Annotated in this window: 52 protein-coding genes (1 of these 52 running past the window's edge); 3 read left to right on the top strand and 49 right to left on the bottom strand. The window is 40.2% G+C overall.

Annotated elements, in window-relative coordinates:
- The 14 genes from GC098_RS05710 to GC098_RS05645 all read right to left on the bottom strand — a co-directional run.
- Positions 1-303: the 5' portion of a helix-turn-helix domain-containing protein gene (locus tag GC098_RS05710; protein ID WP_171641799.1), read on the bottom strand. The gene continues 39 nt to the left of window position 1, outside the view; the window shows 303 of its 342 coding nt (coding positions 1-303); the start codon lies at positions 301-303; its stop codon lies off the left edge, out of view.
- Positions 304-430: 127 nt separating this feature from the next.
- On the bottom strand, positions 431-820 hold the full coding sequence (locus GC098_RS05705) for a VanZ family protein (protein WP_216625166.1): 390 nt from the start codon (positions 818-820) through the stop codon (positions 431-433).
- Position 821: 1 nt separating this feature from the next.
- Positions 822-1,172, bottom strand: a complete 351-nt coding sequence (locus GC098_RS05700; protein WP_312879993.1) for a helix-turn-helix domain-containing protein — start codon at positions 1,170-1,172, stop codon at positions 822-824.
- 123 nt (positions 1,173-1,295) lie between these two features.
- Complete coding sequence (locus GC098_RS05695; protein ID WP_376773840.1) at positions 1,296-2,429, bottom strand: DegT/DnrJ/EryC1/StrS family aminotransferase; 1,134 nt, start codon at positions 2,427-2,429, stop codon at positions 1,296-1,298.
- A gap of 147 nt (positions 2,430-2,576) precedes the next feature.
- Positions 2,577-3,215 (bottom strand): acetyltransferase, encoded by a 639-nt coding sequence (locus tag GC098_RS05690; protein ID WP_171641792.1) that lies wholly within the window; start codon positions 3,213-3,215, stop codon positions 2,577-2,579.
- Between the two features lie 16 nt (positions 3,216-3,231).
- Positions 3,232-3,828 carry a sugar transferase gene (locus GC098_RS05685; protein ID WP_171641790.1) on the bottom strand — a complete coding sequence of 199 codons (597 nt, stop codon included), beginning with the start codon at positions 3,826-3,828 and terminating at the stop codon, positions 3,232-3,234.
- A 55-nt stretch (positions 3,829-3,883) separates the two neighbouring features.
- Positions 3,884-4,030 (bottom strand): YwzD family small protein, encoded by a 147-nt coding sequence (locus tag GC098_RS05680; protein WP_171641788.1) that lies wholly within the window; start codon positions 4,028-4,030, stop codon positions 3,884-3,886.
- 51 nt (positions 4,031-4,081) lie between these two features.
- On the bottom strand, positions 4,082-5,128 hold the full coding sequence (galE, locus tag GC098_RS05675) for a UDP-glucose 4-epimerase GalE (RefSeq protein WP_171641785.1): 1,047 nt from the start codon (positions 5,126-5,128) through the stop codon (positions 4,082-4,084).
- 23 nt (positions 5,129-5,151) lie between these two features.
- Positions 5,152-6,225 (bottom strand): EpsG family protein, encoded by a 1,074-nt coding sequence (locus GC098_RS05670; protein ID WP_171641783.1) that lies wholly within the window; start codon positions 6,223-6,225, stop codon positions 5,152-5,154.
- A gap of 21 nt (positions 6,226-6,246) precedes the next feature.
- Entirely contained in the window at positions 6,247-7,131 is an 885-nt protein-coding gene (locus tag GC098_RS05665; RefSeq protein WP_171641781.1) for a glycosyltransferase family 2 protein, read from the bottom strand.
- Between the two features lie 5 nt (positions 7,132-7,136).
- Positions 7,137-8,246: a glycosyltransferase family 1 protein gene (locus GC098_RS05660; protein ID WP_171641779.1), complete on the bottom strand. Its 1,110-nt coding sequence runs from the start codon at positions 8,244-8,246 to the stop codon at positions 7,137-7,139.
- Complete coding sequence (locus GC098_RS05655; RefSeq protein WP_171641814.1) at positions 8,231-9,385, bottom strand: glycosyltransferase family 4 protein; 1,155 nt, start codon at positions 9,383-9,385, stop codon at positions 8,231-8,233. Before GC098_RS05655 ends, GC098_RS05660 begins: the two co-directional genes overlap by 16 nt.
- Before the next feature lie 9 nt (positions 9,386-9,394).
- Complete coding sequence (gene galU, locus GC098_RS05650; protein ID WP_171641777.1) at positions 9,395-10,270, bottom strand: UTP--glucose-1-phosphate uridylyltransferase GalU; 876 nt, start codon at positions 10,268-10,270, stop codon at positions 9,395-9,397.
- Between the two features lie 17 nt (positions 10,271-10,287).
- On the bottom strand, positions 10,288-12,117 hold the full coding sequence (locus GC098_RS05645) for a polysaccharide biosynthesis protein (protein WP_171641775.1): 1,830 nt from the start codon (positions 12,115-12,117) through the stop codon (positions 10,288-10,290).
- Positions 12,118-12,646: 529 nt separating this feature from the next.
- On the opposite strand from GC098_RS05645, the gene GC098_RS05640 reads away from it, so the two are divergent.
- Together GC098_RS05640 and GC098_RS05635 are read left to right on the top strand one after the other, a co-directional pair.
- Positions 12,647-15,127, top strand: coding sequence for a right-handed parallel beta-helix repeat-containing protein (locus tag GC098_RS05640; protein WP_246358444.1), 2,481 nt, complete (start codon positions 12,647-12,649; stop codon positions 15,125-15,127).
- Between the two features lie 467 nt (positions 15,128-15,594).
- A complete protein-coding gene (locus tag GC098_RS05635) occupies positions 15,595-17,748 on the top strand; it encodes a right-handed parallel beta-helix repeat-containing protein (RefSeq protein ID WP_171641771.1) in 2,154 nt (717 codons plus the stop codon).
- A gap of 497 nt (positions 17,749-18,245) precedes the next feature.
- Here GC098_RS05635 and GC098_RS40735 read toward each other — a convergent pair whose 3' ends face one another.
- From GC098_RS40735 to GC098_RS05500, 28 genes are all read right to left on the bottom strand, one after another.
- Entirely contained in the window at positions 18,246-18,368 is a 123-nt protein-coding gene (locus tag GC098_RS40735; protein ID WP_281366911.1) for a hypothetical protein, read from the bottom strand.
- 68 nt (positions 18,369-18,436) lie between these two features.
- Positions 18,437-19,660 carry an acyltransferase family protein gene (locus GC098_RS05630; protein ID WP_171641769.1) on the bottom strand — a complete coding sequence of 408 codons (1,224 nt, stop codon included), beginning with the start codon at positions 19,658-19,660 and terminating at the stop codon, positions 18,437-18,439.
- Between the two features lie 30 nt (positions 19,661-19,690).
- Complete coding sequence (locus GC098_RS05625; protein WP_171641767.1) at positions 19,691-21,232, bottom strand: lipopolysaccharide biosynthesis protein; 1,542 nt, start codon at positions 21,230-21,232, stop codon at positions 19,691-19,693.
- A gap of 30 nt (positions 21,233-21,262) precedes the next feature.
- Positions 21,263-22,450: a glycosyltransferase gene (locus GC098_RS05620; RefSeq protein WP_171641766.1), complete on the bottom strand. Its 1,188-nt coding sequence runs from the start codon at positions 22,448-22,450 to the stop codon at positions 21,263-21,265.
- Positions 22,451-22,468: 18 nt separating this feature from the next.
- The gene (locus tag GC098_RS05615; RefSeq protein WP_171641746.1) at positions 22,469-23,539 is read right to left on the bottom strand and encodes a polysaccharide pyruvyl transferase family protein; all 1,071 of its coding nucleotides are present in this window, start codon (positions 23,537-23,539) and stop codon (positions 22,469-22,471) included.
- Between the two features lie 43 nt (positions 23,540-23,582).
- A complete protein-coding gene (locus tag GC098_RS05610; protein ID WP_171641744.1) occupies positions 23,583-24,767 on the bottom strand; it encodes a glycosyltransferase in 1,185 nt (394 codons plus the stop codon).
- Complete coding sequence (locus GC098_RS05605) at positions 24,764-25,795, bottom strand: glycosyltransferase family 2 protein (protein WP_171641742.1); 1,032 nt, start codon at positions 25,793-25,795, stop codon at positions 24,764-24,766. The genes GC098_RS05610 and GC098_RS05605 overlap by 4 nt, the downstream gene beginning before the upstream one ends.
- Before the next feature lie 34 nt (positions 25,796-25,829).
- Positions 25,830-27,023, bottom strand: a complete 1,194-nt coding sequence (locus GC098_RS05600) for a glycosyltransferase (protein ID WP_171641740.1) — start codon at positions 27,021-27,023, stop codon at positions 25,830-25,832.
- The gene (locus GC098_RS05595) at positions 27,020-27,751 is read right to left on the bottom strand and encodes a glycosyltransferase family 32 protein (RefSeq protein WP_171641738.1); all 732 of its coding nucleotides are present in this window, start codon (positions 27,749-27,751) and stop codon (positions 27,020-27,022) included. The genes GC098_RS05600 and GC098_RS05595 overlap by 4 nt, the downstream gene beginning before the upstream one ends.
- Before the next feature lie 173 nt (positions 27,752-27,924).
- Positions 27,925-29,733: an ABC transporter ATP-binding protein gene (locus GC098_RS05590; RefSeq protein ID WP_171641735.1), complete on the bottom strand. Its 1,809-nt coding sequence runs from the start codon at positions 29,731-29,733 to the stop codon at positions 27,925-27,927.
- Between the two features lie 12 nt (positions 29,734-29,745).
- Complete coding sequence (locus GC098_RS05585) at positions 29,746-30,933, bottom strand: nucleotidyltransferase domain-containing protein (protein ID WP_171641733.1); 1,188 nt, start codon at positions 30,931-30,933, stop codon at positions 29,746-29,748.
- A 12-nt stretch (positions 30,934-30,945) separates the two neighbouring features.
- A complete protein-coding gene (locus GC098_RS05580) occupies positions 30,946-31,407 on the bottom strand; it encodes a lasso peptide biosynthesis B2 protein (RefSeq protein WP_171641731.1) in 462 nt (153 codons plus the stop codon).
- Between the two features lie 42 nt (positions 31,408-31,449).
- Complete coding sequence (locus GC098_RS05575; protein WP_171641813.1) at positions 31,450-31,734, bottom strand: lasso peptide biosynthesis PqqD family chaperone; 285 nt, start codon at positions 31,732-31,734, stop codon at positions 31,450-31,452.
- Entirely contained in the window at positions 31,734-32,666 is a 933-nt protein-coding gene (locus tag GC098_RS05570; RefSeq protein WP_171641729.1) for a phosphoenolpyruvate carboxykinase (ATP), read from the bottom strand. The genes GC098_RS05575 and GC098_RS05570 overlap by 1 nt, the downstream gene beginning before the upstream one ends.
- Positions 32,667-32,766: 100 nt before the next feature.
- Complete coding sequence (locus GC098_RS05565; protein WP_171641727.1) at positions 32,767-32,904, bottom strand: paeninodin family lasso peptide; 138 nt, start codon at positions 32,902-32,904, stop codon at positions 32,767-32,769.
- Positions 32,905-32,918: 14 nt separating this feature from the next.
- Entirely contained in the window at positions 32,919-34,859 is a 1,941-nt protein-coding gene (locus GC098_RS05560) for an asparagine synthase-related protein (RefSeq protein ID WP_171641725.1), read from the bottom strand.
- A gap of 194 nt (positions 34,860-35,053) precedes the next feature.
- Positions 35,054-36,079 (bottom strand): nucleotidyltransferase domain-containing protein, encoded by a 1,026-nt coding sequence (locus tag GC098_RS05555; RefSeq protein ID WP_171641723.1) that lies wholly within the window; start codon positions 36,077-36,079, stop codon positions 35,054-35,056.
- A complete protein-coding gene (locus GC098_RS05550; protein ID WP_171641720.1) occupies positions 36,048-37,871 on the bottom strand; it encodes an ABC transporter ATP-binding protein in 1,824 nt (607 codons plus the stop codon). Before GC098_RS05550 ends, GC098_RS05555 begins: the two co-directional genes overlap by 32 nt.
- A 20-nt stretch (positions 37,872-37,891) precedes the next feature.
- Positions 37,892-38,260 (bottom strand): signal peptidase I, encoded by a 369-nt coding sequence (locus GC098_RS41455; RefSeq protein ID WP_376773841.1) that lies wholly within the window; start codon positions 38,258-38,260, stop codon positions 37,892-37,894.
- Between the two features lie 73 nt (positions 38,261-38,333).
- Complete coding sequence (locus GC098_RS05540) at positions 38,334-38,603, bottom strand: PqqD family protein (protein ID WP_171641716.1); 270 nt, start codon at positions 38,601-38,603, stop codon at positions 38,334-38,336.
- On the bottom strand, positions 38,603-39,391 hold the full coding sequence (locus tag GC098_RS05535; protein WP_171641714.1) for a hypothetical protein: 789 nt from the start codon (positions 39,389-39,391) through the stop codon (positions 38,603-38,605). Before GC098_RS05535 ends, GC098_RS05540 begins: the two co-directional genes overlap by 1 nt.
- Before the next feature lie 70 nt (positions 39,392-39,461).
- A complete protein-coding gene (locus GC098_RS05530) occupies positions 39,462-39,674 on the bottom strand; it encodes a hypothetical protein (RefSeq protein ID WP_171641713.1) in 213 nt (70 codons plus the stop codon).
- Between the two features lie 12 nt (positions 39,675-39,686).
- Positions 39,687-41,408, bottom strand: coding sequence for a hypothetical protein (locus GC098_RS05525; protein ID WP_171641710.1), 1,722 nt, complete (start codon positions 41,406-41,408; stop codon positions 39,687-39,689).
- 21 nt (positions 41,409-41,429) lie between these two features.
- Positions 41,430-42,707, bottom strand: a complete 1,278-nt coding sequence (locus tag GC098_RS05520) for an efflux RND transporter periplasmic adaptor subunit (protein WP_171641708.1) — start codon at positions 42,705-42,707, stop codon at positions 41,430-41,432.
- A 46-nt stretch (positions 42,708-42,753) separates the two neighbouring features.
- Positions 42,754-43,419 (bottom strand): CpsD/CapB family tyrosine-protein kinase, encoded by a 666-nt coding sequence (locus GC098_RS05515; protein ID WP_171641707.1) that lies wholly within the window; start codon positions 43,417-43,419, stop codon positions 42,754-42,756.
- Positions 43,400-44,161 (bottom strand): YveK family protein, encoded by a 762-nt coding sequence (locus tag GC098_RS05510; protein ID WP_171641705.1) that lies wholly within the window; start codon positions 44,159-44,161, stop codon positions 43,400-43,402. The genes GC098_RS05515 and GC098_RS05510 overlap by 20 nt, the downstream gene beginning before the upstream one ends.
- 209 nt (positions 44,162-44,370) lie before the next feature.
- The gene (locus GC098_RS05505) at positions 44,371-44,709 is read right to left on the bottom strand and encodes a response regulator transcription factor (RefSeq protein WP_171641703.1); all 339 of its coding nucleotides are present in this window, start codon (positions 44,707-44,709) and stop codon (positions 44,371-44,373) included.
- A 48-nt stretch (positions 44,710-44,757) separates the two neighbouring features.
- Positions 44,758-45,783 carry an HD-GYP domain-containing protein gene (locus GC098_RS05500; RefSeq protein WP_171641701.1) on the bottom strand — a complete coding sequence of 342 codons (1,026 nt, stop codon included), beginning with the start codon at positions 45,781-45,783 and terminating at the stop codon, positions 44,758-44,760.
- 264 nt (positions 45,784-46,047) lie between these two features.
- Between GC098_RS05500 and GC098_RS05495 the strand changes: the two genes are divergently transcribed.
- On the top strand, positions 46,048-46,860 hold the full coding sequence (locus tag GC098_RS05495; RefSeq protein ID WP_246358443.1) for a hypothetical protein: 813 nt from the start codon (positions 46,048-46,050) through the stop codon (positions 46,858-46,860).
- A gap of 898 nt (positions 46,861-47,758) precedes the next feature.
- On the opposite strand, the gene GC098_RS05490 is transcribed toward GC098_RS05495, so the two are convergent.
- From GC098_RS05490 to GC098_RS05460, 7 genes are all read right to left on the bottom strand, one after another.
- Positions 47,759-48,457 (bottom strand): response regulator, encoded by a 699-nt coding sequence (locus GC098_RS05490; protein ID WP_171641699.1) that lies wholly within the window; start codon positions 48,455-48,457, stop codon positions 47,759-47,761.
- Positions 48,423-49,985 carry an ATP-binding protein gene (locus GC098_RS05485; RefSeq protein WP_171641697.1) on the bottom strand — a complete coding sequence of 521 codons (1,563 nt, stop codon included), beginning with the start codon at positions 49,983-49,985 and terminating at the stop codon, positions 48,423-48,425. The genes GC098_RS05490 and GC098_RS05485 overlap by 35 nt, the downstream gene beginning before the upstream one ends.
- Before the next feature lie 4 nt (positions 49,986-49,989).
- Positions 49,990-52,290 (bottom strand): histidine kinase, encoded by a 2,301-nt coding sequence (locus GC098_RS05480; protein WP_171641695.1) that lies wholly within the window; start codon positions 52,288-52,290, stop codon positions 49,990-49,992.
- Between the two features lie 76 nt (positions 52,291-52,366).
- Complete coding sequence (kdpC, locus tag GC098_RS05475; protein WP_171641692.1) at positions 52,367-52,930, bottom strand: potassium-transporting ATPase subunit KdpC; 564 nt, start codon at positions 52,928-52,930, stop codon at positions 52,367-52,369.
- A gap of 28 nt (positions 52,931-52,958) precedes the next feature.
- Complete coding sequence (gene kdpB, locus GC098_RS05470) at positions 52,959-55,001, bottom strand: potassium-transporting ATPase subunit KdpB (protein WP_171641690.1); 2,043 nt, start codon at positions 54,999-55,001, stop codon at positions 52,959-52,961.
- A 31-nt stretch (positions 55,002-55,032) separates the two neighbouring features.
- Positions 55,033-56,703, bottom strand: a complete 1,671-nt coding sequence (gene kdpA / locus GC098_RS05465) for a potassium-transporting ATPase subunit KdpA (RefSeq protein ID WP_171641809.1) — start codon at positions 56,701-56,703, stop codon at positions 55,033-55,035.
- A gap of 47 nt (positions 56,704-56,750) precedes the next feature.
- The gene (locus GC098_RS05460) at positions 56,751-56,888 is read right to left on the bottom strand and encodes a potassium-transporting ATPase subunit F (RefSeq protein WP_171641688.1); all 138 of its coding nucleotides are present in this window, start codon (positions 56,886-56,888) and stop codon (positions 56,751-56,753) included.
- Positions 56,889-57,671 lie beyond the last annotated feature (783 nt).

Below are 57,671 nucleotides of genomic sequence, written 5' to 3'. Positions count from 1 at the left end.
ATCCAGAAACTCTCGAAACTGCTGCTTGTCAACACCAGAAGTCATGGCTTCTTTAATGATCTCATACCATTCCGGATCGAGCTCACGGTCATTAGTAGCCATCTCTTCTTGGTCATCAATTAGTCTGTCGACAGGTACTTTCAGGACAGCTGCAATTTTCTCAAGAAACTGAATCGAAGGATTCTTCTGAATGTCCCGCTCCAAGCTGCTAATATATGATTTAGCAACCCCTGCACGTTCCGCCAGCTCTGTCAGAGACAGACCCTTCTCTTTCCTCAATTGTTGAACACGTTTTCCAATCATTTCGGATCTTCCCTTATAATGAAGTTATGTTGCTTTTGATGTTATTATATCAGAATTTCTTCCAACGAACAAATTCGTTTCATATAAAGAACAATAAAGCCCCAAAAAGGGGCTATTTTGAGTTTAATCATCGTCTTCTTATATAAACGATAATTCTAAGAAATATCAGCGCTGCTAGCGAATCCAGCAGCACATCCTGGACTAATGCAGACCTTCCCGGTACGTATGACTGATGCCATTCATCTACTACGCCCACCAAAGTCGTGCAAACCCAAGCGAACCAAATCGATTGCCTTCGAATCACGATATAGAAAAAGATACTGAGCAAGCCAAACATAAGGACATGGGCAGATTTGCGAATAATCGCATTAGTAATATAGGCATTATGTTCATTCATACCTGTTATCTGCTGGATTTGCTCTTTCGTATGCTCGCCTGTATAGGTCTGAAGTGCAGTGAAAAGAAATATGGCTCCTACGAAAACAATTAGTAGACACCACCAGAATAACGGCTTCATTCTACTTAATTTTCTCATTGTTCCACTTCATAAACTCAATCAAAATTTTAAATTCATGAATCCGTTCCTTATCGATGCCTGACTGCTTCAAATCAGAAATAAAATCCATCCACTCTTGATCCAGCTGTTGGCTTGTTTCCACATCAGCGGCAATTTTTAACAGCGTTTTCAAGTCTACTTTTAGAACCAACGCAATTTTTTCCATGACATGAATAGAAGGGTTCTGTTTTAGATTTCTTTCTATGTTACTTAAATAGGACTTGGAAATACCGGTCCGCTCTGAAAGCTCGGACAACGTATACCCCCTTTGCTTACGTATACTTGAAATGTTTTGACCGATCATCGTTATCATCACTCCACAGTGACACTTTTGAGTAGATTTGTTTCTTCGAAGTTCGCTTTAACCAGGATATCCTTCGCCCCCTGATTTCCGATATAACGGGCAATTCCACACATGATTAGTTCCTCCCATTTATTAAATAATTACCTTGAATGGCATCGTTTGCATAATCGTTTTCTTGATACAAGTAATCACTCTCTGTTGTTCTTCTTCCATTAATTGTGACCCGGATGGTAAGCATATTCCTGTTAGAAACAATCGTTCCGACACACTCTCGTTTTTGCTATGCGGATAGTACCGAGCCCCTTCAAAAAGCGGCTGCAGATGAAGCGGCTTCCAGACTGGACGGGCTTCGATGTTTAGTTCTGTCAATGCTTCTAACACTTCCTGAGCGGTTACTCCAGCTTCTTTCTCCTCTAGCGTTAATACGGTAAGCCACCGATTCGAGCGCGTGTTTGCTAGTTCAGGCATGAATTGAATGCCTGGCAAATGGGATAAGGCTTCATCATAACGGTTAAATACCGCTCTTCTGGCATTGACTCGCTCCTCCAACACCTCAAGCTGTGCTCTACCTATTCCAGCCAATACATTGCTCATTCGATAATTGAATCCCAATTGGCTATGCTGGTAATGGACGGCTTGATCCCGTGCTTGTGTAGCTAAGAAACGAGCTCGCTTTAATCCCTCTACATCATCGGAAACCAGCATTCCTCCTCCTGAAGTGGATATAATCTTATTCCCATTGAATGAATAAACGCCGTATTTTCCGAAAGTCCCACTTGCTCTTCCTTTATACGTAGAACCCAGCGATTCTGCTGCATCCTCAATAATGGGAACATCGTAGGATTCACATAACGACAAGATTTCGTCCATTTTTGCACTTTGGCCATAGAGATTCACAACAATAACGGCTTTAGGCAACTTCCCCTCTAGAGCAGCATCTTGCAAAGCGATTTCCAATGCCCTAGGAGACATGTTCCATGTCTCGGGTTCAGAATCAATAAATACCGGCTTCGCTCCACAATAAACAATCGGATTTGCGCTAGCCACGAAGGTAAGACTTGAGCAGAATACGCTGTCCCCTTCATTAATACCTATCAGTCGCAATGCCAGATGGATTGCCGCGGTCCCTGAACTGACTGCTGTAGCAGCATTTGACCCGACATGAGAGGCAAGCTCTTTCTCAAATGCATCCACATGCGGGCCCAGAGGGGCGATCCAATTTGTAGCAAAGGCATCCTGGATGTAGCTCATTTCGTTTCCGCTCATGTGTGGAGGAGAAAGATAAATTCTTTTGTTAGGTGTAATCATGCGCCTTCACAGCCTTCCCAAAGGTTAATAAAACACAAATAGCGCCATTCGGCGCCTCAAAGATAATGTCACTCGCCAATCTTCTAGGATGGGTGCGTTTATCAACTATGCAAACATGACTCTTGCAATTAATCTCGCAGGAGTTCCAACAGCTGTGCTATAAGCGGGGATATCACTGATAACCGTAGCGCCAGCTCCTATGACCGCCCACTCGCCTATCTTTTTCCCGGGAATGACGGTCGCTCCCGCACCTATCATAGATCCTTCGTCCGCGATTACAGAGCCTGTAAGCGTAGCTTTCGGCGCAACGTGGACATAATCCCCAAGTTGATTATCGTGCTCAACGATCGCTCCTGAATTAATGATGGTATGATCGCCTATCACTGCGTCGGCATTGACAATCGTACCAGCCATGATAACTGCTCCATCCCCGATAGAAGCACTCGTGCTGATAATAGCTGTATCATGTATGAGTGAAATATAGTTTTCCTTGGATAAGCCAAGCTTCGATACAATCAACTTTCGAACTTCGTTATTCCCTATCGCGATAAAAAATTTGAGATGATTCAATTGATTCAATAAAAGGTGTGCAGAAGAAATTGGACCTATGTATATACCATTGATTACGGTTAATTCATCATACTTATCGTCCAAGATGGCCACGATCTTGTAGTCACTCTTAGAACGAATTAATTCCCTTATCACTTTACTGTGACCGCCTTCACCAATAACAACAAGATCCATCTTGCCTCGCCTCTTTTCATGAGAGATTTGAACCGGAAAATTTCTCCATGGTCACATGATTTCCGTGACTGATCCCATCTGACTTGACTACTTTAATAAAAGTTAGTGCTAGAATTTTGAGATCAATGAGGAAGCTTTGATTTTCCACGTACCAGACATCCAGCTTAAATTTATCTTCCCACGAGATTTTATTCCTGCCATTGACTTGAGCCCATCCGGTAATTCCCGGTCGAACTTGATGTCGTTTCGCCTGTTCTTCGGTGTATAGAGGCAGATAATCCATCAACAAGGGCCTTGGTCCGACTAAACTTAAATCTCCTTGGATGACATTAACCAATTGCAACAATTCATCTAGGCTATATTTTCGAAGAAACATGCCAAATGGGGTTAATCTTATCGAATCGGGCAATAAATTCCCTTCATGATCCCTTGCTTCCGTCATGGTCCTGAATTTATAAAGATTAATAGGTTTCCCGTGTAATCCCGGTCTTAGCTGCTTAAATATGACCGGAGATCCCAACTTTAACCTAACCAATACGGCAACGATCCCGATAATCGGAAGAAAAAGTACGAATAATGGAATGGATACCAACAAGTCACACAATCGCTTCATGAATGATCTACTCCTACTGATTTGGGCTGAAAGGCTTTGATTTAATACGTCAATCTCATTTTCCTCTTAGGACGGAAATGATCTGTTGTTTAATTTCTTCAATCAGTTCTTTGGCCTCGAGATGTTTTGATTCATTTCCTATTTTATAAGCATGAAATACAATTTTCTTCATTTGTTGCTCTGTCAATGCAGATATATCCATGAATAAGACCTCAGAATACAATTAGTTAATTGCACCATACATGCACGCATGTCACGAAATGATAGATTCAACCAGGATAGTATCCTCTTCAACATAGCCGCACGGATTATTGGACTGCCATCGCCAAGCATCCAGACACATCTCCTCAATGCCTTTCTCGGCGATCCATCCCAGCTCCCGTTCAGCCTTGGACGGGTCCGAATAACAAATCCCGATGTCCCCCGGTCTTCGATCCGTTATCCTATAGGGAATGCGCCTGCCGATTACTTTTTCGAAAGCAGAAACCATTTCCACAACACTGTAGCCCCGTCCCGTCCCAAGGTTGTAAGCTTCCACACCTGTGTTTGCCATGACCTTCTCCAGCGCCTTCAAGTGTCCGCACGCTAGATCCACTACATGGATATAATCCCTTACACCTGTGCCATCCAAGGTCGGGTAGTCATTCCCATAAATCTGCAGTTCCTTTAATCCCCCTACCGCAACCTGCGTGATAAAGGGCATCAAATTATTCGGTATGCCGTTCGGATCCTCGCCTAATCTCCCACTACTATGGGCTCCAATAGGGTTAAAATAGCGCAGGATGGCGATGCTCCATTTCGGATCGGAAACGTGCATATCCTGCAAGATTTCTTCAATCATTAGCTTTGTTCGCCCATAGGCGTTCGTTGCACCAAGTGGAGAATCCTCCGCGATCGGTACGGATTCCGACATTCCATATACAGTAGCTGATGAGCTGAATATCATTCTTTTTACTGCATACTCCTGCATAAGTTCGCAAAGCACGAGCGTCCCCGTGATATTATTATGGTAATAGCGAAGCGGTAATCGAACCGATTCACCAACTGCTTTAAGCCCCGCGAAATGAATCACGGCTTCAATCATATTTTGCTTAAAGACGATTTCTAAGTCCTCACGATTTAACAAATCAATCTGATAAAACTTGAAGTCTTTACCCGTTATTTCTTTTGTCCGCCTTAAGGATTCCGAACTGCTGTTGCACAGGTTATCCACAACTACTACTTCATATCCAGCATTTAATAACTCCAAGCAGGTGTGACTTCCGATATAACCGGCTCCACCTGTTACGAGAACTGCCATCATTTGAACCCCCAAACTGTTTATCAGAATTTCAAGTAATCACTTTTATAAATAATGTTTAAAGTAACAACGTTCTCGTAGTAAAAATAAATCAAATAAAAGCCTAGGACCGCGTAGTAAATAAATTTCTGTTGTCTTTTCACGAATAAACTGATGACCCATGACATGAGAATGACATTATATAATCCGAAATATATGGTAAATCTTGCAAATATCCAATTTTGTGTAGCGACGGCCATAACAATAAAATTCAATAACGACATATTTACGACGTAGTCGCCATGGGGAAATATCTCCCTAAGTTTGTTTCTTCCCAGATAAGCAAATATCAAAGGAACAGCCCCGATAGCCACCCGAATGATATTAGCTCCGCCTTCTTGAAATTCCTTATATCCGCTATATTGCGTATCTGCTATTGCTGCGAAAAGAGCATCCGATAGTACGTTGTATCCTAGAATCAGCATAACGGCCAGAAACAGTAGAACAAAAGTGGATGTCGTCCATGCCTTCCTTCTCACAATGAAATAAATAGGAATAAGGATTAGTGCGCTCTCATGAAACGTAGAGGCGAAGGCAACCACGAGAAAATATTTTTGCCATTTACCTTCAAATAAATATTTGGAAGCAGCGAATACAATGGCTGAAGCCAAAAATTGCCTGACTCCATTCATGGAAACTATGTAAAGTCCAGATGTTATGTAGATATAGATGCTCACTTCAAACAATCTAGAATACTTGTATAACACATAGACAATAAGAACATTGGTCACTAACGCCGTTAAAAATATTAACAACTGAGGATCTTCGGTGAATGATTTCAATATCATTTGCAGGATTCCGAAGCCAATATCCTTCTCAGTTTTAACTTGTTCCCATGTAAAATCATTAAACGTATAGGCATACATATAAAAGAAGGTATCACCTATGTTATTGCGAAGCCCGGCTATCAATACGAATGTTGCCATCACGATGGCAGTCATCCATTTATTAGGCCTAAACGATATAGGACTATGGCCGATTGCCATTGGTGTGGCCAAATACCTCGATAAGAAAGATGCGATATAGACGACAACCAGATTTACCCACAGTATGGCCATAGTTGATTTCCTTTCGAATACCTAAGAGATTCTTGTTTTTCTAATCACATACCAATAGAGCATGACCCCAAGTGGAATAGCAAGAAAAGTGAGGACTTTGGCAGGTGTTTCCCGCATAAACCTACGATTACCGGATGTTATGCTGCTGGACACATAATGGATCGATTGTCTGAATTTATAGAGTAAGCTAGCGAAGGGCAGTTTCATGAGTTCTTTACGGTAAAAGGCAAATCCGATCGGATTCTTGCGATATTGTTTAAGCATGTTCATGGATGATCCATCAGGTAAATATTCCACGTAGCAAAGCACTTCATTCATGAGAAGCATTTCATACTGCTGATCCAGCATGTAGTACTTATAAGCCAAACCGACATACTTTTCATTTTCGAAAATAGGATAAGGATATTGCCGGATTAATTCTGTTCGATAAACCAGCTTCTTATCACCAGTCACACGATGTTTGCTATACAACTCAAAAAGTGTTGAACTTTCAAGATCTTCTGGAAACCTTGAGCCAATGATACGACCATCCGTAAAAGCGTCAAGACCGATGATTCCACTCACATTTTCACTGCCGTGCAACTCCCAAAAGGAGTTTATTTGTTCCACGGCGCTATCCGGCATATAGTCGTCAGAGTCAATACAAACATTTAATTCTGTATCAATTAGCTTGTAAGCCGTATTATGAGCTCCATGCATCCCCTGATTGTCCTGTCGATGATAACGTATAGGGATTTCATTCTCTGCCATCCAGCCTGCTACCATTTCTTCCGTATTGTCTGTAGAGCCATCATCTATAATTAACCAAATGAAATCTCTGGATGTTTGCCGTTTCAGACTCTCGTAACAAACGTGAAGACAATATGCCCTATTGTATGTCGGTGTAAAAACCGTTAACTTCTTCACATGCTTCACCTCACTACTGATAAGTAAAAACCTTCTGCCCATTCTGCTGTATATTTAATATCGTATTCCTTGTTTTTTGATTCGTTAGAAAATGTAAGGCGTGATGAATCCGTTTCGATAGTATTCTTAATTTTATTAATCCAAACTTTTTTATTATTTAAAGGTAAATAGTCAACTAACTGCAACCCCATATCAACCTCTTTCGGAATAACATTTGAAAGTATACAATGTAGTCCAGCAGCCTGTGCCTCGATTGCTGCAATTCCGAAACCCTCATGCCATGATGGAAACACAAACACATCAAACGCTTGAAGTAACCTGTTGATATCTGAACGCACACCGAGAAAAAGCACCTTATTCATAAGATTCAAATCTCTGACTTTCTTCTCAATGTCTTGACGCAACTTGCCAACCCCTACTAACACAAGTACAGCATTTGGATGATATGGAGTTAATTCGGCGAAAATGTCTATTAGAAACGAATGATTCTTTTGATGAGCGAATCTCCCCACATGTCCTACGACATAACTCTCTGGTGAGAGATTCAGTTCCTGCCTTACTTGCTCCCTGACCTCAGGTGAGAATGCATATTTATCACTCTCAATTCCATTCTTTAAAATCATGGTTTTATTTTGCTTGCTGGAAAATAACCATTTTGCCGCTCTACTTGAACATGCCAAAAAGTGCGTTGCACAGGATGTTATAAATGTTCCGGCAACCCACTTGTATGTTTTGGCTGCAATTCCGCCCTCACTGCTCGTATTATGACTGTGCGCAATCCGTATGGGCAGTCCTGCTTTTTTCGCGGATCGTAATACGAATCCACTCATTTTGTCCATATGGGCATGCACAATCCTGTAATAGGGGTTTGCGGTAAAGAAATGATCCAAAGCTTGAATATATTTTGTATGTCCAATATCCGTTACATAGGGGATTCGATGGATGGTTCCACCCATCTCTATAATCTCAGCATCGAATGCTCCCTCTTTACAGGTTAAAAAATCAAATTGAATCTTAGTGCGATCTATATTACGATATAAATTCATGAGGAGGGTTTCCGCCCCACCGCGATTCATATTAACGACTACGTGTAAAATTCTTATTGGATTGCCCACATGACATCCGCCTTTTCATCCATAAATAGGGAATATATTGTGCTCTTTTGATCTAAAACCCGCTGGATTGCGTATCTTGATTCAACCATCTCTCTGCCCTTTACACCCTGCTTCACCATTAATTCCTTGTTGTTAGCTAGCAGCATGATCTTATCTGCCATTGCCGCTTGATCATTAGGCGCTGTAAGCCAACCGTTATGGTCATTATGAACCAGTTCTTTGTGACCTCTGTTCTCACTAGCGATGATGGGAAGGCCACAAGCCATAGCTTCCATGATATTCACCGGCAGCCCTTCACGAAGACTGGATGCAACGGCAATGTCACACATCGGTAATAAGTGATCTATGTCATTTCGATAACCCAGAAAATCAACCTGATCCTCTATACCCAGCTCCTTGGCTAGATCTTGACATTGTTCTTTCAACAGACCTTCACCAGCAAGCAGGAGCTTGACATTAGGAACATCAACTTTGACCGAAGCTAGTGCGTGAAGGAGCAATTGTTGATTCTTGTTCTGATTAAATTCAGCCGCATAGAACAGGAGGATATCATCCGGGTGATAGCCGGTTGTCAGCTTCAATTCACGCTTATATGATTCTTGGGCAGGTCTGAACCGTTCCGTATTCACGCCTACGCCATGTACATACTCAATTCGACTTGCTCGGAATCGGCGATTTACGGCTAGTTGGTAGTCTTCCTCATTGATGGTAATCAAGCAATCCGTGAAATAAGAAAGAAATTTCTCAAGGGGATAGTACACCAACCAATTAAGCACAGGTGCTCCTTGGCAAAAATGAAAACCATGAGCGGTATATATGACCTTAGTCCCACTTTTTCGCGCATTCCTCGCTGCTAATCGAGCCAATACGCCCCCCATCGGGGTGTGGCAGTGGATGATATCATATTTATTATCGTCAATAATGGACTTTAGGTCCGTAAATGCCTTTATGTTGGTTCGATTAAAAGGTGACCGCTGGATTGGAATGTTAAACTTCGCGTCGACATAAGGAAGATCCATATTCCCGTTAGCGGCAACATGGACCTCCCAGCCCTGCTCTTTGAACCACTTCATGTAGGGCACATGAAAAGCTTTAAAGTGATAATCAACCGTGGCACATAACAGCACTTTCTTAGGCATCTGCATCCCCTACTTAATTAATTCTCTCTCCAAGGTGGAAGAAAGGTATTTCAGTAATTCGTATCTTAAATCCTCACGCTGCAGCGCGTAATCAATCGTTGTCTGTATAAAACCTAACTTATCGCCCACATCGAATCGCATACCTTCAAATTCATACGCATATACCGACTCAATTCGATTCAATTCTGCAATGGCATCGGTTAGTTGAATTTCACCACCGGCTCCCGGCTTTTGATTATTCAGAATGTCGAAAATCCTTGGTGTCAGGATATATCGACCCATAATCGCAAGATTAGACGGCGCTTCCTCTTTCTTGGGTTTCTCTACCAGATGATTGATACTATATAGGCGCTTCTCAATCTCGTTTCCATCAACAATTCCATATCTGGAAACTTCTTCATCGGATACGTGCTTCACCCCAATGATGGAAGCATAACGAGATTCATATTGATCCATCATCTGCTTCAGACAAGGCTTTTCCGCTCGAACGATATCATCACCTAACAGCACAGCGAAGGGTTCATCCCCAATGAACTTGCGCGCACACCAGATGGCATGTCCCAGACCCTTGGGCTCCTTCTGACGAATATAATGAATATCTACTTTGGACGACTTCTGAACTTCAGTTAATAAGTCAAACTTTTGCTTTTCCAATAAATTTTGCTCAAGCTCAAAGGAATTATCGAAATGATCCTCAATGGCCCTTTTCCCTTTACCCGTCACGATAATAATATCTTCAATGCCCGACTCCACGGCTTCTTCAACGATATATTGAATGGTTGGTTTATCGACAATGGGCAGCATTTCTTTGGGCATGGCCTTGGTTGCAGGTAGGAATCTTGTCCCCAGACCAGCGGCAGGAATGATAGCTTTTCTTACTTTCATTGGATGTCTTCTCCTTTTTAGCCAATTGAGACTAGTTTCTTAGGTAATGGAATTATATTACTATTTCCTAAATTTACGAGATATTCCCTTAGGCTCTCTTTATCAAGAGAGGCGTAAATGGAGATCATCTCTTTGATTTCTTCCACATAAAGATCCGCCGTTTTACCTATATAAATCTTTGGATATACTTGTTGTTCGTCGATTTCGTCGGCTTTCAGCAGCTCTTCATAAAGCTTCTCACCCGGTCTCATTCCGGTAAATTCAATCCCGATGTCCTCGAGTGAGTTGCCGGATAGCTTGATGAGGTTTTTCGCCAGATCTACAATTTTCACTGGCTCTCCCATGTCTAGGATAAAGATTTCTCCGCCTTTGGCTAATGCTCCGGCTTGGATGACCAATCTGGATGCTTCAGGAATCGTCATAAAGTAGCGAATCATGTCGGGGTGAGTGACTGAAACTGGCCCGCCTTTTTCAATCTGATGCTTGAACCTAGGAATGACACTGCCCCTACTCCCTAATACATTACCGAAACGAACGGCAACGAATTTGGTATTGCTATTTTTATCCATATCCTGAATAATCATCTCAGCCATTCTTTTGGTGGCCCCCATGACACTGGTTGGATTCACCGCTTTATCTGTTGATATCATGACGAATGTTCCCACTTCGAACTTGCTGGCCGCTTTGGCAACGTTCATCGTACCGATTACATTGTTCTTTAACGCTTCTTCTGGGTTTCGCTCCATGAGCGGTACATGTTTATGGGCAGCTGCGTGGTAGACAACATCAGGCCGATGTCTGTTCATGATCGACATCATCTTCCATGAGTCCTGAATATCGGCAATTTCCGTAATGAATTCAATCTCTGTATGTACACAAATGTCCTTTAATTCCATTTCGATCGAATAAATGCTGTTCTCTCCATGTCCTAAAAGAATCAGCTTTTGAGGATGAAACTTCGTAACTTGTCGACAAATTTCCGATCCAATTGAGCCTCCAGCACCTGTTACCAGTACCACTTTGTCCGTGATAAATTCGGAAATACTTTCAATATCAAGCTCTATCGGTTCCCGACCAAGTAAATCTTCAACCTGAACGTCCAAGAATTGATTAACTGAAAGCTTACCGGTCACCAGATCCTCTAGTTTTGGTAATGTTTGAGTTTTGGCATCCGTTTTCGCACATTCTTGGAATATGAAGTTGAGGTCTCTTTTACCTAGAGAAGGAATAGCAATAATAATATTGTCGATTTGCAGTTCTTTTACCGTCATCTCTATGCGATCAACGCCGCCAACAACGGGTATTCCCAGAATATCCAAGTTATGCATTCGCGCGTTATCATCAATAAATGCAATAGGCTCTAGATCCGCGTCATTATTTTTAATCAATTGTCTGGCAACCATCATCCCTGCCGAACCGGCACCAATGATTAAAGTACGTTTTTTATTCACTTGTTTATTGATATAACGATTCCGAAGGAGTCGCCAACAGAAACGCGATCCACCTATCAACATGATATGGATCATCCATGTGACTGCGAGTAAACGGAAGTAAATATCCTGCACAATGATTTGTTGGATAAATGCCACAGTAACAATAGAGAAGGTAATCGCCTTTATAATAAACAACAATTCCCCAATACTCGCATGTTCCCAGGCTTTCTTATAAAGCTTATACACAAACGAAAACACATGATGACTAAGGAGCAACGTAATTGAACTAACGACCAAAGGCAGCGTTATGACATTTAGATCTGCGCTCAATAAAAATCGGCTAAAAAAAATGGACGTTAATACAATGAAGGAGTCTATGAAGACTAATAGAGATAACCTTTGTCGGTATGACAAATAAATCCACCCTCTCACTAAAGTTCTTAAGTATAAGGCCTTTGGAGAAAGACCATATAATTAAATCCTTTAATACGTTCTAGGGCATCTAACCCTTCCTCGCACCACACTTTTGACGACTCGCGTCTAAGGTCGATTCAACCCACAGCATGGTCGAGTGCTTCCATTGATAACGGTAAGGAGGCATCACCGGAGCGTATTTAGGAGCCCACTTTGTTGTTCTTCATAAAGAACGACGCTGTAAAGATTGACGATAATCCTATTATAAAGAACGTTTTATATGTATTAATTCTTTATAAAGAACACTTTAAGTGGAAAAAGTTACTGTTCTCTGGTCCATAGCGGTTTATTTCATTGTAGTTCTTTATAAAGAACGTGTCAACACAAATGTATTCTCCTAGTCGCTCGTACAACATTTGTATCAATTGCCCTATTAATACACCCAAGTAATCAGATCTTAAAATCATATACTAATAGAAATACTAGCTCTATAAATGGAGATGTGATGAAAATGACAACTGTTACCTACATGGTTGAATTAGAACGGTGGGGAATACAAAATAATGAAACCAATGCAATAAATACTACACAAGGTCTAAATAACGCCTTTCAATGGGCACGAGATAACAATTATCAAATAGTTGCGCTGCCAAAGGGGATATACCTCATTGATAAAAACTCCTCTGTAAAACTCTGTAGCAACACACATTATCTGTTTTACGACTGTTTATTAATAAAAGAATCGAATAATTTCCAAGGCTACTCGGTGATAACTAATGATAGTATCTCCAATGTAATTATCGAAGGTGTAAAAATAAAAGGTGACCGCGAAACACATGACTACTCTAGCGGTAGTACTCATGAAGGGGGGCACGGAATTCATTCTATAAATTCATGTTATAACGTCCTAATCAAAAATTGTGAAGTATACGAATGTACTGGTGATGGATTTACAACGTTTATGGATTTTTCTGCGTTAGGAGGCGTCCAGCACCCAGGCCATTTCGCTAAAGGAGACATTAACAGTCAAGGAAACCTAGATAGTTCAAAAACCAATTATACGACAGTGACTAGATACTTTGACGTTTCCAGCAATTTAGTTAAATCTGTTGGCTACTTTTATTATTCAGGGGATGGCTATGGAGGGTATGGTACTGGGTGCAATCTAAATAAAACGGTAATTAAAGTACACTTTTACAATGTAACGGGCACCTATTTAGGTTATAGAAATACAAGGTCTTACGAGTTTATTTACCTGGATTCATTGCCAACGGGTACTACCCAGGTGAGATTCTCTTTTCTACAAAACTTTGATCTGATGAACGGCAACTTGCACTATGTTCTGTGTGCGAAAATTCCGCAATTTATCACATATATGAATTGTAAAGCTCATAAGAATAGAAGGCTTGGAGCTTCCGTCAATGGAGGCAGATTCATCACCTATGACAGCTGTGAAATTTATAATAATAGCAATCCGATGGCTATTTCAACAGGGTGTAATCCCGGTTTTGGAATGAATATTGAAGATGGATATATGACTAACCAAAAGATAACGGTTAGAAATTGTAATTTCTACGATAATAGAGCCGGAGCTTTCATATGCGTTAGCACAAGGGGCGTACATTTAGAGAACAACAAGTTTAGAGGCGCCGTCAATTTCTCCGGAAGTGGAGATGATTATTTTTCGGTAAATAATATGTATTATGGTCCTATAACAGGCAGGTCTATAACAAGCGGTGTGGAGTTAGATGGTACTTTTTGTACGTTTAGAAATGATTCCATATTTGGTGATAGCTGTTCTATAAACGCTGGTAATACAACACTGGAAAACTGTGTTTTCTCTAAGAGCACATTAACTTTAAATGGAGAAACGGCAAAGGTTTATAATTGCAAGCTTACCTTCGATGACCCTGATAAAGATGGGGTTGTAAGTTTCTCAAGCAAAAACATAGAAATTCGCAATTCGACATTTGATATCAGAAGGGCAAAAGGCTTGGCTGCGGCAAGCTACAACACAACTGAGAATGCTATTTTTTCCAATGTGAAATTCATCACCAATCAAAATAGCGGTGGACATTATGTTGGAACTAAAAATTTAATTATAGAAAATTGTGAGTTTATTCACACTGGGACAATTGTTAATTATAGTCGTATGATGGTATCCGAATCTATGCGTGTAGAAAACTCAATATTTAAAAATCTATCACTTAGATTTGATGGTGGTGACATCTATGGAAACGAAAAATTAGCCAAAGATACAGGTTACATCACTCATGTATTCAAAAATAACAAAATTGTATGGGATATACCATACACAGTACAGACTCACGAAGCTAGAGGTCCAGGAGTCTCCTTCCTCTCTATCCCAAGAATAGGAATTCTAGATAATAATCTACAGGTAATTGGAATTGGTTCTTCTTTAGGCTCCTTGTATACGATGAGAGTATTTACGGAAAATCATTTACTTCTTTCTAATAATACCATTGTTACTTCTAATACTGCCGGAATTAACACCACTGGGACAATAGTCATCGAGGGGGCATATCGAAAAGGAGGAACAACTTTAGCCACACCGAAGACAACGATAGTTGCGCAGAACAATAATAAAATCAACTCCAATATTATCTTTAGTAACAATGTTAATGCACAATTAGAAAAAAACATTCTAGGGAATACCTTACTACCAGCATTAGCATCATCTGCACCAACATTTGGAGCTTATAGTGTTGGCCAACTACTATATAATTCTACACCGATTCCGGGAGGATATGTTGGATGGGTTTGCACTACATCTGGCACAGCCAATAATAATCCATGGGCAGCAAATAAGACATATACACTAAATACCATGGTGAACGCGAATGGGAAGGTTTACAAATGCATAATCGCTGGAACAAGCAGTACAACTGCTCCTTCTCATGCTATCGGTTCAGCTATAGATGGTAGTGTGACATGGGAGTATGCTGATATCATAGCCGTATTTAAATCATTTGGACTAATTTCGGGATAATAAATTAAGTGCATACACTTCTTATTTTATAGGATAGAACTGTAATCGTTTCATATTTATCACATTGTTAAGTGCGGCGATTTCTCTGTGAAGGGATTGGGAAGGTGAGTTAGATACCTTCGCTTTCTAATTGTCTTCTTCGGTTGGCATTAACATGATACAACTTAGTAACAAAACATTAAAGCAGACTTCGTGAATTATCATAGGCATTAATCGCTAATCCTTTGATGTAGGAGTAAGCAAACACAAATAGACTACAAACACCTTTCCTTCTCGGTGAATTGTAGTCTTTTTTGTGTCGAATATTCTCTCTAATTTAGAGATAAATCTACCCTTCTCTTTTTAAAACATTTCAAGAAATAAAATTCCAACAATTTTTATTATCCATTTTATGACTTCTTTCGCTATATTTCCAATTTTTTAGTGTACAATAATTCATAGAATAAAATAATAAGGATGGTAAAAAAATGACTAAAAGAGCAATTGGAATACTAATTTTCTTCATACTTTCTTTTCAATCTTTAACTGTTGAGGCTATTTCTTCTGATCCTTCAACACAAACAGTAGTGCCCACAACTTACAACTTAGAACTTTCCCGCTGGAATGTCTATAGTGACGGAACACATCCAATCGAAACGACAAATGGAATAAACAAAGCATTGCAATGGGCACATGATCAAGGATATCGAATCTTTAAATTGCCGACTGGCAAATATTTAATTAGTAAAGGAAATAGTCCAAAAGATCCACAAGCACAAATAAATATGGTAAGTGATATGACATTTTCACTTGATGATTTAACTATTATTCAAAAAGAAACCAATGGTTATGAGGGTTATCGTACAATTTACGTTGGCTATGGAGTAAATAATGTAACTCTGAAAGGTGGAACCTATCAAGGGGATAAACTGGCACATAATTTCAGTGGGAAAGACCAATCTTATAGCACTGGAACCCATGAATTCGGCAACGGAATATCCTCAGAGGGTGCATACAATTTAACGATAGATAGCGTTAAAACAGTCAATTTTACTGGAGATGGTATTTCAATTAGTGGCTCTAGCGTTGGAATCGCTGGCTTCTATGGTAAGAGCTACGTTTATGGAGATATAGATAATATGGGCAACTTTATTAATTCCACATCAAAAATTAGAAGTAAGATTGCCCTAGACTTTACAAGCCCAAAATATAAAGGAAGAAAATATTTTGCTTTTGAGCAACCAAAAGGTGTTAATAGTAATAAATATGATGTTTATTTTTATAGTAACGGTAAATATTTGTCTTCAGTTAAACAAGTCAGATATGGAGCTGACCTAGTTCAAATCCCAGTAGGCGCTGATGCCTTTTACCCTGTTTTTAGTTCAAATGACCTTAATAATTTTTTTGTTATGCTTTTTAGCAATGACGTGTCTAGAAACATAGTAATTAAAAACTCGGAATCCGCATTCAACAGAAGGCTAGGAATCTCCCTTGTCGGAGTAGATGGAATCGAGATTAGTAATAGTAAGTTCCACGATATCAAAGGAACTCCTCCACAATATGGAATTGACTCAGAAGCGGAAGGATTTTTCCCCAACAATAATCTTAATATAAAAAATAATCACTTTTACAATAATACAGGTGGAGATATAGTTTTTGCTGATGGGAACACTGCTTCAATTACTGATAATTTATTTGAGAGTAGTATAGGTCTGTACATCTGGAAGGCATTTCCAAATACAACCATTAAAAACAATACATTTAATAATGGTGGCCTTACTATGGGTGGAACAGGAGTTGCAGATCAAAACAAATTCAATAACTCGCAAGTTAATCTGAGTGCAACAAGTAACACATTAACAAATGCGACTTTAGTTAATAGCATTTTAAATTTGAACAACACTGATCCATTCGGGTCAAAAGTAGAGAATATTACAATTACCAACACCAACACAACTTCTCTCACATCTTTGAACGTTGGCACAAATCCTGTTCACCTTTCAAATATCACAATAAAAGGATTGACAAAACTCTCGACACTTGGAGGCAAAGGAACGGATAAAAATATATATGATAACTTAATTGTTCAAGATTATAATGCTACCAATGGAACGGGATTCCCCGCAGGAACTTATAATAATTGCAAATTTTCATCCACAACAACTGAATCTTCTGGGTTGGGTATTAATCAATCAGGTAAGTATACTTTTAACAATTGTGCTTTTAATGCTTTAGGTAAGATATTTACAATAAATAGTTTGAATGGAGAACCAGATATCAATTTTAACAATTCTAACTTTACTATTTCAAAAGATGTTGGTTACGCAGCCGCAATTTATATACAAGGAGCAAAACAGTTATCATTTCTAAACAGCACCTTCACTGCTAATAATCTTACACTTAAAAGTACACCATTTATCAAAATAGGATCATATGGAGGCTCAACCAAACCGGCCCAAGTTAAATCCTTTACAATCAAAAATAGTACAATAAAAACAAATAAAGATTTAGATGGAATTCACTCAATTGACGCAGGAACAGGTGCACCTGCCTATACGATTTCCAACAATATTTTCGTTGTAGCAAAATTAAAGTTAAAGGCAAACGATATTAATAAAGATAATGAAGTATTAACGCAGTAATAATAAAAACCCTTTCAGCAATTTTGACTGAGAGGGTTTTATTGTGTATAAAGTCTATATTTCATTCGCTATTTAGTCTTTGGATATGCTTGGGTTATTGGATTATAAACTGAGAAACATACGGATAGAACTAGGATACTAATTTCTAAATTGGTTTTCAGAAAAGATATGAGTCCGCCGTTTTATTAGTTAAAAATAGTCTCCCACCAGCCCATAACGGTTTGTGGGGGATTCCGCGTTTACTCTTCCGGATCCGTAATCGGCTGCTTCACTTGATTGAAAAGTGGAAGCCCAATACGACCGTAATTCCGCTCATTAGCCAGATAAAAATAATTGGCACCCGTCATAATGACATTGCTGCCTTATAAGTGCGAGCAAACATCAAGCAGCATGAAAAATGAACAATCCCCAAAATCCAATGCTGCTGTTTTGCCCTTTGCCCTCTTTGATTGATTCGGCCAAACCGAAACAGAATCAATTGGTATTGCCAACAATAGTTATCCAAGCACCTCGCTCCCCCCACCAAAGGAATACGAAAGTAATGCACCGAGTACGCCTGTTACTGTGGGACAGCTACTTGTTGAGATGCCTAGTAAATCGGTGAATAGTTTTTTAAACATGATTCTATCTCCTCCGCCCTTTTGGGAATTAAAATAGCCCCGATCGACTCGGAGCTTGTAGAATTCTTTTATTTAGATAAATTGCTTCCAATTTTCATCTCTTTAACCTTGCGCTTATCGACTTTAAACATATCAAGGCTACTCATGATAAATCTTCTTACAACATTAGTTCGTGTTTCAGTTATTCTTGAGAATAGAAAAGCAATCATACACATCAAAACTACGATTATTATTTCTATTAAGACAGATAGTAAGTTAGGTTGAAATCCGGTAAAGCCATTTTTAGCACCCCAGTAATAAACAAGATTAATAATTGGATAGTGAATTAAATAAAGACTAAAAGAAAAACTAGCTAACAGCTTTGATGTTTTTTCGAACCATTTATTGGTTCTTACGGTTTTGTTTTTCTTTGTAGTACCATGCAATAAAGTGTAAATAAGAAAACCAAATGATAGACCTATAAAAAGATCTACAATAAATAAGTTGTTTGTGTGATGGTCAACAAACAATCGTCCATTATTCACTAGAGGTCTCGCGAGCATCGCAATACATACTAGCAAGAAAGATATAGACATAATAATTTTGCTTTTTACTAAGCGAATTCTCGGCAAAAAAAGAACAAATGCTCCCAATAGCCATATTAAGAAATAAGAACTTATACGTTGTCCAACCATGAACAAAATACCGAGAGCAATGATAATGTATACAATTTTCAAAGCTTTCCGCTGGTTTCTAAGGATCAAAATTAATACTGGAAATAGCATATAATACCAAAACTCATAACTTAGACTCCACAAGGGCGCATTTGACCCATACGCCCCAACAAATATGTTCTGAAGATAAAACAAATTTCCAATTAAACTTTTGATATTAGTATAATCGTTAATATACCATCGATAATTAAAATAATGGCTAGCTATTATATCAGCAATAAATGTTAGCAATAAAGCTGGAATTAGTACAACGTATAGTCTAGATAATCGATTTACAAGGTATGATTTCCAAGACCATTTATTATCAAAGATTGTTTTTAGGACAGTTCTTGAAATGAACAAACCACTAAGAACAAAAAATACTATAACTGCTGGTCCTCCTAGCAAGTTAAGAAGATAAAGTAATTTAACGATGGCATCCGGATTTTGTAAATATCCATAACCTACAAATAATCGTGATCCTAGATGTTCCATCACTACTAGAATTGCAGCTAATCCACGCATGAAATCCAAATAATTAGATACTTTTCCATCTAACAAGTCATTGACCTTTAAGAAATTACCATACATTCTATTCATACTTCACCTCTACTTCTTATCCTGTCACTGTTAACTTACTTTATATAATTTTTCTTTCTTAAATCTACGTGTAATGTGTTTCAATGGAGATAGAATTAAATCCTTCTCATAATTATTCATTCCAATTAACCACATTAAAAGCGTGTACAATATTGAGAACACAACCATCTTAATAAAAAGAATGATCCAACTATCCGCAAGCATTATATTATTTATTGTTAGTCCAAAAGCCAAACTCATTACAAATGGAAAACTCATAGTTAGAATATTTATCCAGAATTTTAAAATTTCAATTTTTAGTTTTTTCCAATAATAAACATTCATAACAACAATATTTCCTATAGTGAATGCTGCCGCGGTTGCAACTGCGCTTCCTATCGCACCCCACCATTGAACAAATAAGATGGTTAGAAATACGTTACCAATGGCAATAAGAAAATAAACGACTGATTTGAATCTTTGCATATTTTTCGCCTGGAGTATTATTCCTCCCATACCTTGTATAAGTGAAACAATCGATGGAATCAAAATAATTACTGCAATAATAAACGAATCACGGTACTCTTTACCAACCCATAAATCTATAAATTCCCGCCCAAATACAATGAATCCACTCAAAGCAAATGATAGAATAATATATTGAATTCTTCCTACCCGAATAAACAAATCTGATATTTCCTTGTCTGAGGCTTCTTTAGTAACCATGCCTGTTACTTTACTCAAGAAAACATTGGATATAGCTGCAGATAAGCCAGAAAAGTAACCGGTAAAAGATGCTCCTATTGTATAAATAGAGATAGCTACTGTACCGCTATAAATACCTAAAATAATTTGATCTGTTGACCAGTATATTTTATCCATCACTAAATTAAGAAATATATAGGAGGAAAATATTAAAATCTCTTTTAATAAGTCCTTCTGTACTTTCTTAAATACCATTTTTATTTTTAGTACTTTAAAACAGTAATATATATTAATTAAAATAGTTATAAAACTAATTATTGTAGTTACAATAACCAAAGATACAGACCCATACCCCATACTTAGAAGAGGTACCATGATGATCGGATTAATAATAGTACCAGCAATAGTAATCACTTTTTGAATAATAAATTTTTCATGTGCAAGTACTATAACACTGAACAATCCTAATCCAATCCCTATTGAAATGTTTATAACCATTATTATCATTAAAATGGTTAACTTATTAACCTCAGTCACGCTTAATGAGCTAGAAAATATATTCTCAGAGTTTAAGGTTAGTATAATACCAGATACCAGGGCTAGAGCGCCTAATATGCTATACATAATAAAAAACATCCCATATAACCGTGAGCATCCTTCTTCATCTTCGAGTGCTTTATATTTTGCCGTATACCTAATAACCGCATTACCCAATCCAAAATTTAACACACCTATATAACCTGATGCTGAAGTTGCTAAACTGTACAAGCCATACTCCGATTGGCCAAGAAAGTTTAGCATTATTGGAGTATATACTATGGATATAGCACTACTAATAAATAATGCTATATATGATAATAGTGCCCCGGCTTTAAGTTGACTCTTCATATTAATAGCTACCTCTCATACGTTGGGAGATTAAATTAGATTATAAATCTTATTCATTTCAACTTTTGAATCAAAGTTTTCTTGTGCAAGATTTTCTGAAAATTTTACACATAGATCTCTGTTGTCGATAAGCTGTACAACTGCTTGATATATTTCATGTTCATTAATACCTACTATGAGTCCTGTTTCTCCATTTCTTATCTGTTCTTTTGCTCCATTAACATCAGTAGTTACAATCGGTCTATTTAAACACCTTGCCTCAATAAGTGTTATACAATATCCCTCATATCTGGAAGGCTGTACATAAATATCGCACTCCGCTATGTAGGGGTATGGATTTGGGTCTGCACCTAAAAAAATAAATTTATCTTGTAGATTACTCTCTACAACTAATTTTTCATATTCTATTCTTGATTTTCCTTCTCCTACACAATACCATTTCACTTTATATCCATTATCAATTAATCTTGCTAATACTCGTATAGCAAGATCTTGACCTTTTTCGTTTGTTAACCGACCAACTGTCACTATCCTTAATCCATCAATTTCATCAGGGAATGCACGACCTTCTTTTGCTTGGCTATGAATCATTTTCGATGAAACTATGTTAAAAAACACTTTTGTTCTCTCTTTTAAAGCAGGCACCAAGTTTATTAATTTATTCTTTGCCTCCTCTGATACAACAAAGATCTTATCAAACTTAATATATGTTTTAGAAGCAAAGGCTTGATTAAAACCTATTTTTGTGACATCAAAGTGAATCCATTGAACTTTCTTCTTTGCCTTAATTTTATTCACAACAAAATAGCTTATGAAATCCATAGGTCCAGCATAAGCTACAGCAACATCATATTCCCCATCTAGAACGGGCTGATTATTTAATACATATTTAAAGAAAACACTTCTGTTTTTCGTGATTTTCGATATAAGGTGTAATAAGGCTATGTTAAATGATTTAACTAGCTCCCCTTCTTTAAAATAATCAATAGCTGTCACCTGTGGTGGTTGATTCAGCGCTTGTTTCATACTGCTATAACCTTTTAGATATTCAATATTTATGCCAGCCGGAATATAGCTTAAGAAGCCACCATGTTCTTCCAGCATCAAAATTGTGATATCATACTCACCTAATGAGAATTCGGATACCATATTAAGCAACGCTTTCTCGGTCCCGCCAATATTCATATCAATCAGCATAAAAATGATTTTCTTCTTCATACTTCCTCCAATTAACCTTTAAGCTCCTATGAACTCGCTTATTTTTGTGAAGTGATGATTAGCATGATCTGAAATTGAAGTTAGGTTCGTTTTATTATCGAAAGACTTATTGATTGTACCTTCGTCGTACTGTAAATGTATGTCTTCCATGTTTATTAATATGTCGTCTAAATTAATGTCCATGAACATATTGCTAGTTTTCTTACTATATATGATAGGCATAACTCCAATACCAAGCATAAGAGCTATTATGTTCGCATGGAATCTGGCAGCTACAAACAACTCAAATGTTGCTATTAATTGTATGGACTCCTGTAAGTCCCCTTTGTATTCATATACATGAACTTTCTCTTGTGTGCTGGCTGTCAGATCGGACATTATGTTACCAATTGCTTGTAGATCTCCTTCTCGCTCGCAGAAAGACATTAAATAACAGTCGTATCCTTTACCCACTAATAGTTGGATAGCTTTCACTGTACTATCTATATAGGAGCTATAGTAACTTGATAGTCCCTGCTTATGTCTCACATCAATAATGGAAAATCCAACTCTTTTTCTTCTTGCTACTGACTTGTAGTCATCTAAATTCGTTTGGAATACAATATCAGGAGCATATCGAACCTGAGGCAAACTTTTAAATAAATCATACGAATAAATATCTCTAAAACAAACATCGTCACATTGCTCAAAAAGTGCTATGTAATCTTGATGAAATTGCTCTGTCTCGTAAGGTCCGAAGTTTGCCCCCATAATAAACACAGCTTTGCCCTTTTTTTTGAAATCCGTAACAAGTTTCATTCTATTTTCATATAAAGATTGGTGGTATGCCTCTTCTCTAAAGATAGATCCTCCAATAAACAAGAGTGCATCATGTTCTTGCGCCACAGCTGCATAATCGTTGATATAATCAGTGATTTTTAACCGCTGGCTTATTTTATTAAAAATTGTGTAATTTCTTCTTTTCAAATTTTGATATTTCGTAATAAATGCATCGTAATTATTGCCAACATAATTAAGGGTAAATTGGCAATTCGGAAATTTCTTGGCAAGAATATCTAAGAACAGGTCATCGCCTAAATTAAATGCCATATAGATATCTACAAAGATTCTTTTCACTAATATTCACCACTCTTTAATTTTCTATTAGTTGGTAAAACTTTTGTAATTGATTAACTGAATTGTAGGGTCGTATTGTATTCAATTGTACATTTATTTTTTCTTTAAAATATGGATCATCTATGTATCTTTTAATGCCATCAAAAATACTTCTCACATCATGTTTCACGATTAATCCATCCACCTGATTATTAATAATTTCTTTAGCCGTAGGGAAATCCGTACAAACAATTGGCTTCTTTAAAATTTTGGCTTCACTGACGGTAAGTCCAAAGCCTTCCTTTGCTGATGTTTGTACATAGATATCGCAACGCTTCATATATGGATAAGGATTTATCCTTTTTCCGAGTAGAAAGAAATAGCCTTCTAGTTCATACTTGTGAATTAATTCTTCTAGTTTATTTCTTTCCGAGCCCTCACCGATCGCAAACCACTTAAACCTATACCCTGAATCTCTTAGTAACTTAGCTACTTCAATAGCTGTCTCATATGACTTAGCTGTCACTAACCTTCCAACAGTTAATATGTTCACTAGGAAATCATCAAATTCATTAACCTGTTCTTCTTCGGCCATTTTTACAATTAAGTCTGGGTTAATAATATCCAATACAATATCTATCTTATTATTATATTCTTTTCGCAATTTAGATACGGACTCTCTCGTATGCTGGGAAACTGCAACCATTTTATTAATCCTGCTATACGATTCGTAGTCAATTTCTTTGTCATATAGCGTATTGGCATAGTCTGTATTGATCCAGGCTAATTTTTTAGCTGCCGTTACTTTATTGGCAACAAAATAGGTAGGCATCCCCTGACTATATGCTATGGCTACGTCATATTTATTTTCAATTGAGGACATTGCTTTTTTTATACTTTTGTAAACAACTTGCTCACTATGTAAGGTTTTTTTTGCATAATTGTTTAATCTCAAACTTAAAGAAGTTTTAATTTTAAAATACTGATATGTTATGTTTTTGCCCATGGAAAACCTCTTCCCATAAACGAACCCATAATACTCAGGAACTGGTAGAACAGACACATAAACTGGAAGATATTTCTCCAAATCCTCCCCTTTTTTAAATAGCAACAGATCAATATCGTATTTTGAAGGATCTATTGTATTTAATAAAGACACAAGACTCTTCTCTGCTCCACCGATCGTAAGTGAGTCAAGGACAAATAGGAGCCTCTTTTTCAATTAAATTCACCTACTTTCACTTTCCTTTTAAGTTCTCTGGCTGTATTCAAAACAATTCCATATACAATACTTAACTTGAAGAGCTTTTTTTTCAAAAGATACACATATGGTTTATAGATAATAGCTTTCGTTGAAAAACGGCTTAAATAACTTTCAATATACTGTATAGATAATATTTGCTTTACATTGTGCAAAGCATTTTTTTTACCTAAGACCTTAATATGCATGCTTTGCTGCTCAACTAGATGAATGACTAAATTTTGAATTCTACTTGTAATTACCTCATCTATCTTATTCTTATCTATGTCCACAGTATTGAAAATGTTCTCTATATGTTTACAAACAGTAATATTATTATCCACATAGTCTATGGAAAAATTAGAGCTTATACTGTTCTGATTAAGTCTGTTGTAATAGTATAAATAATTATTTATAGCCGCAAACGACTGACAATGAACAGCATATTGTAGAACAAAAATTAAATCCTCAGACATAAATATTTCTTTGTCCATCTTTATATTATGCTTTGAAATAATCTCTTTCTTGAACATTTTACTCCATAAAACTCCGCCAGTTCCATTGCAAACTAAATTAATGAAATAGTGCATGGAGTCGCTTTTATCAAAATTAAAATCCGTACAATTTAAGATTCCGTATACCGAGATATCCTTATACCCACAACACACTAAATCCGCTCCAGTAGTAAGCATTTTATTAATCAAGTGCTCAATATAATAGGCGTCAATCGAATCATCTGAATCGATAAATGCTAAATATTCACCGATCGATTTGATTATTCCATAATTCCGTGCTTCAGATGGTCCACTATTTTCCTGATAATAGTAGGAAACCCGTTCATCCTTTTCTATATACTGGTGTAATATCTCTTCACTTCGATCAGTAGATCCGTCATTTACAATAACGATTTCTATGTTCGAATAAGTTTGATGCAAGATACTATCTAAACATTTGGAAATGAATTTTTCACAGTTGTACACCGGTACAATAACACTTACTTTCGGAATCATTCATACCTCCGTGATCCGGTTAATACTATAATCTTTATCCATTCAAACTATACAATTTCTCTAACTCATAACTATTACTGTAATTAGTTCTCTCGCAATTCGTAGAAATCTCCTTTCTCAGTTCATCATCCCTATACAATTTTTCTATTCCGTCAACTATTCCTTCTATCGACAATTCCGTGATAATCCCATCATAACCATCCTCCACCTGACTCTTCGCGGTAGAATAATTCGTGATTAATATAGGCTTACCTAAGATCTTTGCTTCGGTTACCGTAACAGCCTTGCCTTCATACCTGGAGGGCTGTACATATAAGTCACATGCTTTTATATACGGATATGGGTTTGTTTTCTTTCCTAATAGGATGAATTGATCGTCTAAGCCATTAATTGCAATTAGCTCTTTTATAGCAGCTTCATCCCCGCCGTAACCAACAATGTACCATGCGATATCTTTATAACCTTTATCTTTTAGAATCCTCAGTGCCTTGACAGCATTGTCGATACCTTTAGCATGGGATAATCTTGCTACTGTCAATATTTTAAACCTGTCATCATTCACCATTGGAACAGCTGCTTCTTTAGCGGCCATATTCCTAATAAAATCTGGTGAAGTAATGTTTTCTATAACGATAACTTTGCTTTCTAATTCCCTATATTTTGACAAAAAAGAATCCTTACATGCGTCCGAAACAGCAATAATATGATCAAACTTTCTCCACATTTCCAGGTCCAACTTCACGTTGGTTTCCACATTGGAATAATCGGTATGAATCCAAGCGATTTTCTTCTTCGCCTTAATCTTATGGGCTATAAAATAATGAGGCCATAAATAGCTAATTGCCGCGTCATACTCTTTCTCAACCTGAGGTAAATAGGGCAGTGCGTACTTCCACATCAATTGCATTTGGTAGTATCCTGGCTCTGCAACCCGTTTTATTCGACCAAAAATTTCCGCGTGTACCTTGGATAAGATTCTCGATAAGCCGATTGTATATTGTCTATCTTGGATGGTCCTTGCAATTGATTTTCTAAATGTGGTGTACTGGGGGATTTCGCCTAATAAATTGGCTTTATGGCTAATGAGGTTCATAAAATCACCTTGATGTTTATATAGCATGAGATCAATGGAATATTGCTTATAATCGAAGTGATCAAGCATACTAACAAGACTTCTCTCTACGCCTCCAACTTCCATATCAAAGGACGCAATCAATATGTTCTTCATTGAATCCCCCTAAGCGCTTCCCTTATTCTTGCAATGTTATGTCCACCAATGACCCTTGCCAGGAGCGACTTCATTCGCCCTTTCCATCGCGCCTTGGGAGGCAACCAGCTCTTATAAAAGTGATGCATGGCATACGTGTTTTCCGTCTTAAATGTTCGGCAGTTAATGTAGTCATAAGGGGAGAAATACGTTTGCGGATAAAAGGTTCCAACACCTTCTATGTCTTGATAGCTGCCATTGGGAGTAACCTCCCAATCTCCTAATATCTTCGTTATCATCGCTACATTGGTTAGCGAATCAAAAGTTCCATCTGCAAGGATGAAGCTCTTTGTATTGTAGGAATCCATAAATACTTGAATCAGCTTATTTTCTTTCGCGGCTCCGATCGTACTTGTCGCGATATAGTTCTCTTGCTCAAATCCCCAAAAAGACTCATGATGCAACAAATCGTCAAAGGATTTGAACACTTCCACATCGGTGTCTAAATAAATACCACCAAAGTGATAGAGCGCGTATACTCTCGCATAATCGCTTACGAACGCAAATTTGCCCGCTTCATAGGCTTCTTTTACATATAAATTACTACTGGTATCAAAGTTGTTTTCATTCCACTCTATGAATTGATAGCCAGTTAGATGGTTATGCCAGCTTGCTATACATCGCTTCACGATGTCGGGCTTTTCTTTCCCGCCAAACCAGCAATAGTGAATGATCTTAGGAATTTTCATTTCATGATCTCCCTCGCCTGATGACGCAAATCTCAAATAATTCGAAATTCTTTATTAAGAACTTCTACCTATCCTTTATAATAGTTCTTTATAAAGAACATGTCAATGCGAATGTACTTCGATAGAGAACATTTACACAATCAATATCCTTTACACCACGCCAGCTAAAAAAACTATGAATTAACAGCACCTATTTGATTGCCTAACAAATTAGAAAATAGTCCCTCGCGCTCTTCAGCTAACTGGTCATATTCTCCTTTTTGAATAATCTGCCCTTGATCGATGACAATGACTTGATCAGCCTTGCGAATGGTCGACATGCGATGGGCGATGACGATCATGGTCAATCTACCCTGCAATCGCTCCAAAGCTTCTTGGATTTTCGCTTCATTTTCCCTATCTAGCGCGCTCGTCGCCTCATCCAATATAAGGATTGATGGTTTACGCAATATGGCTCGGGCCAACACGAGACGCTGCCGTTCTCCACCAGACAACCGGATTCCTCTATCACCAATCAATGTGTCGAGGCCCTCAGGCAGCTTGCTAACGAATTCCGCGGATGCGGCAAACTCCAGGGCTTCCCAGATTTGTTCCTCGGTTGCGTTAGGATCAATCATCAGAAGATTATCTTTTATACTGCCATTGAAAAGAAATGGATCTTGTGGAACATAGCTAATGAATTGCCTTAGTGCATATACCTTTTCGTTTGAAATAGGCTGCCCATCAATACAAATCTGGCCTGTTTGGGGTTCAATAAGACCCATAATAACATCAATTAATGTACTTTTCCCTGCTCCAGAACGACCCACTATAGCTGTCATCTTCCTAGATGGTATATGGATATTTATGTCTTTAAGCGCATAGGTCTGTTCATTTTGATTATATCGAAAGGATACGTTCCTGCACTCAATGTGCGTTTTAATTTCAATCGGTTGATAGGTCTTGTTCTCTGGTTTGTTCTCCATATAAAATTCCTTCAGGCGCACGCACTCTTGCTGCAATTTGATGATTGCCTTAAAGGCAGGAATGGTTGAAGCGATTTGCTCCATGTGCGTCTGTATGCCTGTAAAGCGAGGCCACAATCGGGAAAATATGACGAATATGAGTAATAACTGCTCTACTTTGGTCTGAAAGATGGTGACGGAAAGATAAATAAAAACAGCAATTAATACCGAAGAAGCAACTTTATAAAAGAGCTGGGAAGATGACCTTAGCTTGATGTATTCGATTTGTTCGTTCACTAAATTTTGGGTTAATGATCGATACCAACGCAGCCATGATTCTTCCAAGGAATTACTTTTAATATCTTTCATACCGGCCATTTGATCGGATATACCTGCAAGAAAGTTTTGGGATAACTGTGAGGTTTGGCCGCCAAGTGATTTCGCTCTTTTAATAAATTTCCGAGAAAATAATGTTAGAACGATACCAAACGTTAATACAAAGATGGTCATGACGGGGGATAGCCAGAATGCTATGCCGATCTGGATTAGCGTGAAGATCACAGAAGCGACTAATTGCAGCACTAAGGTTGTTCCAAAACCCACTCTTGTTAGTTCGGAGGTTAATAAATTAATGAGATCTGATTTTCTATGGTTTACGAAAAAACTCCAATTTGACTGCAGCAAATTCGTATAGGTTTCCAGTCGTAAGTGTCGAACGAATTTCTGTTGAATGACGGTATCTCGAATCGTTAAAGTTCGCAGTAACCAGTTTTGACCTATTACTAAACAAACAAATAGTCCTAGAACTAAAGGTAAGCTTAGACCCTTTGGCAAATCCTGAAGATACTTTATCATCGTTGAAATAAGTGGAATTCCTGTCTCAACATTAGCAATGCCACTAACATTAAGGATTGGAAGTAATAATAGAACGCCAACGCCTTCAAGTAAACTAATAAAGACCATGCCAAGGATGTTAATAATCAATATTTTTCCAGAAAATGCATATAGCTTTTTAGTAAAGTGCAGAATTTGCTCCATTTTAAATTCCTCCTATGACCATGAGTGCCTCCTAGTTTTTCTCCAAAGCCACATAAAAGGCCTTAAGGGAAAATACAAGAAATGGAGGTTCTTTGGTAAGGGTATTAACTCTACATCCATGGGGTAAGGATACAGAAAGCTTAATATATGTAACACTTTTAACTGATTAGACATTAAGGAAAATAAGTGACGTTTATGATACCTTGCTACATCACCAGGTAGTGGCTCTCTGTGCAAGTGAATCATTTGTTTCAAATAAAATAACGCTGCATGTGCTAAATGAACGGGGCGTTTCCCCTCGATCAGCGTTTTCATTTCTTTGGTCAATGGAGTAGCTAATAAATTAATGGCTAAGACTAGCGCTTGCCCTCCAACGTGGGCTATTTTATATTTTTTTAAGCAAACGATTTGCTTCTCCCAGTTTATTTGATGCCTTGCGATACGGTCGATATCTACTAGCCAGCGGAGCCTTGACCAGCCGTGACGCGCACCGTGGGAAACTAGAAACATAAACAAATCCTCATATCCTAACATATACACGGGAAAGCTGGCTATTGAGCTCTTCTTTCTTCTCTCCCACAATTCGTTAAAAGATGGCTCGTAAGATAGACCCGGGTTTAGTTTCCAATGAATTTCGATTTTCGTTCTTTTCTGAGAATGTGTGTAGGTGACATGGTGATGTCTCCATTTCCAGTCATTCATTACGGTCGAGAAATAATCATCTTTGACATAACCAAGTGCAACTAAGAGATCGTGGGCTCTATCTAAGTTATCAATAGATATCAGTAGATCTAAGTCACTGCAGGTGCGCTTGGATATATCACCATAAAGGTCTACAGCAAGAGCAGGTCCTTTTAAGGACAACATTTCGATCTTATGATCTGCAAATAACCTGCAAAGCTGCTCCATCTCTGCACTTAATCGCAGCATTAGAAACGTATTTTGTTGATACTCACGTCGTAATTCTTCACAAACATGGTCAGGAATATAAGTTTTCTCTATTTGTTTTATTTGTTTATAGATGTATGGATTTACCCGATGATGTCGAATTAATTCCAAAAATAAATGCCAATTTATTCCGGTAAAATCATCAGCATCAAAAGAACATAAGCTTCCTTCACTCTCGCTTTTGATGAACGACAGGATTAAATGCAATTCTTTGGGCAAGACGGCTGTATCTAGGCTTAGTTCTTTATCCATTGCTTAACTCCCTTATCTATTAGCGTTTATTTGCTTGGCGAATTTGGCAACAATCGTAAATCTATCCATCCCTTCCTTCCCTGTAACATAAAAATGGCCACTACGTAGCCATGCGTGAGCAATCATTTTGGTCAACTCATCCTTGGCGGTTCCTAGATACAACGTACTTTCGATATCGCGTCGTTTGAGCATCTTCATGCCGGCTATAGCCTTAACTAGGCATTTGCTTTCCCACAACGTATATTTACTCATAATGTCAATCGCACTTGCGATATGCTTTAGAACTATCCGATTCCTCTCGACCTCCGTAATGGAGGTTTCTTGCATGGGAACTCCTAATGAGGGAGCCACTTTAGAGAATGGCAAATAAACAAGAATACGTGCCCATCCTAAGAAGAACAATGCCTCTACCAGTAACAACATAGTTCTTATATCTAATCTGAAAAAAGCTTTTAACTTATTCATGGCATTCACTATCCTCCTACGACTAACTCTTAGCTCGACCCCCTAGAGTACTTAACAGACATGAATAATCTTCTCTTCTAATAATTGATTTAAGAATACCTTGGTATGTTCTTCACACACTTCTTGTTCGACATCAAATTCTGTCATTAAAGCTGTCACCAACTCCTCTACAGTGATAGGAGCCCTTATTAACTCCCAAATATAACCACCGATCTGACCGAGATTGTAATACTTCCCATTGGCAATGTTCAGCATTACTTTTTCTCCGTCCATATCACTAACAATGTTTCCCTCTCCTTGAACAATCTGTACATTTAACGGAATGGTGTAGTTCATCATGCTAAATCCTCCTTGTTTAAAGTATTCAGAATCAGGGTTACCAGCTGGGGAGCCGTAAACCCCGAGCTCGGCCGGCGTAATTGATACATTTGAATCCGATCCGAGATGCTTATTGATGTTTTAAAGTGCCAATCCATTAATTCGAATCTTTCTAACAGAGAACTCCGGAATGTATGGCAATATAAGGCATGCAGCCGCGCCAGACCTTTCATTGGAACAATCTCAGTATCGCTACCATCTGTTTTAGTGAGTTCGATTACTCCTGCTAGAGGTAACGGTTTCGTTACGAAATGATCAGATACTGGAACTAGGTACTTTGTTTCTCTGTCGAATATGGATTGGTAGCGGCTTGTCTCCATGCCGAATCCTGTTAAGCTTTCCTGCCACAGTTTTTGTTGTGGATAGGCAGGCATCACCATAGGTATGTGATCTGGAGAGAACGTTACCGCGATGACGTCATCACTTAGCAGTTGAAAGTCCTTGCCAATAAAGGCTGAAGCAAGAGTCGATTTCCCTGCTCCGGAATGACCTACGAAAGCATAGGCTTTCCCATCAATAGCTATAGCGCTACCATGCAGAGGAAGTACTTTGCGCTGCATTAATAGCGTGCCCATACATGTACCTAGTACATATAGTCGAATCTTTGCCTCATCAGCACCAATCACAGGTGAAACGGTAATGTTTCCCCCGTCTTGCACGCAAAAAATGGCGGTATCTTTGATATGGAACATAAATAGGTTCTTACTTATCACATACATATCGTCGGCTTTTGCCAATTGACTCCATCGTTCGGATAAGTCTGCTTTGTTTATTACAACATCTATACTCTCATTCTCATTGTTATTTATTATTAATTCCGACAGCTCAAACTCGCTAATAATATTTAAACCGAAGGCTCGATATATAACCTTATTTATTGTTTGAATCATTATTTTCACTCCATATGTTGACATGAATAAATTTAATGAAAGCCCTTATACCTGTAAAAGTATAAGGGCAATAGGTACTTACCGAATTATGTAATCTAAATTAGCTGTAGTGAACGACCTCAGTCGGGTCCGGTTGAGCTGCATCTGGCAGCTTAATTCCTGGTCCTGCCATTGTCATCTTTACTTCGAGTACTTCTAAGGTTGGGCTATTCCATTCTTTTTTAGCTTGGTTCTGCATGTTATCACCCCCTCTCAATTAAAGTTTTTTATAAAGCGTGAAAAAATTAAGCTGCGCATTAATATTCTAAAACCAAATTCATAAACATATTCCGGTTTGGCTGCTTCCTTAATTTCGGAAAGCGCAGACTTGATTTCTTTCATATTTAGGTATTCCGACACCCTAGGGTCATTGATATTCTGCTCGATTTCATGAATAAAAGCATGCCAAGAAGAAGCCATCCTGTGAACACCGTCAGCGCCTTGAACACCTCGGGATTGTTGATTTAACCTAACCTTATCGGGTAAATGATTGACCGTTGCTCTTCGAATTAAAGATCTGTCCACTCCGTTTTGAACAAATTGTTCGTCTGGAACAGACAAACAGAAGCGAGCAACTCTTAGATCATTGGTTGGGTCACGTTCCCATAAGGAATAACGTAATGATAATTTAGTTCCTATGGTACCGTTTAAACCCCAATAGTAAAGCTGTTCAAACTGATTCTTTCTTATATCATAGGCACTTTGGCTTGAGTAATCTGTTCGATTAAACCCATGCTTCTCTATCAATTCGTGAATATTAGTCCTTTGGGCAAATTGTGGGTTAATTAACATTGGGAATTTTTCATTATCCTTAGAAGTAGAATTCCGCGCAAATTGTGGGAATGCTTTCTTTCCAACTAAGGATAAAATTCTTTTCCTTCCTACACCCATATTTACACTAAAATGCTTTACTTCTTTGTACAGCTGGATCCATTTTAATTTCTTCATTAGAATAGCTTGATAGTCTATGGCCGGCCCCCAAGATATGGTCCAATTCCCTCTCTGACCATTTAAAAGAACGCCAATGCCCTGCTCCTGGGCTTTCTCATAGATACCTTTTAGCCAAAAGGAATTCTCAAAAAATTTATAGGGCATCTCCATCGTTTCAAGCCAGTTATCAATTTCCGATAGGGGACTAAGTCCTTTGAAGTCCAGATAGTTATCCTTGATATTGCCGACATGTTCAACCGTGGAGCGAATATAAGGTCTTTCATCAGCAAATCTACTCCTGGGTGTCCAATCATCCTTAAAATCGTCAACAGGTATATAACTGTAGGTATGTAATAATTTATTCTCATCCCGCAGGGCTTTAGCGGCAAAGCTTGCAACAGAACCAGAATCAAGCCCCCCACTAAGATGAGCACCTACCTGTCGATGAGTACGCAATCTCGACGTTACTGCTTTTTGAAAAACATCACGAAATGCTTCTTCATACTCAGCGTTGGATTTAAGCTTCAAAGTCTCCCCTGCATCAAACGTGTTGTACTTGGAGAACGTTACCCTTCCATCTATCACTGATATACTATGAGATGGCGGCACTTGTTCTATATGTTCATATACAGTTGCTGAGCAATCTATGGCATCAACTGTTAATGGAATGGCCAGAAATTGTGCAATCCAATTTTCATTGAGTTCTTTTGCGATTTCAGGCAAAGTAAGTAAAGGTTCAATGATCGTGCTAAAGGCAAATCGATCTCTAGATTTATGAAAATATAACGTTCTTGTCCCCGAAAAGTCCCTAGCTCCAAAAAGTGATTGATTACGTTCATCCCAGATCATAAAGGCAAAGTCACCTATTAGATATTTCGGGGCATCCAATCCCCATTTCACGTAGGCCAGTAAGATCAATTCACTATCCTTGATCGTAGCTTTCCGGTCTCGATCTATTTGAAGAAGTTGAAACAATTCATCACGATTATCGATGATCGCGTCCGCTGTAATGGCCAGCCGTCTTTCAGAATCATAGTAAGGATTTCGTTCACCGACCGATTCGGGTGTAATCCACTGTGCATGACAGCCTAGGAAAACTTTCCCCTTCTGCCATGTCTGAACATCGTCTGAAGGATACTTAGCAAATCCTTGCATCAATTTATGGCCATGTTCAGCATTCACAGGCTCTTGATCTAGGTGAAAGATTCCGGCTATTGCACTCATTCTTTTCCTCCACATTTCTATGATAAGAGTGAATCTTACCTCTATATCGTTCTCATTAAAGAACACGAATATTCACTAATATACTTCTATAGGCTTACATGACCATGTAAGAAATTCATTTTCATTCTCTAAAATCGTTCTTTATCGAGAACAATCTCAGAATATCATCTTCTATCTTCACTGTCAACAACTTCCTACATCTTTTTAATCTTATGCGAAAACTTCATATTTCCTATGCTATACGTGAAATCAACGAGTGCCGCCCAAGTATGTTTCATCGAATCAAAATCAAAAAATTCATAATAGACCCAATTTGCATATTGCATGTATGTCTTGTTATTTCGATCTCTTATCGCGTTGTAATTCCACCATAGCTTGATTCCTTTCTTAACAGGAAGCTCCTTGATGGCTGCTAGATGCGGAAAATAATGATAAACAATCGCTAGTGTCCTGACGGTCCTTCTCAGGGTTTTGTGGGCAGCAGCGTCCTTCTGTAAACAGGTGTAGTCAATATTGTCCTGCAGGACATGTATCATCTGGATGATATCCAAAAAATATTTAAGAGAACACAAATTATGCCTCCAACCATGCAAACAAATCATATAAAACGTATGGTAATCTGATAATTCCTTGATATACCGGTATGATCCCATGGCTGTGGCCTGCTCCCAGAATTCATCCATATTTAAATCAGATGTTTTTTCTATCATCAAATCCCAATGTAACTCTATCGTCAGAGGAACTGGTGAATCAGGTATTGGTTTACTGAAACTCCAATGGAAATGGGAAGGAATCCGTTCCTGCTCTATATACCCCAGTGATTTCACACAATTAACGGCTCTTTCCAGATCAAAAGGATGCACTAAAAGATCAATATCGGACGTACATCTAGCTCCTAAGTGTCCAAAATACTTTTCAGCAAAGAAAGTGCCTTTAAGGGGGATTGTCTGAATTCCCGCTTCTTCAAGTTTTTCTAATGCTATTTTCGTTTGACTTTGGATAAAAATATTTTGATATAAAGCGCCATTATATTTTTGTTTTAACCGTTCCTGAAAAAACGATGGCATTTGCACCAATTGCCCCCGCTGCTTTAATAACCAATAAATCTGCGGTGATATATCAAAAAACTCAATATCCTCGAGTGCCTTTTCAAAAAACTCTATTTCCTGGGGCATGGGGACTCTTGGATCATATAACGCTTGTATCAAAGTGATGATCAACGAGCTCTCCCCTTTTCTGAAATCCCATCTGATTTAAGCTGCGATACAGTCCATTCTCCATCATTAACTCATGATGACGTCCTGTTTGGACAATTTTCCCTTTGTCCATGACAATGATTACATCAGCATTCTGAACAGTCGATAATCGATGTGCAATGACAAGAGTTGTGCGGCCAGCCATTAATCTGTGTAGAGCTTCTTTTACTTGATGTTCTGTCTCATTGTCCAAGGCGGAAGTAGCCTCATCCAGCAGGAGGATCGGGGCATTTTTTAACACCGCACGGGCAATAGCCATACGTTGTTTTTGTCCACCGGACAGCCTTACCCCTCTTTCCCCAATTTCAGTGTCATAGCCATGAGGAAGAGATATGATGTATGGATGGATGTTGGCAATCGTTGCAGCCTGCATCATCTCCGCATCCGTAATGCCCTCTCGAGCTAATAGGAGGTTTTCCCTTATCGTACCGCCAAATAGAAAGGTTTCCTGAGAAACATGGGCAAATAAACTCCTTAATTCGGAAGGCGAGAATGCTTCACTAGAACGATCATCAATGAAAATCTTACCTAATTGCGGTTTGTAAAAGGCTAAGAGCAGATTAAATAATGTCGTTTTCCCTGCCCCACTCAAACCGACTATGGCAACGACCTTTCCGGCCGGGATCTGCAAATTTAAATGATCAAAAATGTTGTTATGTCCATCATAGCTAAACGTGATGTCCTGAAACTGAATAAACTTCTCCAATGGCATAGATTGGACTGCTAACGGTAAATCAGTTGATTCTGTTGGTTGCTCCAAGATTTTGAGTATTCTTTCCATAGCTGAAGATGATCTTTGAAAGCCTGCCCATTGTCCGGCGAGCTCTGTCAATGGATAAACCAAATGGTTAACCAGGTTAACAAAAATTAGCAAGGAACCTACTGATATTAAACCTAATGAGATGTAATACGAGCCCATGCAGAGGCTTACAAGAAAAGTTATCGTAGAAACAGCGTGACCCCCTACATAAAACCATCCACGCAGTTTTGCATTCCTTAACTCTAGGGTATAGAGTTCTTGATTTTTACTAACATATTTCGCAAATATTGATTTTTCCATGGTAAAAGATCGAATGACTTGGAAACCATGAAATGTTTCATTTAGAAGGGTACTAATATTTCCTATCAGGTTATGAACCAATCTGCCATTGTTACGGAGTAATAAACCAAAAATAATACTAAATAGCATAGCAATCGGAGCGACTAGTACGCATATGAGCGCCAATTTCCAACTAATTTGCATCAAATATATCAAAACAGCTAGATAAATAAAGGGGAGTCTTATAAGATCAATTAGGCTTCTGCCGATAACACCATTAATGCTATGAATATCATTAGAAAAATGGGACATCAGCTCACCAGAATGGTGGTTGGAAACATGCTTTCCAGATAAAAGCAATATATGTTTAAATAAGTGTACGGAAAAATCCCTCTTCACAGCATTTGTTGCAATGGTTTCAAAAACAGTATTCAGATAAGTCGAAGAAATACTAAGGATAACAAAGCTAACTCCAATGGGAATTAACCATTTCATACGTGCGAAGTTACTTTGAATAGCAGCGTCCGTTAGGTTCCCAAAGAACCACGAATAGGCCAACGTTAGGGTGATATCAACGAACAACAAGAATAAGAGAATTGCATACGCCTTCCAGTGCTGCAGCATATATGGAGTCAGTAAGGTGTAGGTTTTCTTAATGTCTTTGAAAGTAATGTATTCTCTAACGGCAAGTAGGTACCTTCGAATTATTCCTGTCATATGGACACTCCACAGAAAGTCTACACTTGCGTGTTTTCTCTTCGATTTAAATAAACTCTTAACAATAGTGATATTATGGGGAATGAGAGGACGGTTTGGCCCCAAACATAAGCGGCTAGATTCGTTACATGGATGATCCGCTCATTTCGCCTAATCCAGATCATCTTGCCAATCATCTGATCATGTAGAATAGCCTCATCATGCGCTAAGTTGGTATCTCCCTTACAAAGGTAATGCAACTGCTCGTTCCTAGTTACCAATCGGCAAAAACGATGTGCGACTAAGTTGCCATGAGGTGTATGAAATAGGATGATATCGCCTTTCTTTATGTTTGCAGCCTCCGTAGATACAAAACGGCAAATATCCCCTTTTTTTATACAAGGATACATACTCGTTCCTCGAGCCGGAAGCTCGATCCATCCTCTCTTTTCCATTGCATGAGTAATAAGCTGTAGGAATTCCTTACGAAACTGCATATTGAACCAAGCCGCGTCCAATCATATCGTTCAAGAACGCTTCAATATCTTCTTCAACCGTTTCGTCGACGGATTCATACTCCTTCCGAATTGCTTCGCTGAGGGAGCTTACCGTCTGAGCTGCGCCAAGCAATGACCAGCAAAATCCGCCCACTCCGTTTAACTTCGTTAAGTTATACTCATCTGTGTTCAAAATAATCCATTCCATATCCAGTTGAATGGACTCATAATCATTCATCCGAAGGTACTGGGTCATTACGAAATCAACTCCCAAAATGTATCGTTTTTTTGAAAATGCAGCTCGCAAATTGAGACCGAGTTGACCAATTGCTGCAACAATTGAAGTATATCCCTGATTTCTTCAGGGCTGTGAGACCAATAAAACACTTTATCCATGAGATGAAGGAATCCACTCGACTTGCTAAGCGGAACGATGTGATTATCGACGGCCTGATTCAATAAATAAATCCCGGCTAGCGGACTATTTTCTTCAGCACCTGTTGTTCTGTCCAGCTCACTTCGAAATGGAGAGTTAAAGATGGTCACCTTATCCGGCGTAATTTTGACAACAGTTGCTTCATCGGAAAGAAGGTTACGAGGCATTGACAGTTTAGCTGCGGTAGATTTACCAGCACCTGAATGGCCTGCAAACAGATACGCTCTTCCCTTATCCATGACGCAGGAAGAATGAATTAACAGTCCCCACTTGTGATGAACCACATAGGAGCTGTACATGTTCATTAAGGCATGCTTTAAAGCCAATTCATTGTTTACGGAAATAACAGCGTAACGATAATCCATTTCTGTTTCAATCAAATAATCAGCCCTGCGGAAGGAGATGCTATCGAGTTCTTTGGTAATTTCGACGTAATAATCAACAAAGGGAATCCCATATCCCTCTTTGATATAAATAATGAGATCAGGGTTACTACTTACGATCGGATCCGCAGCTGGGAAATTCTTACGTATGATGCCCATTAATGCTTCAGATTGACAAATCAAATGAATGACATGCTCACCAATTTGTGTATAAAAGAGTTCCATACTTCATCCCCTGGGGTCGAATTGAAATTCGAGGTCAATAGCCTATCACCATTGACCTCCTTGGACAAACTTACTTACCCTTACCGTTGCCGCCTCCGTTACCATTATGCGGTCCAGTGTACGGAGGGTTCGGATAATTAATGCCGCCATTCCCAGTACCCGGGTGATTCAGGTTACCGTGGCCTTTATTCCAGCATTGAGCTGTCTCAAAACGAACCGGTTGTTGACTTAAAACCATGGGGCGCACATACAATTTTTGTTCCCTCTTCGTATTTTCTTCCATCGTTTCACTCTCCTATCGTTTCAAAGTTTGGATAAGTCGTCTTGCTTCCCCGAAGGGTGTATCAATAATTTCGTATATACGAAGATATACCGTAGTTTCAAACCGGTCCAAGTCAAAATTAATGGTCTGTGTTCCGCTAACCAACTTGTTCTCGCCAGTAAACGAAAGAACCTTCGATACCATAATTCGGTTCTTGGCATCGGCCAATTCAAGCCTCATCTTGGAAAAGCTTTGATCGACGACGACTTCATCCTGAAGCTTGATACTAAAATCCAAATTCAGCTTATACGAATAGGGTAAACTTCCCGATGACATATTATAGTTGGCCCCTGTCGACCAATCATTCAATGTAACTTGAAAAGGGTAGAAGGCAAGGGACTTATCGCTTGTCTCTTCCATAACCTTTGTCTTGAAGGCAGCAAGCGGAATGTTGTAAGGCTCAACACTCTTCGTATCCAAAATCTGCATGGCCAGCTGCTCACCTGTTTCCGTGCTCGGAATGATAAAAGAATAGTAAATGACGTAGCTTATATTCGGAATAAGCGTTTCTACCAGCGTATTTTGTCTGGTGCCTAAGTATTTATTGCCGCTAACGCTCGACAGCTCCGCCTGGAACTCTGGAACCTGCAATGGATTTTCGCTATGATTGAGCAGTTTGAACTTAGCAACTGCTGCTTTGAAGCCCCCACCGGCGCTTTCATGCAATTGTAAATCCACCATGGAAACATCCACTTCAGGTCTTATCAACTTGTATAACGGATCAAACTTAATAGGCTTATTCCATTCATACTGTACTAATTGATTCAAAAAACGCAGATTGTTATCAGCACCTGGCAGTGTAATCATCAATCTACCTATTAAATAATTGTTATGCGTTTTGTCATCAACCGCAAAGTCTTCGGGCGTTAGGATAGATAAGCTCTTCAGTTCCATCCTATTCCTAACTGGAATGGCATAGTGGATATAATGCTGCTCACCTGGTTCAAGTAACAGCTTATCTTGTTCCAGCCTTTTGCCGGTATATACCTTTTTGTCGGATACTCCGTTGATTCGAAAATCAGGTATCGCTGTTTTCTTATCCCCCTTATTCGTTGCAAGCAAACCTACAATCGTCATGGGGCCCTCTTTTGTATTCTGTTCATTAAGGCTAATCGGTTTGTATTCTACCGTGCTCGATAACACTGGGATCGTAAACGCATCTTCCCATTTCTTCATCACAGCGGGATCAGAAAGGACGGCCTTCTCCCCTTTCCATTCTATGGCTGATACGGGAATAGATATGATTCTCTTTTCTTGTTTGGGATAGACGAATTCATCGACATCCAACCATGAAAGTTCGGTCAATGAGAAAGCGTCATAACGATCGACTACATTCATATAACTAAGCTCGGCAGTTTCTTTGGGCTGAATATTTTTGACATTAGCTTGACTAGGACGCATGATATATTCCAAGCCTTCTTGTGTCTTGACGCGAACCTCATATTCCGGGACCCCAGTCAAGCGATCTCCATTGTTAAATATGCGAACAACGGCGGCAATTCTAGTTCCTTCTGAGGTTGATTCATTTAATATGCTTTTCACTTCCACCTTGATCGCATCGGTAAGTTGATAGCTAGCCAGACTCGTTGATTGCGTATATTTCTCATCTGCCAATGCATGAAAGGACGCAGATGGAATCACTAGAGAGGCGGATAAGATGAACATAACCATCGTATGTTTCCAATTTATTTTCAATTCAAGTCACTCCATTTTTCATTATTGCTCTTCAATAGCCGTCATTTGGACTTTTTCTTTGTCTCTTAACTGATTAGGATTGGATTTAACGACCAATTCCCCTTCTTTGACACCGGAAAGCACTTCTTGATTAGGCTCATTTAATCTACCAAGCTGCACGCTGCGCTTCTCAACCATATCTCCCGTAAGTACGAATACGAAGGCATCATCACCCTCTTTAACGATACTATATGTTGGAACTGTGGGAACGATTTGGTCCTTATCCTCTGTCATTTGAATCCTTAGCTTCATGCCGGGCTTCAAGGTCATATCTTTGTTAGGCACTTCTAGGTTGATTTCATAAGCTTTCGTTTGCGGGTCGATCACTTTGGATAGATAACTGATTTTCCCTTTATACTTTTGCTTAGTTCCTGCAATGTAGTAGGACAGCTCTGTCTTGTCACTTAAGTGTTTCGTTTCTTCTTCCGTTAGCTGAGCTTTAATCTTAATCGGATCCAGTCTCTGAATGACACCGATGGTAGCACCGGGCTGCAAAGACATCCAGCCTTCTAACGGCATCTCCGATAACAGGCCACTCACAGGGGCTTTTACTTCAAGACTTTTCATGGATTGATCGATCTGCTGCAAGGTAACTCGGGCATTTTTGAGCTGATCTTCCAATTCGGAAGTAGCATCAATCGGTTCCAAAATGCTTAGCTTATGCTTGAGCTGATCCAGATCCAAGCGGGCATTCATCATTTGGTTTTCCATCTGATACAGCTGGGCTTTCGTAACCAGACCAATATCATAGTCGTTCTTCATTTTATTGTAATTCCGCAGCAAGCTCGTCATGCCTAACTCCATTTTTTGAATGGTGTTGCTCATTTCCAGCTTCTGGCTTTCCATTTCTTTTTTTGCTCTAATTTTCGCTTTTTCTATGGCTTCCTGGGCCGTTTTGACAGCTGTATCCGCTGCTTCTCGCTGGGCAGAGACCTCGCTTGACTTCAACTTGACGATGACGTCTCCTTCTTGAACCATATCCCCGCGCTTTTTCAGGATTTGGTCAATGTCACCAGCAACCTTGGCTACTACATCAAATTGAATTGAGGATTGAACTTCGGCTGCACGTTCAATCGGATCTCCAATTTTTTGATTTATGACCTTAAATACTTTAACACTTTTTAATGCTTGCACCTGAGAATTAGCATCCGGATTTAACGGGGCTGTATCTGAGCATCCGGCCAGGATTCCAAAGCTCAGCGTCAGGATGCAGGCGGTTCTCACGGCTCGCCGATGCGGCTTTCGTCTTTTTTGTCTCATTAGCTATAAACTCGCTCCCCTTGCTACAATTTTTTACAGATAAAGGTTACAGATAAGTTTCCGCATGATGGTCTTTTATTTCGTTCATAACCACCCCAATCAACTTGGCTTTCGCCAGCATAAGCTCCTCTTTCACCTTCTTGGCTGCGCCACGCTTCACCTTGCCATATTCCACAATGAGAAGCACCCCATCGCACTTGGTCGCCATTATTTTGGCGTCGGTTAACGTTAAGACCGATGGTGTATCCACAATAACCATGTCGTATTTCGCCCTTAGTTCGACCAAGAGGTCATCCATAGATTTCGATGCCAATAAGCTGGACGGGTTCTGTTGCACAGGTCCTGTGGTCAAAATAGACAGATTTTCAATGATTGTTTCCCGTATGATCCCGTCCAATGCGTTCCGATTAACCAAATAATTCGTCAATCCAATACCATTATCTTCACCAAATGCAAGATGGATGGAAGGATTTCGCAAATCCGCATCAAGCAGAATCACTTTTTTTCCGATCTGAGCATAAGCTACTGCCAAATTAACAGCTGTCGTCGTTTTCCCTTCACCTCGGCCAGATGAAGTAATCGTAATCGTCTTCGCCTCACGTCCGAAGACGGAGCATTCGATATTAAATCTTAACGAACGATATGCTTCTGAGGTGGAGGAATCCGGATGAACTTGCATCATAATCGTCGAATTATTGGATGGTTTTGGCATATGACGGTTCCCCTGCTTTTTTTCTAGATTTATTTTTTTGCTTGGTTCGCAATTCTTTGTTTTTCACTTTTGGTATGTACCCTAATGTCGATACTTCAAATACCTCGCGAATATCTTCATCGGTCTTTAACGTATCATCTAAGGCATCTAGCAGGAATGTCAGGCCGACCATAACAGCTAGGGAGGCTACAAAGCTTAAAATGATGTATTGATTTGATTTTTGATTAATGGGTATTGGTTTGTCCTGTACTTTGGCTCTATTTAATATGGTGATATTATCAACTTTCATAATCTTGGGAATTTCGGATTGAAAGACATCCGAAACGGCGTTCGCTATTCTCACTGCTCTTTCTTGGGAAAAATGCCGTGCAACGATCGACATGACTTGCGTTTCATTGAGATTCGAAACATTGACGATTGAAATTAGTTGGTCTGTGGATACATTTAAATCGGGGTATCGTTGAACTACTTTATCCATAATAGCTGGGGTTCTAATGATTTCCTTATAGGTATTAATGAGGGCCATGTTAACACCGATCGCGCCATAATCGATTTGTTCCGTGCCTGATTGAGCCTGTTCAAAGGTTTTATTGACGATCAACTTGGTCGAAGCCTGGTAAATGGGCTGATATTTGGATGAGGTATACATAGCTGTTAGAATAGTCGTCACCAGTACGACTAAAACGATGAGCCACAAGCGCTTCTTTATAATCAGTAAATATTCTTTAAAATTGATTTCCATGATTCCCCTCCGTAGGAAGTCTACTTTTACATTTGGTAGAAAACAACGCATCCTTTGATACTATTTGTATCATGATGTTAAGTATTACTTTAAGATACTTTTTGTATCATGTCAATATAATTATTGCTATTTAGGTTCCAAATTGTATCAAAGAAAATCGTCATAAAAAAAGAGAAGAATTCCTGTTTCAGGAGTCTTCTCTTGGGTCATTAACTCATCCCTATTGTCGTTATTCTACTTGATTCATTCGTTCGATTGGAAAGTGTTAAAGCCTGCTGCAGAAGCATCGCAAGCAGCTTCCGCATCGAGCCTATACCAATTTTGCTCATAATATTAGCCAGATGTATTTTTACAGTTTTCTCACTGATGAAACAACTTTCAGCAATCTCACGGTTGGTATATCCATGGGTAACAAGTAGAGAAAGAATTTCCGATTCACGCTGCGTAAGGCCGTAATTCACAAAAAACTGATGAAAAACCAGCTCCGGTTCCTTGGTTAGCTCCACATTTACGTAACTTTCATGTTCCGTAATCAACCTATTTGTCATCCGATAACTTCCTTTATATATATGTCTAATTGATTGTCACACGATCTCTCATATTACAACTTCACTTATATGGATATGTCTTTCTCGACTTAGATCTAGAAATGACTCGTCAATCTTAACAAGCGGGTTCGTATCATCCGTAGGATTAATATAAACGACCTCTCCCCAGCGTCCATCGGTTAGCTTCACTGTCCTGCCGATCAAATTCTGTATGATATTGGTCAGAAATACAGACACAATGTGGGGGTCTAATTCTCCGAAAAACCCTTTCCTCATCCGACTTACAACCTCGTAAAAGGGCATCATTTCGTGGTAAGGCCTCTTCGATGACATCGCGTGAAAGACATCGGCAACTGCAACAATTCGGCTCATTCGATCCAACTGGCTATCCTTTAATTGCAAGGGGTATCCAGTGCCATCTGCCCGCTCATGATGCTGTAGGGCAACTAGAGCTACTCTATAGTTAATCCCTACCGTTTCCTTAAGCATATTATAGCCTAGAATCGTATGGCGCTTTATTTCGTCGTACTCTGCAGAGGTTAATTTCCCCGGCTTCAATAGAATCTCTTGTGAAATCTTGATCTTACCAACATCATGCATCGTAGCTGCCAGCGATAATAACGCTACTTCATTATCAGCCCAATTTAACCATTTACCAATCAACGTTGAAAGTATGCCTACACCAATATTGTGTTGATGCGTATACTCATCTTTTGCTTTGACAGCTTGAAACAATTGAAATAAATCGGGGTTCTCAGCAGCCTGCTGAACAATAGGAATCAAATCATTCTTGATTTCCAGCAGTGGAATCTTCTTCTGCGATTGAATACGCTCGAATAAGTCCTTGGCATATTGGGAAGCTTTTTGGACAAGGAGTTGGGAAGAATCCGGTGGGGATACAGAATCAAGCTTATGCTCATGCATGGTTGTCGTAATGATACCCATAAAGTCAATGCGATGCTGCCGAAACAAATCCAAATGCTCTTGATTGAGAACCGATTGACTTGGTACTAAAACAAGTCCATGGCTTGTTGTCACATCGTATTTCAACATCTTACCCAATAGTTCTCTCAATAAAGCTCGCTCCAATTATTTCAAAATATAACCAATTTCAATTATATACGACAAAATTAGTACAATCTATGGGTCGAAATCCCATATTTTTTTGGAATATGTAGGATTAATAACCTATTCCAATCCTAGAAACAACCGAAAGTAGGACTATTGATCTGCTTATTACGTTCAATTGACGCTAAATGCACATCGTGACATCCGTCTACCCTGCTGCATATAGTAAGTATCGACTAATCCGCTTTTACCTAAGGAGGAAATTACGCAATGGCTTCAGACAACAAACAAGAGCGTCGTGAATTGGAATCGGAATTATTACAGCCTGAAACTACGGAACAGTCCTATCCTGATTCATATCCACAAACTGTTCCTTATCCATACGGCTATGCTGTACCGCAAGCTTACGCTTGGGTGCCTGCTTACGATCCGCGCGGCTTCGGATTTCCGGGCTTACCTGGATTCGGCATGACTCCTGGCACCCCCGGAACCGGTATGACTCCTGGATTCCCCGGATCTGGCATGACTCCTGGATTCCCCGGATCTGGCATGTCTCCTGGTTTCCCCGGATCTGGCATGTCTCCTGGTTTCCCCGGATCTGGCATGACTCCTGGTTTCCCCGGATCTGGCATGTCTCCTGGTTTCCCCGGATCTGGCATGTCTCCTGGTTTCCCCGGATCTGGCATGTCTCCTGGTTTCCCTGGATCTGGCATGTCTCCTGGTTTCCCTGGATCTGGCATGTCTCCTGGTTTCCCTGGATCTGGCATGCAGCCTGGCTTCCCTGACCAACCCGGCTTCCCTGGGCAACCGGAAGGAGGAGAGCAAGCTCCAACTTCGGCACCTCCAGCTTATACACCGCAGAAGCCGTTTAAAGCGGAAGGTGCCTCCGCTTATGCCGTAGATCCGGGAAGTATTCGCCGCTGCTTGTTTAATTTCACTTATGTCTGGCTCAGCAACGGTCAACAGTTCTGGTATTTCCCTACCTTTGTCGGACGCAATTCAATCGCAGGCTTCCGTTGGACTGGATTCTCTTGGATGTATTTCGGTATCGATTTGCGCTTTATTGATTCATTTACTTGTTAAAAAGAGGCTGTTATTTTCATCAATGAACTGTGACCCGAAAGATGGACACTTTGAAAAAAGTGACCTCTCTCGGGTCTTTTACGTTTACAATCAATGAATAAATGAATGAATCCACTTCTCGGCTGAATGATGTTGTATATTGGAGACTGTCGATTGATTCACAACTGGTATTCATAACTCCAAAATGCGCGATTTTAGAGTCATTCAGCTTTCGTGATGGCAGATGGGCTATAGTGGCTACCAATGTTGTATTTTCTACAACAATTCACACGCCAAAAGGCTATTTTGCATCTTGAAGTTGCATATCGTACAACATTTTGAGCACATTTGTTGCTAAATGCTCTATATTGGGACAATTTGTTGTACATTATGCAACATCGAAGGGAAATAGGCGAGATTTAGGCAGCAATTGTTGCATTTTTTACAACATCATTCTACGCGTTTAGGGATTCATTCATCCAGCAACCTCAAGTGAGCCTAAATGTAGATGATACCGATATATGACACCATTATGTAGAACAAAATTGGACGAATAAATCGACGGTCTCTATTGTACAACAATTCTGCCTAGATCCCGGCGTTTCTCCCCTCGATGTTGCATAATGTATCTACCCGTTTTGAGGCGACCCAATAAATGAGTAGACAGTCCCTATCAACCAGCATTCAAGCAAGCCGTGGTTAAAGCTTACCAAGAGGGCAGGACACCCGTTGAGCGCTTTGAACTCATTATTTCGAATTAGTGACCATTAACAATGAGCATAAAAAAAGATGACTCCCGGTGAATATTGCGTACGGGATCCATCTTTTAACAGCTTAATCTAAAGTCTTTTCTTCTAAGTGCCCACGAATGGCGGAATAGCGGCACATTATATCAACGGAATTACAGCCTTCTTTCTTATCAACCTTCCTGCCAAGCAAAGCGGTATCCGATCCCAGGCTCCGTAAGGATATACTTCGGTCTTGTCGGGTCCTCTTCAATCTTTTTCCTCAGATGACCGACATATACTCTCAAGTATTGGCTGTCTGATTCATACTGCTGACCGCCCCAAACTTGTTTGAGCAATTGTTTATGAGTCATCACTCGTCCAGCATTCAGGGCGAGTACTTTCAACAAATCGTATTCGGTCGGTGTTAATTTGAGTTTCTCATCATTTAGCTCTACACTACGTTGAGATAAATCAATAACTAAATGACCCAGTCTCAACACCGGTTCATCTTGCGTCTTGGCGATATGCCGTAAGGCCACTCGCATACGGGCCATAAATTCGCCCATGCCAAACGGCTTCGTTACATAATCGTCAGCGCCGCGATCCAAAGCAGCAACTTTATCTTGTTCCTGGTCTTGAGCCGTAAGAATAATGATGGGCACCTGCGACCACTCACGGATATGCGCCAGCACTTCCATGCCCGTCATATCAGGCAATCCTAGATCTAAGACAATTAAATCAGGGCGCACCATCGTAGCCTGCAGCAAGCCTTCTTGACCGGTAGAAGCTTCAGCTGCTTCAAAGCCGTGTGCGGTTAGTGTGACGCGCAGTAATTTTCGAATTTGTGGTTCATCATCAATGATTAAGATCTTCGCCCCTGTGGTTGTCATTCCTATCCCCGTCTTTCTCAGCGAATTGTAAAGGCAAGCTTATCCGAATAGCCGTTCCTCGATTCCCATTCATCATAGCTGCAATATGGCCGCCATGTGCTTCCACAATGCTTTTGCAGATCGCAAGCCCTAGCCCTGTTCCTGGGATATGTTTGGTTAAATGGCCTCTATAAAATTTCTCAAATACCCGCTCTAAATCAGCTGAAGCAATGCCTGCACCCTCATCCTTGATGGTCAAATCAAGCATGTCTTGGTTGTGATCCGCTTCAATCACAATTTCGCTTCCATCAGGCGAATACTTAATGGCATTACTAATCACATTAATCAACACCTGTTCAATAAGAACTTCGTCTAGAGGTACCGATGGAAGATCTGACCCAAAACGTATGTTTACTTTTCTGTGCAGCAAAGCATCGTTCAATTGCGTAAGCGCAACACCTACAATATCCTCTATCCCACACCACTGTTTATTTAAACGCAGCATGCCGCTCTCAATCCGAACCATACCCAGTAAATTACCTACTAACCGGTTCATCCGGGTAGCTCCCTCACGAGTCGTTAGTAATAACTCTCGTCGATCTTCAGGACCGAAGACGTCTTCCCCTTCTAGTAGTCCGGTTACGGAACCAATGATGGTTGCCAGAGGCGTTCGCAATTCATGTGAAAGCGAGTCCAGCAGCGCGGTACGCAGCTTCTCTGATTCCGCAGTCAATTGCGCCACCTTGGCTTCATTCGCGAGTTTAACGCGAGATATCGCAACGGCCGCAAGATCCGAGAGTGCTTCGATGATCCGAATAAACTCTGGCATATCCGACAAATGTCTATCGCCCACATGAACAGCAAGCACGCCATGGACCTGATGATCCGTAGCTAAAGGGACATGCAGATCCGATGATTCACTGAGTGTAAGAGTCCCTCGACCCGCAATGGAATTATGTTTGTTCACCCATGCGGCGATAGACAGGTGAGATTCATCACTGGCCCAATCTCCGCCATCCTTCGAGTAGGCTTCCAACTGCTGTTCCCCAAACTGGTTTGGCAAAATGATTGCAGCCTTAGCATCAAGCGTATCGGATAAATGCTGAACAATCTGATCCAATAGTACATCTAAGTCTGAAAAGGCTGTAATCTTACGACTTAGCGCATACAGAGCAGCCGTATTTGCTTCTCTCTGCTGGGCTTGATGGATTTGACTCCGCAGCTTTGAAGCTAAGCTAGATGTAAGGGCTGCAACGGAAAAAAATACAATAAAAGAGATCACATAACGCAAATCTGCAACCGTCATGCTAAAGACGGGAGGCACAAAAAAGAAGTCAAACGCTAATATCCCCATTCCCGCAGCAAAAAAGGAGGGTCCCCTCCCCCATCTTACGGCACTAAAAAGAACAGGAAATAAATAGAGAAGCGCAATATTAACTAAATCCAAAAAAAGACCAAAAACTCTTAGAAATAGGGTCGATACTGCAATATAAATTGCGATAATAAAATAAGATTTCCAGTTAATAAATTCATTTGTTTTATTCTCCATATTTTCATTTTACCCTATTTCCCGAAGTTTGCCACATCTCATAATCGGCAACAATCAGCACATCCATTGTACTGGCAAGCGGCACAAGCTTTTTGACAATAGCGTCTTTCCACACAATAATTTGAGTCGCTCCCGCCTCACTTGCTTTGGAAGCAAACACCTGCGGAATTTGGTTGCGGTTAGCCACCTCTTGATACGAAAACTCCCCTCCAAGCCTAATGGTCAGCTTCTCCAATGACTCTAGTTTTTGCTTCCACTCCTCTGCGCCTCCCACCGCAATAAAGCTTACATGCCAAGCTGCTTTAAGTCGATGCGCAATCCGAAAGCCGCGACGAATTAAGCGGTCGGCTTGTGCGATTTCCGTGACGCACACATAAATCACTTCTTTTCTTCGCCATGGGCCGCGAAGTGAGCTCTTGCGCTCCATAGATTCCAGACGTTCATCCACATCATCAGCGATTTCGCGCAGCGCGAGTTCCCGTAAAGCGATTAGATTCCCCGTTTTAAAGAAATTGTTCAACGCTTGATCTACTTTTACCATCGCATAAATTTTACCAGCTCTCATGCGAAGCTGTAAGGCCGCAGGGGCAACATCGATTAACTGCACTTCATCCGCCATGCGAAGAATGCTGTCAGGAACAGTTTCCCTAACCCGAATACCCGTAGTTTGTTCCACGGCATCATTTAAGCTTTCCAAATGCTGCACATTAACGGTAGCAATGACCGATATGCCCGCTTCTAGAATTTCCAGCACATCTTCATACCTTTTTTTATTCTTACTGCTGGGTACATTCGAATGGGCTAATTCATCAACCAAAACCACTTCAGGTCGAAGACGTATGATACCTTCTGTATCCATTTCCTCCAGCTTTACACCTTGATACTGAATTTCTGCCCTGGGTATGACTTCGAGTTCGCCAATCTGTGCGACAGTCTCTATTCTCCCATGGGTTTCAAGTAAACCAATCTTCGCATCAATCCCCTTTTTGAGCAGATCGTTACCTTCTCGAAGCATCGTATACGTTTTACCGACACCAGGTGCAGCTCCAATATAGACTTTAAATCTACCGCGTTTGATTTTTTCGATTTTCGCCTCTACTTCTTGTTTACTCAATCGTTTATATTTATAGGGTTCCTTCAGCGAGTGGATATGGGCTGGTAGAATGCGCTCACCCTCCTGAGAAGCACGATCAGCAATCAAGAACACATCGATATTTGTAGTTCTTTTTAACACGCCATTGATGACGGAGCCTTGTATCAAAGTTTGCCATTGGGTTTGCTTAGAATGACCTAATACAATGCGTGTTACATGATGAGCTATCGCATAGTCGACCAATATTTGAGGGATACTGCGACGGTTCCGAAAAGGCAGCTCTTCAAATTTGCCGCCTACTTTTTGAACAAGCTTCATAATAGACCTGCGAAAAGTGGCAGCTTCTTTGGTGAGCGGTTTATTGAAATTACGCAGCGTAACCACATGCAGATCACCATTCAATCGCTTAGCGATCTGTTGTCCTCTACGCACGTAGATAGAACCGTTCCAATGATACTGCGTCGTAACTAGAATGCGCTCTGTCGCTCCAGATGGACCCAGAATCCCCATTTGTTCGCGATGTTCTTCCAGAGAATCGTTTACATCCTCAGCAACAAGTCGAAGAGCCAGTTCACGCAGCACGCCTAAATTACCGCGTTTGAATAAAGCTGTATCTTTATTCCCCTTTAAATTTCCTTCTTCCAATCGATTTAAAATCGTTTCCGGCGTTGCGTCGATTAATCGAACCTCATCAGCGAGTTCCAACGTATCTGAAGGAACGCAGTGCCCTACTTCAATCCCAGTTAGTTTATGAGCAACCTCCATCGCCTCTTCCAACTCATACACATTCACTGTGGTAATAACACTAATGTCATTTGAAAGTAAGAACTTGATATCGTCTAACCGGGATGGAAAGCGAGCGCCTTCTCGATTACAGTGGGCTAACCCGTCTACAAGGACGACCTCCGGGTTTCTTTCGAGTAATGCATCCAGATTGAGATCTTTTTGCTCTATACCGTCCTTGATCCAATGAAGACTCGGGACCCTTTCCAGATCCCCCAATTGTTCCACAGTTTCCGGTCTTTGGAGCGTCGATACGGCGCAAATGACCACATCGATCCCCTGCTGCTTAAGGTTCTGCCCTTCACGAAGCATGTGATAGGTTTTCCCAGAGCCGCTGACTGCGCCGATATATATTTTAAAACTGCCGCGGTGCAGTTTAGAAATGGAATATAGGATTTCTTCTGGTGTTTTTCTTTTGAAACCATCCAAATGGCAACATTCTCCCTTCTCCCTAAAATGTGCAGAAACCACTCTCACTATTAACGAGAGTGGCTGCCTGCTTACCTCACAATTTCACTTGCTTAAGCAGTTCCATATTTAATTCGGTCACATTGACTCTAGGCTCACCGAAAACCCCGAGTTGGCGCGTTTTTGAAAGCTTATCAACGAGGTCATTGAGATTTTTCTCAGAGATCCCCGTTTCCTTGCTAATTCTCGGCACTTGGGCTTTAGCCCCTTCCGGAGACAAATCCGGATCAAAACCGGAACCGGAGACAGTGACTAAGTCGGCCGGTATTTCCGTTAGATTAGGATTTTCTTGCTTCAAGGCATCAATTTTCTCTGCCATTGCCGCAGCATAATCGCTTGAAGCCACCGCTGTATTGGAGCCTGATGACGCAGTTGGATCATACTTAGCTGCAGATTCTCTTGGATGGAAGAGTTTCGGAGACTCAAAGGCTTGAGCCAATAATTCCGATCCTATCACGACACCACCTGATTCTATGAGACTTCCATTCGCTTGTTTAGGAAATAGGACCTGAGCCACACCTGTCGTTGCAAGTGGATAAATGAGCCCACAGACGATCATGAACAATAAAGACACCCGAACAGCTATAAAAACCGATTTCATAAAGCTATCTCCTCGTTTCTCTTTCTCTTTAAACGATATTTAATCCGTGAAGTACCATATCAATGATTTTAATCCCGATGAAAGGCACGACCACACCGCCTAGACCATAGAGCAAAATATTACGTGACAACAATTTATCTGCTGACATCGCCCGGTACTTAACACCCTTCATCGCAATGGGGATCAGCAGGGGTATGATGATAGCATTGAAAATGAGCGCCGATAAAATAGCCGATTCCGGCGAAGCCAGATTCATAATATTCAAAGCCTGCAGCTGCGGCATAGCTAAGATAAACATCGCAGGAATGATCGCGAAATACTTAGCAATGTCGTTGGCAATTGAAAATGTTGTTAAAGCTCCGCGAGTGATCAGCAGCTGTTTACCGATGGAGATTACAGATAACAGTTTGGTCGGATCGGAATCCAAATCGATCATGTTCGCAGCTTCTTTTGCAGCCATCGTACCTGAATTCATCGCCAAACCTACATCAGCTTGTGCAAGCGCAGGAGCGTCATTCGTTCCGTCTCCTGTCATCGCTACCAGTTTACCTTCTTGCTGCTCTTTTTTAATCGCGGCAATTTTATCTTCCGGCTTCGCCTCAGCGATAAACTCGTCAACACCGGCTTCAAGCGCAATCGTCGCAGCTGTCAGCGGGTTATCCCCTGTACACATGACGGTCTTGATGCCCATTGCACGAAGTTCAGCAAATCGTTCCTTCAAGCCCGGTTTTACCGTATCCTTGAGGTAAATAACGCCATAGATTCGCTCGTTAATTGCGACTGCCAGCGGAGTGCCTCCGGCTTTGGCAATTCGGTTTGTGATCGCTTCTAAATCACTAGGAATTTTCCCGCCCATAGCTGCTACATATTTCTTAATTGCGTCGACAGCACCCTTGCGGACTTGTTTACCATCAGCTAAATTAAGCCCCGACATCCGTGTTTCAGCGGTAAACTCCACCACTTCTGCCCCTTGATAGCTATCTGCTTGCCATGTCTCCCCAAGCTTATTCGCAAGCTCCACAATGGAGCGTCCCTCAGGAGTTTCGTCTTTCACTGATGCTTGTAAGGATGTAAAAGTGATGTCTTTAGCAGCTACGCCATTCACTGGTACGAACTCCGAAGCCATCCGATTCCCGAATGTGATCGTCCCCGTTTTATCAAGAATCATCGTATCGATGTCGCCCGCAGCTTCAACCGCCTTGCCTGACATGGCAAGCACGTTAAACTGTGTCACACGGTCCATACCAGCGATACCGATAGCTGACAAGAGACCTCCGATTGTAGTCGGAATGAGACAGACCAGCAGAGCAATCAGTGTGGAAATCTCCAATTTCACGTCCAAATACTTCGCCATCGGCACCATGGTCACAATGACAATTAAGAAGATCAAGGTCAGTACAGCAAGCAGCGTTGTTAACGCAATTTCATTCGGTGTTTTTTGTCGTTTGGCGCCTTCCACGAGTGCAATCATGCGATCTAAGAATGATTCACCGGGATCCGTCGTCACTTTGACAACGATAAAGTCAGAAGCGACTCGTGTTCCACCTGTTACGGATGAGAAGTCGCCACCCGCTTCCTTAATAACAGGAGCGGATTCACCCGTAATCGCTGACTCATCAATTGAAGCTAAGCCTTCAATGATTTCACCGTCGGATGGGATGATCTCACCGATTTCAATGCGGACCAAGTCTCCCTTACGGAGAGAAGTCGAAGACACTTCCTTATAAGAACCATCCTTTTGAACCAGGCGAGCCATCGTATCTGATTTCGTCTTCCGTAGTGAATCGGCCTGCGCCTTGCCTCGCCCTTCGGCCAAAGCTTCCGCGAAGTTAGCGAAAAGCAAGGTGAAAAGCAAGATCAAAAACACAGCGATATTATAACCCCGCCCTACTTCTGTGGTACCAAAAAGTTCTGGTGCAAGTGAAAGCAGAAGCGTAATGACCGTACCGATTTCAACCACAAACATAACCGGATTTTTGATCATCACCCAAGGATTTAATTTTTTAAACGAATCAATGATAGCTTGATTCATGATTTCTTTTGTCATTGTTTTTTTACGTTCCACAGCCATGTAAATCCTCCCTCTCTATTACGTTTATCCTTTAACGCGCAGCCAAGTGTTCAGCAATCGGCCCCAATGCTAGCGCCGGGAAGAACGTTAGAGCACCAATAACTAGAATAATCATGATTAAAATCCCCATAAATAAGGGTGTATTTGTGCGCAATGTGCCTGTCGTTACAGGAACTACACGCTTAGTAGCAAGTGAACCAGCAATGGCCAACATTGCGATGATTGAAATGTAACGGCCAAACAGCATGACCATACCGATACCCAAGTTGTAGAAGTTCGTATTTGCAGTCAAGCCGCCAAAGGCAGATCCGTTATTTGCTGCACCTGATGTGAAGGCATACAAAACTTCAGAAAGTCCATGCATGCCCTGATTGGCTATGGAATGAATGGATTCAGGACGAATAAGCGCCCAAGCTGTCGGTGCCAAAATGATAAGCGGATGGATCAGAATAGCAATGGCCGCCAACTTGACCTCCTTACCTTCAATCTTCTTGCCTAGAAACTCAGGCGTACGACCCACCATCAGTCCACAAATGAAAACAGACAAGATTAGGTAAAGCAACCCGTTTAACAAGCCAACCCCTTTACCGCCGAACACATTGTTCAACATCATTTCTGCAAAAGGGGCTATACTTCCGAGCGGAGTAAGTGATTCATGCATATTATTGACGGAACCTGTTGTTGCAGCCGTAGTTACCGCAGTAAACAGAGCAGATTCAGAAATCCCGAAACGGACTTCCTTACCTTCCATATTGCCATGCACACCCATCGCATCTACCGCAGTTATACCGCGATACTCGGCGTAAAAGACCGTTGACAACATCACGATAAAGATGATCCCCATAGCAGCAAAGATCGTCCAACCTTGCTTTTTGTTCTTAATCATTAATCCGAATGCGTACACCAGAGATGTAGGTAGCAGCATCATACAAATAATATGGATCAAGTTAGACACAGGCGTTGGATTTTCAAAAGGATGCGCGGCGTTCGTACCAAACCACCCACCACCATTTGTACCGATATGCTTAATGGATTCGAACGAAGCCACTAACCCACGAGTAATCGTTTGTTTCGCTCCTTCTAGCGTTGTTGCCTCCACGGCTCCCAGCAAGGTTTGCGGAATACCTTGAAATACTAAAACTAAGGCAACAACAAAGCTAAGCGGCAGAAAGACCCTTGTAATCACCCTAGTGATATCCACGTAGAAGCTACCGAGATTATCTTGACGGCCAATTAAACCGCGAATAAATGCAACCGCCACAGCAAATCCAGTTGCTGCTGATGTAAACATCGGGAACGTTAGCCCCACCATTTGAGACAAATAGGACATTGTATTTTCACCGCTGTAAGCTTGCCAGTTCGTATTTGTAATAAAAGAAACTGCCGTATTAAAAGCTAATGCGGGAGGCATATTACCAATGCCGTCTGGGTTTAAAGGCAAGTATTTTTGAAGTCGAAATACGGCATAAGTCAAGAGCAGCATGACCAAATTCACTAATAATACGGCTCCTAAATACTTTTTCCAACCCATTGCTTCGTCTTCTTTAACACCCATCAACCGATAGGATACACGTTCAAAAGGATCAAAAACACGATCAAGGCGACTCTTTTCATTTCCAAACACTTTAACCAAATAACTACCCACAGGCTTCACCAAAAGCATGATAATACCCAGCGTGATGATGACCTGTAACAATCCCATACCCATAGTAGGTTCTCCCCTTGCTTACATAAGTTCTATTTATACAATTAAAATTTCTCTGGCTTCACTAGAACAAAACCGAGATACACCATCATGACAAATGCAATAACGCCAATAACAATCATATGAGTGCCTCCTACGAGTTTTTTTGCAGAACGCTTATCGAAAGCTAAGCTTAAGCTCATACTTTTTCACAAAATTTAAAAAATCCCCAAAACCCTAGAAATGTTAATCCCATTAACAAAATCATCGTTACATCGTTGTACATAACACACCTCCTGTAATTAGACCGGCTCTACTGCTTTCTAGAAATAGTGTAACGCCGAACCGTATAAAAAGGGGGTAAAGAATCTATAGTATCCGTATAAAAAAAGCATAAAAATTGCTGACTCTAGAAAGAGATATACGCCTCAGAATGGTCAAATAAATACGTACGATCCCATTGGAGGGTAAGTTCTTTTTTGCCCGCAGATGAGTACTTAAGCTTTTCAGATAGATCCGTTAATGCCGATTCTATTAAATGTGTTCTAACTTCTCCCCATGCCTTTTGTTTCTGACGAACATACTTCAGACCATCCGTAAGGGTAAGACCTTGGATCCGCTGAAATTCGAGCTTGGAAATGTCCTACCTTGGCAAACTGCGCTTGCTTTGGATTCACCTCGAGAAACCCATTGTTTACATACAATCAACTCCACTTTGGAGCTTACCTTAATCCACGACCAAGGATAAGCTCAGAGCCTCTAAAGATTGTTATCAAATAAGAGCCCCTAAAGACTCTTATCCCGCTCCTTTAGCCACTTTCTTCGCAAATAGAAGCTCCCAAAGGCTCTTATTTCTCTGAGTAGCTAGCTTTCCCACCCTATCAACGACAAATAAGAGCCTATAAAGGCTCTTATCCCACTACTTAGCCACTTTCTGCGCAAATAGAAGCTCCCAAAGGCTCTTATTTCTCTGAGTAGCTGGCATT

The sequence above is a fragment of the Paenibacillus phytorum genome (assembly GCF_013141715.1).
GTDB lineage: Bacteria > Bacillota > Bacilli > Paenibacillales > NBRC-103111 > Paenibacillus_E > Paenibacillus_E phytorum.
Note: the sequence above shows the minus strand (reverse complement) of the source record. Positions and strands in the feature narration are given on the sequence as shown.

Bases quoted from the DNA above. Each gene is read 5' to 3' on its own strand.
- GC098_RS05635 (WP_171641771.1), top strand. From the start codon at position 15,595: ATGACTAAAAGAGCAATTGGAATACTAATTTTCTTCATACTTTCTTTT.
- GC098_RS05485 (WP_171641697.1), bottom strand. From the start codon at position 49,985: ATGGAGAATAAAACAAATGAATTTATTAACTGGAAATCTTATTTTATT.
- GC098_RS05590 (WP_171641735.1), bottom strand. From the start codon at position 29,733: ATGGAGCAAATTCTGCACTTTACTAAAAAGCTATATGCATTTTCTGGA.
- kdpB (WP_171641690.1), bottom strand. From the start codon at position 55,001: ATGGCTGTGGAACGTAAAAAAACAATGACAAAAGAAATCATGAATCAA.
- GC098_RS05515 (WP_171641707.1), bottom strand. From the start codon at position 43,419: ATGCCAAAACCATCCAATAATTCGACGATTATGATGCAAGTTCATCCG.
- GC098_RS05605 (WP_171641742.1), bottom strand. From the start codon at position 25,795: ATGATTCCGAAAGTAAGTGTTATTGTACCGGTGTACAACTGTGAAAAA.
- kdpA (WP_171641809.1), bottom strand. From the start codon at position 56,703: ATGGGATTGTTACAGGTCATCATCACGCTGGGTATTATCATGCTTTTG.
- GC098_RS05640 (WP_246358444.1), top strand. From the start codon at position 12,647: ATGGTTGAATTAGAACGGTGGGGAATACAAAATAATGAAACCAATGCA.
- GC098_RS05685 (WP_171641790.1), bottom strand. From the start codon at position 3,828: ATGAAGCGATTGTGTGACTTGTTGGTATCCATTCCATTATTCGTACTT.
- GC098_RS05655 (WP_171641814.1), bottom strand. From the start codon at position 9,385: ATGCCTAAGAAAGTGCTGTTATGTGCCACGGTTGATTATCACTTTAAA.
- GC098_RS05575 (WP_171641813.1), bottom strand. From the start codon at position 31,734: ATGAACTACACCATTCCGTTAAATGTACAGATTGTTCAAGGAGAGGGA.
- GC098_RS40735 (WP_281366911.1), bottom strand. From the start codon at position 18,368: ATGTTTAAAAAACTATTCACCGATTTACTAGGCATCTCAACAAGTAGC.
- GC098_RS05695 (WP_376773840.1), bottom strand. From the start codon at position 2,429: ATGAGCGGAAACGAAATGAGCTACATCCAGGATGCCTTTGCTACAAAT.
- galU (WP_171641777.1), bottom strand. From the start codon at position 10,270: ATGAAAGTAAGAAAAGCTATCATTCCTGCCGCTGGTCTGGGGACAAGA.
- GC098_RS05585 (WP_171641733.1), bottom strand. From the start codon at position 30,933: ATGGATAAAGAACTAAGCCTAGATACAGCCGTCTTGCCCAAAGAATTG.
- GC098_RS05535 (WP_171641714.1), bottom strand. From the start codon at position 39,391: ATGGAACTCTTTTATACACAAATTGGTGAGCATGTCATTCATTTGATT.
- GC098_RS05630 (WP_171641769.1), bottom strand. From the start codon at position 19,660: ATGAATAGAATGTATGGTAATTTCTTAAAGGTCAATGACTTGTTAGAT.
- GC098_RS05670 (WP_171641783.1), bottom strand. From the start codon at position 6,225: ATGGCCATACTGTGGGTAAATCTGGTTGTCGTCTATATCGCATCTTTC.
- GC098_RS05530 (WP_171641713.1), bottom strand. From the start codon at position 39,674: ATGGAAGAAAATACGAAGAGGGAACAAAAATTGTATGTGCGCCCCATG.
- GC098_RS05625 (WP_171641767.1), bottom strand. From the start codon at position 21,232: ATGAAGAGTCAACTTAAAGCCGGGGCACTATTATCATATATAGCATTA.
- GC098_RS05490 (WP_171641699.1), bottom strand. From the start codon at position 48,457: ATGACAACCACAGGGGCGAAGATCTTAATCATTGATGATGAACCACAA.
- GC098_RS05560 (WP_171641725.1), bottom strand. From the start codon at position 34,859: ATGAGTGCAATAGCCGGAATCTTTCACCTAGATCAAGAGCCTGTGAAT.
- GC098_RS05495 (WP_246358443.1), top strand. From the start codon at position 46,048: ATGGCTTCAGACAACAAACAAGAGCGTCGTGAATTGGAATCGGAATTA.
- galE (WP_171641785.1), bottom strand. From the start codon at position 5,128: ATGGCAGTTCTCGTAACAGGTGGAGCCGGTTATATCGGAAGTCACACC.
- GC098_RS05565 (WP_171641727.1), bottom strand. From the start codon at position 32,904: ATGCAGAACCAAGCTAAAAAAGAATGGAATAGCCCAACCTTAGAAGTA.
- GC098_RS05505 (WP_171641703.1), bottom strand. From the start codon at position 44,709: ATGACAAATAGGTTGATTACGGAACATGAAAGTTACGTAAATGTGGAG.
- GC098_RS05595 (WP_171641738.1), bottom strand. From the start codon at position 27,751: ATGAAAATTCCTAAGATCATTCACTATTGCTGGTTTGGCGGGAAAGAA.
- GC098_RS05540 (WP_171641716.1), bottom strand. From the start codon at position 38,603: ATGACCCAGTACCTTCGGATGAATGATTATGAGTCCATTCAACTGGAT.
- GC098_RS41455 (WP_376773841.1), bottom strand. From the start codon at position 38,260: ATGTATCCTTGTATAAAAAAAGGGGATATTTGCCGTTTTGTATCTACG.
- GC098_RS05700 (WP_312879993.1), bottom strand. From the start codon at position 1,172: ATGATAACGATGATCGGTCAAAACATTTCAAGTATACGTAAGCAAAGG.
- GC098_RS05690 (WP_171641792.1), bottom strand. From the start codon at position 3,215: ATGGATCTTGTTGTTATTGGTGAAGGCGGTCACAGTAAAGTGATAAGG.
- GC098_RS05550 (WP_171641720.1), bottom strand. From the start codon at position 37,871: ATGACAGGAATAATTCGAAGGTACCTACTTGCCGTTAGAGAATACATT.
- GC098_RS05520 (WP_171641708.1), bottom strand. From the start codon at position 42,707: ATGAGACAAAAAAGACGAAAGCCGCATCGGCGAGCCGTGAGAACCGCC.
- GC098_RS05600 (WP_171641740.1), bottom strand. From the start codon at position 27,023: ATGAAGAACATATTGATTGCGTCCTTTGATATGGAAGTTGGAGGCGTA.
- GC098_RS05620 (WP_171641766.1), bottom strand. From the start codon at position 22,450: ATGAAGAAGAAAATCATTTTTATGCTGATTGATATGAATATTGGCGGG.
- GC098_RS05705 (WP_216625166.1), bottom strand. From the start codon at position 820: ATGAAGCCGTTATTCTGGTGGTGTCTACTAATTGTTTTCGTAGGAGCC.
- GC098_RS05680 (WP_171641788.1), bottom strand. From the start codon at position 4,030: ATGGATATATCTGCATTGACAGAGCAACAAATGAAGAAAATTGTATTT.
- GC098_RS05570 (WP_171641729.1), bottom strand. From the start codon at position 32,666: ATGATTCAAACAATAAATAAGGTTATATATCGAGCCTTCGGTTTAAAT.
- kdpC (WP_171641692.1), bottom strand. From the start codon at position 52,930: ATGAAATCGGTTTTTATAGCTGTTCGGGTGTCTTTATTGTTCATGATC.
- GC098_RS05460 (WP_171641688.1), bottom strand. From the start codon at position 56,888: ATGAGCTTAAGCTTAGCTTTCGATAAGCGTTCTGCAAAAAAACTCGTA.
- GC098_RS05615 (WP_171641746.1), bottom strand. From the start codon at position 23,539: ATGGCATTTAATTTAGGCGATGACCTGTTCTTAGATATTCTTGCCAAG.
- GC098_RS05510 (WP_171641705.1), bottom strand. From the start codon at position 44,161: ATGGAAATCAATTTTAAAGAATATTTACTGATTATAAAGAAGCGCTTG.